We start from the raw sequence: 48,101 nt of genomic DNA, 5'->3' as shown, positions 1-48,101 counted from the left end.
CATGGAGGGCGTCACTGCGGTCGTCCTCGGAGATGTCCCAGAAGACGTAGGCCCACTGGGGATCGCGGGGCAGGAAGACGACGCGGGTCTCGGCGGCCGGCCGCGGCGCCGGGGCCATCTCGGCCTCGATGCGCTCCAGGCTGCGCCCCTCACCCTCCTCCACCTGGCGGGTGCTGATGGCCTCCACCAGCTCCTCCTTCGACTTGCGGCTGTAGAGCGACACGCCGAGGTCACTGGCGATCTGCCGCAGCTGGCGCAGCGTCATCATCGCCAGGGAGGTCAGCGTCTTCTGGCTCACAACATCAGAATTCGTTTGGGATCAGTCTGGAGGACCTTTCCGGCTTTGGGCGGAAGCGGCCGGCCGGGGTCAGCATCCACTGACGGCCTGGGGCGCGCCCGACCCCCCTCTCCCCGGACGGGGACACGAAAAAGGCCCTGCAGCAATGACGCTGCAGGGCCAGGGTGAACTCAGGGGCCGGTGGGTGACCGGCCGACGACGGCCGAACTCAGCGGCCGATGCTGCGGTAGGGAACCTTGGAGAGGTAATCCATGCCGGTGTTGCCGGCGGCGGCGCTGCCGACTCCGCGCAGGGCGGGCAGGGTGCGGACCCAGGGCAGGTAGTCCTGCGGGAAGCCGCCGCGGCGCTGCTGGGCGCGCTCGGGGAAGCTGCGGGACTTGCCGGTGTAGACGATCTGGGGGAAGCCCAGGATGCCCCGGTAGTAGGACTCGTAGCGGGGGGAGGTGATGTTGAAGGGGGTCTCACCCACTTCGCGGGAGCCCACCACGCGGTTGCGGTGGTAGGGGACGGTGTCGTAACCGAAGGCGTCCAGGTACTCCTTGGAGTCGAGGATGGCGTCCACCGCGCCCTTGACCCCTTTGGTCATGATCACGGCGGACCAGGCGATCTCCTCGGCCTTGCCGTGGACCGGGCGACCCAGCAGCTTCTCGACCAGGTGGCGGGCCACCCGGTAGTTGCTGTTGAGGTTGTAGAAGCTGCGGTTGAAGGTGTCCGACAGGCAGAGGGAGCGGATGAAGTCCCGCACCGTGATCTGGCCGTCCCGCAGCTGGCACTCAAGGGTGCGGTCGCGGTCGACCTTGAAGGCATGGAAGAAGATCTGGCGGTAGGCCGCTTCGATCACGAAATTCTGATCTTCCCGGTCCATGGCCTTGTCCATGGACACGGCCTTGGGGTCCTCGTCGGAACCCACCCGGAACGGCGCGACGCGCGAGTTCTGGGAAGTGGGGGCGTACTTGAGGAGTGGAAGAGCCACGCGTGGTCCGGCATCCGTCGTTGGGGATCGTAGAAGTAGGGCCCCGGCGGCCCCGGGCCCGGGAGGGCAGGGCTCACAGTCCGTAACGTTGGCGACACAACACCAACGCGCGCCCCGTCACCAGCCCAGGGCTGACAGGCAGGCGGTTTCGGGGCTCGCCGGGGTGCCCGTTGCGTCGGCGCTGGCGCCGGCCGCGGAGTCCGCCCCGTCGGGGATGCGGGTCTCGACGCAGAAGGAGGCGGTGTTGGAGAGCCCCTCGACGGTGCTGGTGCGCAGGCGCACGTCCGGCCCGGCGAAGCTGAAGCGCTCCAGGCTGTTCATCGTCTCGTAGCTGGTGGTGAGCAGCAGGCCGTCCCGGTCGTCCATGGCGAAGTGGCCGGCCACCGGCGCCGTTTCGGCGTAGCCGCGGTCGCGCAGCAGCAGGCCGCTGCGGCCCCGTTCATCGGTGGGGATCAGGCCGAAGACGCTCTCGCCCTCGTGGGCCTCGCCGGCCTTGTCCCAGGCCATCGAGCCGCTCCAGCGCACCCGGCAGCCCCCCACCAGGCCGGCGGGATCCTGGCCGTGCAGGACGGCGATCGCCTCCAGGCGCGGATCGGCCGCCTCCAGCTCCACCACTTCAATGAAGGAGCCGCCCGCTTCGGCGCGGCGGTGCAGCAGGTGGTGGCTGCTGCGCTGGGAGCGCCAGCGGCCGCAGCTGAGCCGGAAGAAGCTGATGGCGTCGGCGATGGATCCGCTCACGGGGGCCTCGGGCGATGGGCGCGATCAGGCGATGATCGCAACTCCCCCACCCTCCCGCGGCCCCCTGTCCGCCGCCCCCGCCGCCGCCGCCCCCGTCGCCGCCGCCCTGGCGGCCGCTTTCTGCTGGGCCTTCTCCAGCCTGCTGTGGCGCCGGCTGCCCACCTCCCTCTCGGCCGCCCGGCTGAACCTGCTCAAGAACCTGCTGGCGGTGGCCCTGCTGCTGCCGCTGGCCATCGTGATGCCGTGGCAGATGGCGCCGCGCTCACTGGTGCTGCTGGCCCTCAGCGGCGTGCTGGGGATCGCCCTGGGGGACACGCTGTTCTTTGCGGCCCTGCGGCGGCTCGGCACCCGGCGCACCCTCACCATCGATGCCGGCGGTCCGGCGGTGACGAGCCTGGCGGGGGTGGCGCTGCTGGGGGAAGTGCCCCGGCCGGCCCAGTGGCTGGGGATCGCTCTGATCACCCTGGCGGTGCTGCTGGTGGTGCACCAGGGCGCCCCTCGGCAGGACGGGCCCAAGGGTGCCCTGCCCGCGGGCGGTGATGGGGCGGGCGGCGATCTGGCGAGCAATGACGGGCTCGGTGTGGCCCTGGCGCTCGGGGCCCTGGCCTGCGGCAGCGGCGGGGCGCTGCTGGCGCGGGCGGGGCTGCTGGCCCACCCTGCGGCTGGCGGCGGCGGCGCTGGTGATGCTGCCGTTGCTGGTGGGGCTGCCGCGGGCCGTGCAGGGGCCCCGGCCGGCCGGGCGCCGCTGGCCCCTGGCGCTCGCCGCCACCCTGCTGGGCACCAGCGCCGGCATCGCCCTGCAGCAGACCGCCCTGGCGGGGCTGCCGGGGGGCCTCGCCGTGGCCCTGCTGTCGACGGCGCCGGTGATGGCCCTGCCCCTGGCGGCCCTGGAGGGGGACCGGCCCGGCTGGCGGGGGGTGCTGGCGGCCGCCGCCGCCCTGGCCGGGGTCAGCCTGGTGGCGGGTCTGGTGGGGCTGCCGGGGGCCTGAGGCGCCGGTCGGCCTCGCCGGTGGCCCAGTGGATCAGGTCGGCCAGGTCGAGGGCGAGGGGTTCCCGGCCGGCGGCGGTGGCGATGGCTCCCAGCTGGGCGGCCACGTGGCCCATCTGGGTGAGGAAGGCCTGCTCGAAGCCGGCATCGGCGGCGATCAGCGGCTGGGAAGCGGCCCAGGCCGCCACCGCCTCCTCGGGCGGGAGCGCACCGGCCCGCTGCCCGGCGATGGACTGCAGGGTGCGCAGTCCATGGGCCAGGAGCCGCAGGTGGTGGCGCTCCAGGGTGGGGAGCAGGGTGGCCTCCAGCTCCTGCAGCTCGTCAGGGCTGAGCACGGCTCAGGGGGCCGGGGTGGGGCCGACGGCCACGGGGCTTGCGGTGACGGGGGCGATGCGGAAGCCGCAGCTGTGGCCCCCCTCCAGCCGCCAGTGGACGCGCTCTACGTCGCAGTCGGGGAAGGTGTGGCGGATCAGGCGCAGCTCCTGGTCGCAGACCACCGGGTACTGCTCGGCGATGCGCATCACCGAGCAGTGGAATTCGCTGATCACCCAGGCGGGACCATCGGCGTTATCGGCGGCGGTGTCGTCATCGGGGCGGCATTCGGCCACGTAGCCCTCCTTGCGGCGCAGCTCCACCAGGCGCTCGATCCGCCGGCCCAGGGGGCCGCTGCCGATCTGGCGGCGGTACTCGGCGGCCTTCTCCTCGGCCTGCTGGCGCAGCACCAGCTCCAGGGTGTCCGCCGGCAGGCTTTCGGTGAGGGTGTGGAGCAGGCCGAGGGCGAAGGTCTCGCTGCCGTCGGGGAAGTGGCCCTGGCCCTGGGCGGTGAGGTGCCAGACGTTGCTGGGGCGGCCGGGCCCTTCGTGGGGGGCGCTGGCCTCGACCAGGCCGTCGTCCTCGAGGCTGCGGAGGTGGCGGCGCATCACCTGGACCGACACCCCGAGGGCGGCCGCCAGCTGGCCGGCCGTCGCCTCACCTTCCCGCAGCAGCATCGAGAGGGCTGCCTCCCGGGTGGGATGGCTTCCCTCGGCGGGAGCGGCCGGAAGGCCGCGGGACTGGGCGGGGGCGCTCATGACGGGGGTGTGACCAAAACACCATGCCACGCACATCGGGGGAATGGGGGCTGGCCCGTGGTGGCCGCCGGGGCGTCACAATGACCTTTCCACGCCGTCAACGGACCACGCCTGTGCCTTAGGCTCCCGCAGTAACGAAACCAAAGTGTTTCGTTATTCGATCCACCGGTGCGCGCAACCCGACGCTCTGCCCATGACCGACGCCTCCACCACGACGACCCCTGCAGCCGGTGCCGAAAGCCTGGAGGTGATCCGCCGTTTCGCGGAAACCTACGCCCAGCGCACCGGCACCTACTTCTGCAGCGATCCGGGGGTCACCGCCGTGGTGCTCGAGGGTCTGGCCCGGCACAAGGACGAGCTGGGTGGCGCCCTCTGCCCCTGCCGCCACTACGAAGACAAGGAGGCCGAGGTGGCCCAGGCGTTCTGGAACTGCCCCTGCGTGCCGATGCGGGAGCGCAAGGAGTGCCACTGCATGCTTTTCCTCACCGAAGACAACCCCTTCCGGGGCGAGCAGCAGACCATCAGTCTCGAAGACGTCCAGTCCCTCACCGCCGGCTGAACCGGCCCCTTATCCCCATGGCGAGCAGCGCAACCGTCGGCGATCTGGTGAGCCAGCCGTACAAGTACGGCTTCGTCACCGACATCGAAACCGAGAAGATCGCCAAGGGGCTCAGTGAAGACGTGGTGCGGCTGATCTCCGCCAAGAAGAACGAGCCGGCCTTCCTGCTCGACTTCCGCCTGCGCTCGTACCGTCAGTGGCTGCAGATGGAGGAGCCCGACTGGGCCACCCTGGGTCATCCGCCGATCGACTACCAGGAGATCATCTATTACGCGGCCCCCAAGCAGCAGGAGAAGAAGGCCAGCCTTGATGAGGTGGACCCCAAGCTGCTGGAAACCTTCGACAAGCTCGGCATCCCCCTGAGTGAGCAGAAGCGCCTCTCCAACGTGGCGGTGGATGCGGTGTTCGACAGCGTTTCGATCGCCACCACCTACCGGGAGAAGCTGGCCGAGCACGGCGTGATCTTCTGCTCGATCAGCGAGGCGGTGAAGGACCACCCCGACCTGATCGAGAAGTACCTGGGCACGGTGGTGCCCGGCAACGACAACTACTTCGCCGCCCTCAACTCGGCGGTGTTCAGCGACGGCTCCTTCGTGTTCATCCCGAAGGGAGTGGAATGCCCGATGGAGCTCTCCACCTACTTCCGCATCAACTCCGGCGACACCGGCCAGTTCGAGCGCACCTTGATCGTGGCCGAGGAGGGGGCTTCGGTGAGCTACCTGGAGGGCTGCACGGCGCCGATGTTCGACACCAACCAGCTGCATGCGGCGGTGGTGGAACTGGTGGCCCTCGATGACGCCTCGATCAAGTACTCCACCGTCCAGAACTGGTACGCGGGGGATGAGAACGGCAAGGGCGGCATCTACAACTTCGTCACCAAGCGGGGCCAGTGCCGGGGCGATCGCAGCCACATCAGCTGGACCCAGGTGGAAACCGGCTCGGCGATCACCTGGAAGTACCCCAGCTGCGTGCTGCAGGGGGCCGATTCGGTGGGTGAGTTCTACTCGGTGGCCCTCACCAACAACCGCCAGCAGGCCGACACCGGCACCAAGATGATCCACGTGGGTCCCCGCACCCGCTCCACGATCGTGAGCAAGGGGATCAGCGCCGGCCACTCCTCCAACAGCTACCGGGGGCTGGTGCAGCTGGGCCCCAAGGCCGTGGGCGCCCGCAACTACAGCCAGTGCGATTCGATGCTGATCGGCGACCAGGCCGCCGCCAACACCTACCCGTACATCCGCTCCCAGCAGCCGGATGCCCGCATCGAGCACGAGGCCAGCACCTGCCGCATCTCGGCCGACCAGCTCTTCTATCTGCAGAGCCGGGGCATCGCCTTCGAGGAGGCGGTGTCGATGATGGTGAGCGGCTTCTGCCGCGATGTGTTCAACCAGCTGCCGATGGAGTTCGCCGCCGAGGCCGACAAGCTCCTGGCCCTCAAGCTCGAGGGTTCGGTCGGCTGATCCCGGCCCACGGCCACCCTGGCCGCCCCAACGCTTCTTCCCCCGTCCCTTTCCTGCCCTTTTCTCCCCCGCCGTGATCCGCCCCGACGCTCCCGTACTGCTCGAGATCCGTGATCTCACGGCCCGCGTGGAGGACCAGCCGATCCTCAAGGGGGTGTCCCTGACGATCCGCGCCGGTGAGATCCACGCGGTGATGGGCCGCAACGGCAGCGGCAAGAGCACGCTGTCCAAGGTGCTGGCGGGCCACCCGGCCTACACCGTCACCGGTGGCACCGTGCTCTACAAGGGCGAAGACCTGCTCAGCCTGGAGCCCGAACTGCGGGCCCGGGCCGGCCTGTTCCTCGGCTTCCAGTACCCGGTGGAGATCCCCGGGGTGAGCAACCTGGAGTTCCTGCGGGTGGCCACCAACGCCCGCCGCGCCGGCAAGGGGGAGGAGGAGCTCGACACCTTCGCCTTCGAGGACCTGGTGCGCGAACGGCTGCAGGTGGTGCAGATGGATCCGGCCTTCCTGGAGCGCAGCGTCAACGAGGGCTTCTCCGGCGGCGAGAAGAAGCGCAACGAGATCCTGCAGATGGCCCTGCTTGACCCCCTGGTGGCGGTGCTCGACGAGACCGATTCCGGCCTCGACATCGATGCCCTGCGCATCGTGGCCGGTGGTGTGAATCACCTGGCCGGCCCCGACAACGCCACCCTGCTGATCACCCACTACCAGCGGCTGCTGGATGTGATCACCCCTGATTACGTGCACGTGATGGCGGCGGGCCGGATCCTGCGCACCGGCGGCAAGGAGCTGGCCCTGGAGCTGGAGGAACGCGGCTACGACTGGGTCGACGCCGAACTGGCGGCCCTGGAGCGCACACCGGCGGAGGTGGGCTGAGATGGTGGCCGCTTCGCTCTCCACCCCCACCGCCGCCGCCGGCGCCGCCCCGGGCAGCTGGATCGCCGCCCTGCTGGCGAACGCCACCGGCGTAGCTTCCGCTGGCGCCGATGCCCTGGCGCCCAGCCGCTCGCGGGCGGCCCAGGCCCTGGCGCAGACCCCGCTGCCCTCGCGCCGCGTGGAGGCCTGGCGCTTCACCGACCTGGCGCCCCTCACCGCCCTGAGCCCCACCCTGCTGAGTCCCGTCCCGGCGGCGCAGCCCGAGGTGGGTGCCGGCAGCCTGCGGCTGAACCTGGATGGTCACAGCGATCCCCTGGCCGGGATCTCTCTGCCGGCGGGCCTGGAGCCCATCGGCGGCGACGAACTGAACGCGACCCTGGGTCAGGTGCTCGCCGCCACCGGCAGCGCCGAGCTGTGGCCGGTGCTGCTCAACGGCGCCACGGCCCGCAACGTGCTGGCCCTGCGGGTGCGTGGCCCGGTTGCCACCACTCTTGAGCTGGTGAGTGACGCCGGCGATGGCGAGGGGATCCTGCCCCTGCGGCTGCTGCTGGTGCTGGAACCCGAGGCTTCTCTGGAGGTGCTGCAGGTGCACCGCAGCGGCGGCGCCAACCTCACCAGCTTCGTGCTGGAGGCCCGGCTGGGTGAGGGCGCCGAGCTGCGCCACGGCCTGCTGGCGCCCGGCGCCGAAACGGGCTGCCTGCTGGCCACCGTCGCGGTGGAGCAGGCCACGGGCAGCCGCTACAGCGGCGTGAGCGCCCACGGCGGCTGGGCCCTGGGACGGCTGGAGCCGCGTCTGGTGCAGCGCGAGGGGGCGGCCCACAGCGCCCTCAAGGCGCTGCAGCTGGCGGATGGCCGCCAGATCAGCGACACCCACAGCCAGATGGTGTTCGAAGGTCCGGACGGGCGGCTGGAGCAGCTGCACAAGGCGGTGGCCGACGGCCAGGGCCGCAGCGTGTTCAACGGGGCCGTGCAGGTGCCCCGTGCAGCCCAGCGCACCGATGCGGCCCAGCTGAGCCGCAACCTGCTGCTCTCCGACCGGGCCCGGATCGATACCAAGCCCGAGCTGGAGATCGTCGCCGACGACGTGCGCTGCGCCCACGGCGCCACCGTGAGCCGGCTGGAGCAGGACGAACTCTTCTACCTGCAGAGCCGCGGCATCGCCGCCGACCAGGCGGCCCGGCTGCTGTTGCGCGGCTTCTGCGAGGAGGTGCTGCAGGAACTCCCGGAGGCCGCCCGGCCGTGGCAGCCTCTGGCCAGCTTGCTGGGGGAGCAGGGACGATGACACCGACCTCCACCAACTCGCCGATGGTCGCGGCGGCGCCGCTGGCGGGTACGCCGGTGGTGGCCGACCTGGCGGTGCAGACGCGCCCCGATTTCCCCCTGCTGGCCCAGACGGCCTGCCTGGGGCAGCCGCTGATCTACCTGGATTACGCCGCCACCAGCCAGAAGCCGCGCCAGGTGCTGGAGGCGCTGCAGCAGTACTACAGCCTCGACAACGCCAATGTGCACCGGGGCGCCCACCAGCTGAGCGCCCGCGCCACCGACCATTTCGAGGCGGCCCGGGGCAAGGTGGCCAGCTTCATCGGTGCCGCCAGCGCCCGGGAGATCGTGTTCACCCGCAACGCCAGCGAGGCGATCAACCTGGTGGCCCGCACCTGGGGTGACGCCAACCTGCGGGAGGGCGATGAGGTGCTGCTGTCGGTGATGGAGCACCACAGCAACCTGGTGCCCTGGCAGCTGCTGGCGGCCCGCACGGGTTGCGTGCTGCGCCATGCGGGCGTCACCGAGAGCGGCGAGCTGGATCTGGAGGACCTCAAGGCCAAGATCAGCGAGCGCACCAAGCTGGTGAGCCTGGTGCACGTGAGCAACACCCTGGGCTGCCTCAACCCGATCGAGGCGGTGGCCGCCCTAGCCCACGGGGCCGGCGCCCTGCTGCTGGTGGATGCCTGCCAGAGCCTGCCCCACAAGCCGGTGGACGTGGCGGCCCTGGGGGCCGATTTCCTGGTGGGTTCGTCCCACAAGCTGTGCGGGCCGACGGGCATGGGCTTCCTCTGGGCCCGCGAAGCGCTGCTGGAGGCGATGCCGCCGTTCCTGGGCGGCGGCGAGATGATCCACGACGTGTACCTGGACCACAGCACCTGGGCCGATCTGCCCCACAAGTTCGAAGCCGGCACCCCGGCCATCGGTGAGGCGATCGGCATGGGCGCCGCCCTGGATTACCTGCAGAACCTGGGCATGGAGCGCATCCACGCCTGGGAGCAGCAGCTCACCCGGCGCCTGTTCGACCGGCTGCAGGCCATCGACGGGGTGCGGATCCTGGGGCCCACGCCGGACCAACAACCCGACCGGGCCGCGTTGGCGGCGTTCAGCGTGGACGGGCTGCACGCCAACGACATCGCCGCCCTGCTGGATTCCGCCGGCATCTGCATCCGCAGCGGCCACCACTGCACCCAGCCCCTGCACCGCCACTACGGCCTGTCCAGTTCCGCCCGCGCCAGCCTGGGCTTCACCACCACTCCCGAAGAGATCGACCGCTTCGCTGAGGAGCTTGAGGGAACGATTGGCTTCCTGAGGGAGCACAGCTGAAGGGGGGCAAGCAAGGAAGGTCGCTTGGCTTTGCCGTGGTTCTTGGTTGAGAATCGGCCAAGGCTCTGGAATGGGATCTGTATCGGCCGGAACATGTGGATATTGGACCCGTGAACCACGGTTAGCGTTGGTGGGCCCGAGGCAGGTAAGTCCTGCACTGCAATGGTTTTGGCGGAAGTCGGTTCGAAGCCTCGGCGTGGTTCACGGAAGGGTGGGGCCGGAATTGGGTGGTTATCGGAAACCGTCTAATTGGCGTTAGCCGGAATCACATGACATCAGCTTTATTCATTAATGGGATTTATGAGTCAGTTCTGCTGGAGATACTATCTGCACAAGAAGTTCGTGGAGGTGGCTTTTCGTATCTCCAGCCTCATAAAGGACAGGTTATCGCGCTGCTGAGGCGAGAAGATCCATCAACAAGTAACCCAATTCGGCTCTATGCGTCAACAACTGCCAACCTATCGAGCATCTGCTATACAGCAGAGATAGTCGGCTGGAAGGACAAACGGGAACTCTTGGGCCACCAAAGTGTCGAGATCAGGAAGCATCTACTCGAATGGCAACAAGACGAGCTTGACTTGTTTGATGGCGCTCAAGAGGGCGCAGCACAAGCCATAAACATTATAATAATTCAAAACCTTAAGAGGCTTGAAACCGTCTATTCTACAGGTCTTCTCACTAAAAGAAGCGATGGATTGCCTCTAAAGAAGCGAACGAGGCCGGGAGGATGGAGCGAAGTTAATTGTTTCGACGACCTTCTCTCTCTGCCTATAGAGACTCGAAGCCATATTGATTCGTGCCTCACAAGTCAGATTGCAGATTCGCTGAACCTACCAGATAGCGAGCGAGCACGCCGGTTGCAAAAAGCTCAGAGATATGCCGAGAGAGTACAGATCATCTCAATTGGTTATCGCAGGAATGCGGATGTCATTGCTGCTGTCCTCCTGCGTGCCAATGGCAACTGCGAACGATGCAAAGCCAATGCACCATTTACGCGTCGTTCTGACGGCTCACCATATCTTGAAGTTCATCATTGGAAGCCACTCAGCGATGGTGGACCTGACATCGTCGATAATGCTGGAGCTCTATGTCCCAACTGCCATCGTGAAGTACACCATGCCTAATCCACCGGCTAACATCAAGATCCAGCGGACGGAGCCAAAAATGCTTGATAAGTTGCTTGAGCTCCTGCCCGCCGCTGATCTTGAGCGTTAGCTGCACAGGAAGGCCGAGGTCGGTATCGTTGATGTGATGGTGGCGCTTTCGGATGCCGACAATCCTCAGAAGCGGTCCTTATAGGGTCTACTTCTACAGTCACGAGCCAAACGAGCCTCCCCATGTTCATGTCGACAGAGATAAGGCTTCTTTGCAAGGTCTGGCTTGTTCCTGTTGCACTGTCCTCGAGCCTTGGTTTCAGCGCCAGAGATCTGCGTGAAATTGAACGGCTGGTCAGCTTGAACAGAGCTATCCTTCTGAAAGCATGGGAGGAGTTTCATGGCTAACCCTGGTGAGCAGGTCACTGACGTTGCGTTGACAGAAGACAGGCTGATCGTCGACCTGGCTGATGGTCGTTCTATCTCGGTGCCATTGGCCTGGTTCCCAAGGCTTCTGCATGCAACATCTCAGGAGCGTGACAACTGGGAGATTGCTGGGGCTGGCTACGGAATTCACTGGCCAGCTGTCGATGAGGATTTAAGTGTGGAAGGCCTACTTCGTGGTGCGCCAGCCCCCCAGGCAAAGGCACTGGTCAGCTAACACCGCCATTCACCTGAGCCGCCTCCAAGTGAGCCCTGCAAACCCCACTGTCTCCTTGCGGTCAGGTGATGGCGAGCGTTAGCCGAATCTCTGGAAAAGGCGCCTAGCTGAGCGGAGGTACAGGATACGCCCTGGCATGTGATGTTGCTACAGTTGCATCAATAGGGAGCTAAGCATGAATTTCACTTTGGAGTGCGAACAAGAAGTAGACGGTCGTTGGATCGCCGAGGTGCCGGAGCTGCCTGGAGTTCTTGCATACGGAAGTTCATCTGCTGACGCAATGTCAAAGGCTGAAGTCCTAGCCCTGCGTGTTATCGCTGATCAACTTGAGAATGGTGAAGCCGAGCCAGTCAGCATCCAGTTTTCAATTCCACTCTCTGCATGAGTAGTTGGCCGTCAGCCAAAGCCAAGAAAGTATTGGCAGCCTTGCAGACCATTGGGTGGAGAGTTAAGCGTCAGACAGGATCGCACAAGACGCTTGAACATGCAGACTATCCGGACTATGTCTTTGCGTTCCATGATGGCGAAGAGATTGGCCCTAGGATGTTGGCTCGAATCGCTAAGCACACTGGTCTCGAACCAGGTGATCTGTGATGCAGGCTGGAAATCGGCTAACAATGCCATACACCTGAGCCGCCCCCTGATGCTCTTTTTCAACTTGCTTGCTCTCGGCGGCCAGGTGATGGCAAGCGTTAGGCGTACAGAAATCTGATGGATCAACAGGGCCGGCTTACACAGTGGAATGACGCCAAGGGCTATGGGTTTATCACGCCGTTATCCAGAGGTCCACGTATCTTCGTCCACATCAGCCAGTTCCAGCAAAGAAATCGGCGTCCCAGTCTCAATGATCTTCTCACCTACGTGGTCGGTCATGACGAGCAGGGGCGGTTACGTGCAAAGGAGGTGCGGTATCAGAACCACGCACAACGACAGCCAGTAAAGAGGGAGAGTTTCTCTGCGGCTCTTCCTATCACGGCTGTTGTGCTCATCCTGCTAGGGCTGGCATCGATCAATTATCGGATCATTCCGATCGGCCCCATCCTGTCGCTTACGAGTTACTCTTCTGCGGCCGACAAGGTAATCGCTAACGCGTACCAAGCCCAACAAAGCGGCGTTCAGGTGGGTGGCGAAGGTGTGGTCGATAGAGTTTTGCCCGACGACGATGACGGCAGCCGCCATCAGCGCTTTATCCTCCGACTTGCATCTGGTCAGACCCTGCTTATCGCCCATAACATTGACATTGCTCCCCGTATCGAAGCATTGAGGAGTGGCGACCGAGTTGCGTTCTATGGTCAATATGAATGGAATGCTGAGGGCGGCGTCATCCACTGGACACACCATGACCCGGATGGCCAGCACGTCTCGGGTTGGTTGAAGTACAACGGCATGGTGTACCAGTAGAGCCATGTCGCCTAACAGCGCCATCCACCTGATCCGCCACCCATATGACAATGTGGCTTTGGTACAGGCTTTATCTCAACTCTTTTTGGCCAGGTGATCCCGAATGTTGGGCGTCTCATCTAGATGAGGTTGCATGAGTACCAATCTGTCCCAGCTACCATCCGACTTGCCCCGCCCGGTTGATGATGGTGCGGCAGCGCACCTTGAAGGGTCCGTTCTACCGAGTGTCGTGCTCCATGCCACGGACGGCGGTGCCGTCAACCTGGGCGAGTTGAAGGGCCGTTTTGTCATCTACGTCTATCCGATGACCGGGCGCCCCGATGTGCCCTTGCCGGATGGATGGAATGGCATCCCCGGTGCGCGAGGTTGCACCCCCCAGTCCTGTAGCTTTCGAGACCACTATGGCGAACTCAAGGAGCTTGAAACGGGAGTCTTCGGATTGAGTGCTCAGACAACCGAGTATCAGCGTGAGGCCCGGGAGCGTCTGCATCTCCCCTTCCTACTGTTGAGCGACAGTGCGCTCCTTCTGAAGGGTGCGCTGCGGCTGCCGACTTTCTCCGTCGCGGGCATGGAGCTGTTCAAGCGGCTCACGCTCATCGCCGAGGACGGCAAGATTCGGAAAGTGTTCTATCCGGTGTTTCCTCCTGATCGCAACGCCGATGACGTCATCTTGTGGCTCCAGTCTGACGCCCAACCCAGCGCTGCAGCGGGGTTGGCTGGGCCGTAGCTGAACGAGCGGCTAGGGTTGATTGCTGACATAACTCCGTGAAGCTCAACCTCTTTCGGAAGCTGTTGATCGCCTCCCTGGCCGGTATCAGCTTCTTCAGTGGCGTGCAGGCTAAGCAGCCCGCAGCAGCTGATGTCCAACAGACAAGGCTTGGGGTTCTTCAACTGGAGAACGGCTACCCCACCAAGGCCACCGCTGCCAGGCTCTACGACGAGCTCGACTTCCAGCGCGCCACCCAGGCTTACCTCTGGGCCCTGCCGGCCGTGGGCTTCAAGGCGCTCTACGACGCCCAGGCCAAAACCTTCGGCGCCCGCAACGGCGATGTGGTGCTCTACCAGACCCTGAAGGACAAGGCGGGGATGCTCACCCCCAACATCACCACCCTCTACGCCTTCAGCTTCTGGGATCTGGCCAAGCAGGGCCCGTTGGTGATCGAGGTGCCCGCCGGGCTCACCGCCGGCGGGGTGATGGACATCTGGCAACAGCCGATCACCGACATGGGCCAGACGGGACCCGACAAGGGCGCCGGTGGCAAGTATCTGATCCTGCCCCCCGGCAGCCCCGAGCCGGTGGCCCCCGGTTACCGACTGGTGCGTTCCCCCAGCAACCAGATCTGGTTCGGCACCCGAGGCCTTGATCCCGACAAGGCCGTGGCCGAAGCCACCGTGCGCCGCCACCGGCTCTACGGCTGGAACCAGCGGGACAACCCGCCCACGAACGCCTATGTCCCGGTGGCTGGTCGCCCCTGGCAGTCGGCCCAGCCCGCCGACCTCAATTACTGGCGGCTGCTGAGCGAGCTCTATGCCAACGAGCCGGTGGCCCCCCGCGACCGCATGCTGTTCGGGATGCTCGCTCCTCTGGGGATCACCCCTGGCCAGCCCTTCCAACCGGATGCCCGCCAGGCCAAGGTGCTCACGGAGGCCGCCCGGGTGGGCGATCTGATGGCCCGCACCATCGCCTACGACAAGCGAATCCCCGGCGCCACGGTGTACCCCGGCAAGCACTGGGAGTACGCGGTGCTGTTCGACCTCGACCAGGAAACCCCCGACCGGCGCCGGGTGCAGCTCGACGAGCGCAGCTCCTGGTTCTACGAGGCGATCGGCATGTCGGCGGGGATGCAGGGGCGGATCGTTGGCTTTGGCCAGGTGTACCTGGAGGCCTCCAAAGATGCCAAGGGCCGCTGGCTCGATGGCGGCCGCACCTACCGGATGCGCGTGCCGTCGGGCGCGCCGGTGAAGCAGTTCTGGTCGATCACCCTCTACGACAACCTCAGCCGCGGCCCGCTCATCACCGACCAGGGTGCCGCTGACCTCAGCTCCCGCAAGCCGGATCTGGTCACCAACGCCGATGGCTCGGTGGATGTGACCTTTGGCCCGGTGCGGCCCGCCGGTGCCGCCAACTGGATCAAGACCACCCCGGGCAAGGGCTGGTTCGCCTACTTCCGCTTCTACGGCCCCACCGAGGCCTACTTCAGCAAGGCCTGGCAGCTGAACGACATCGAAGCGCTCAAGCCCTGAGGCAACCCTCCGCCTGACAGCCGCCCTCCGTACCCACGTCCTTCACAGCCAACACGATGGTCCCGACCCCCAGCCGACCAGCGGCCGCCTTGATCGCCGCCCTCATCGCCGCTCTGCCGCTGACTCCCCTGGGTTCCCTGGCCGCGACACCGGGTTCGGCACCAGTCGCCAGCTCAGCGAGCCAGGCCAAAGCGCCCAGCCCCGCCGAAGCCCGCGCCATCGCCAAGGAGGCCTGGCTCTACGCCTATGCCCCCCTGCAGGGCTACCAGACCCTCTGGAACCAGACCCAGAACAAGGCGTTCCCGGGCTACGTGGGTGGCTTCGACCGCTTCCGCCACTACAGCCGCTCCGCCACCCCGGCCGACAAGGACATCGTCACCCCCAACAACGACACGCCCTACTCCTGGGCCTGGCTGGATCTGCGAACCGAGCCGATCGTGCTGTCGCTGCCCGCGGTGCCGGCACCCCGCTACTACGTCAACCAGTGGTTTGACCTTTACACCCACAACTTCGCCTACACCGGCGTGCGTTCCACCGGCCGCGGGGCCGGCACCTATCTGTTCGCGGGACCCCGCTGGAAGGGCACGGTGCCGAAGGGCATCACCAAGGTGTTCCGCGCCGAAACCGACTTCGTCGGCACCCTCACCCGCACCCAGTTGAACGGGCCCGATGACATCCCCGCCCTGAAGGCGATCCAGGGCCAATACGTGTTCACGCCCCTGTCGCGCTTCACAGGCCAACCGGCGCCAACGCCTGCCCCAGCGGTGGCCTGGCCCGCCTGGGATGCCTCCAAAGCCGAGGGGATCGGCTTCATCACCTACCTCAACGCCCTGTTGCCGTTCATGCCCGCCGTGCCATCGGAGCTGCCGATGCGTGCCCGGTTCGCCCGCATCGGCATCGGCCCCGGCCTGCCCTTTGATCCGGCCAAGCTGGACCCGAAGCTCCGCACCGCCCTGGAGGAAGGGGTGGCCGAGGCCAGCCAGGAGCTCAAGGCCAAGGCCCAACAACAGACCAGCTCCCAGGGATTCTTCGGCAGCAGACAGCAACTGGGGTCTGATTACCTCACCTTCCGCTCGATGGGAGCGATGCTGGGGATCTATGGCAACAGCAGTGAAGAGGCCTTCTATGCCACCCAGCAGACCGGCCCCGACGGCCAGGTGCTTGATGGGCGCAAGCGATGGGTGCTGCGATTCGAACCGGGCCAGCTGCCACCGGTGACGGAGTTCTGGTCGGTGACGATGTACAAGCTGCCGGAACGCCTGCTTGTGGAGAATCCCATCCAACGCTATTCGATCGGTGATCGCACATCCGGCCTGAAGCTTGGACCTGATGGATCCCTGGAGATCTATATCCAGAGCGAGAATCCAGGAGCGGACAAAGCCTCGAATTGGTTGACTGCGCCAGCTGGTCCCTTCTTCTTTGTGGCGCGCTTGTATGGCCCTAAGGATCCAGTCCTTAAGGGGACATGGAAGCTGCCACGCTTGACAGAAGTCAAGTGAACCACGCTTATGCACAACTGAATCGCTTGACTAATGCTCGCTGTTGAGTGGAGGCGCTAGTCTGCGATCGCCCACTGATTGCGACCGTTTTCTTTTGCCTTGTATAATCCCTTGTCTGCTCTTGACAGCAGGTTGATGCACTTTGGGTCTGGTGGGATAAATGGGCTGATGCCAATGCTGACCGTGCTGCGAATTAATTCTCCAGAGGTCAGTTCAATGGTGGAATTGGCCACGCTCTCTCGAATCCGTTCAGCGACAGTGCACGCCTCTGGCAAGGGTGTGTTCGGAAGAAGGACGACAAACTCTTCGCCACCGAAACGTGCAATGACATCATGGGGGCGGAGGGTGGATTCACAAACTTGAGCAATCTTCTTCAGGACGATATCTCCATTGATGTGCCCATGGCAATCGTTGACTGACTTGAAATTATCAACATCAAGAATTAGCAGCGACATTGGCTCATCAGCGTGCAGAGTTCTTTCTGGCTCGATCTCGAGGCAGTCCAGAAGATAGCGTCGACTGTACACCTTCGTTAGGGGGTCGCGGTTGACCATCTCTAAGAGCTGGGTTTGTAGATCCTCCAGCTCAAGTAAGAGCCTGACAGCGAAACTGCTTGCTAAAGGCGCAACGATTCCGGGAACAATGGCGCCAATCAGTAATGACTTCAGAAGGACATCCCTTCCCTCCCACCAAAACACAGTCATGATTACTCCAGTAATCATGACTGACATCAGAACAGAGAACAACGTGATCGCGAGTACGGAGCGATAACGCCCCATGCCGAAGACTGCGTTTCGCCAGGTCTTTGCTGTTTGAGTGCCAGGGGCGGCCGTTGTCATGGCCAAGAATCAGTTGGCGAATGAAAGGAGGCAGAGAAAAAGACCGGCGTCATGTAGCCCTGAGTACGATCGCTACAGCATAAATCATCGGGGCGGAGAATGCTGTGATGTTTTGATTAGAGTCGGTGGTGATCGTTCGCGGCTCTATTCAGCCGGTTTGTTTCTGTCGCAAGCGTGACATCAATCGACCTCGCAAGGCTCCTGCATTGTCAGGCCCTTCTGCAACGGCAATGGCTCAGGTTATGCTGCCGGCCTGGATAACCTCCAAAGAGGACGTACAGTTGGCACGTGAAGGAAGCCTCCGGGTTGGCAGCCGAACCCTTGCCTATCTGGAAACCGGCGACAACTCTGGACCGTTGGTCATCCATAACCACGGAGGGCCCTCCAGCCGTTTGGAGGCGAATCTCTTCGCTACGGCTGCAAGGGCCCATGGGCTGAGGTTGGTCTGTGTGGATCGGCCTGGCATCGGTGGGTCTGACCCTCAGCCTGGCCGCAGCTTCGCGTCATGGGCCAATGACCTCCTGGCCCTGGCCGAATCGTTCGGTGCCCAGCATTTCGCGGTGACCGGCTGGTCGGAAGGGGGCCCGTGGGCACTTGCCGCCGCCGCCTACCTGGATCCTGCCCGTCTGGCCCATGTCAGCTGCATCGCCGGTGCCAGCTACGGAACGTTTGGAGCTAACTGGGCCGCGAAATACCAAAGCAGCGTTGATGCGCTTGGGGGGCGCCTGGCGTTGCACTTCCACCCTGGCTTCAGGCTCATGTATGAACTTCTGGGGTTGAGTGCGACGCGCTTTGAGGCCAGCTATCTACAGGCGCTGAAGAAGTCGATTGGTGCCTCTGATCAGGAGGTGCTGTCCGATGAGGGAGTCTGCCAATCTTTTCTGGAGGCATCGCGTGAGTGTTTTCGTCAGGGTGCCGAGGGACTGGTCGCTGACGCCACGATGCTCTACGAGGCCTGGCCCTTCGACTTGACCACAGTGACGCGTCCGGTGCATTTCTGGCAGGGAACGGATGACAAACTGGTGCCTGAACCCATCAACAGGACGGTGGCGGACCAAACCCCCGGAGCCATCTGGCATTCCATCAGCGGCGGAGGCCATTTCATTGCCCTCAGCCATGCCAACGAGATCCTGGCTCAGGTGGCCAGCGATCTCGATGGCCATGGGCATGGATAGGACCTCCATGGCGCCTCAAGGACCCACCATCCCTTCAGCACCGCGATCCATTCAGAAGGGCACGCCTCTGAAGCTCCTGCTGGGTCAGGAGGCCATTGAGTGTCTGGCGCAGAATATTCAGTACGTCGATGCATACTTCCCGGCCAGCCGATTCTGTGAATCCGCATTGGCCGGCCTTGAACCGTTGGCCATCATGCAGCGCGGTTTGCACATCGCCAAGGCGCTCCACGAATTCCTGCCTGGGAACTATGAGGAGGCGATCAGGGTTCTCATGGCGTCCTTGACGCCGGAGAAGTCAGACACAGAAGACTTGGGCGTGGCAGGCTTTTTCTATCTTCCCCACAGTTTCTTCGTTTCTGAATATGGGCAGCATGAACAACACAACAGCGGCAACGACCCTTTTGTGGCGTCAATGCTGGCTTTGCATGCGTTGACCATGCGATTCACGGCGGAGTTTGCCATCCGCACGTTCCTGATCCAGCAGCAAGAGCGCACGCTGGAGCAGGTGGGCCAGTGGATTGCCGACCCTAACCCGCATGTGCGGCGCCTCTGCAGCGAGGGGACGCGCCCAAGGCTCCCATGGGGCAAACGTATTGCCTCGTTTATTGCCGACCCAAGGCCAACACTGCCCATCCTTGAATCCCTGAAAGACGATCCATCGCTGTACGTCCGCCGCAGCGTTGCCAACCACCTGGGGGACATCGCCAAAGACCATCCGGATCTCGTCTATGCCACCTGTGAGCGTTGGTTGCAGGACGGCGCCTCCGCAGACCTTCAGTGGTTGATCCGCCATGCGGTTCGCTATCCCTCCAAGCAGGGAGATGCACGGGCAAGGAAGATCCGTGAAAAAGCTTGCTAGCATCCAATCAGTTCTTGACGTCGAATGAAGAACGACTGTTCTGATTTGCGTTCCAAACAAGCCCTTGATGGGTGGTTGGCATCAACTCAGACCTTCCGATTCGCTTTCCTCGCCATAGCTGTCGTCGCTGCAGGCGGCTCCGCTCCTGGCCATGCAGCGCAAGCTGCGGCCAAGTTCGGCCCGGCATGGACATCCGTCGACTGCAAGACCTTCGACGTGCCCGCCGCCATCGCCGCCCAGTCGGATTGCGGTTACGTCACCGTCCCCGAGCAGCATGCCAAACCCCAGGGACGCACCATCCAGCTCGGCGTGGTCCGCACCCGCAGCACGGGAAAAAGCCCGGCGGCCGATCCCCTGTTCGTGGAGCAAGGCGGACCTGGGGATTCCACCATCGGCGACATTGCCAATGGGGCTCTCCCGAAGTACCCCGAACTGCCGGCCTTGCTGCAGGGCCGTGATCTGATCTTCGTGGAAGAGCGGGGCACCAGGTTCGCCAAGCCTTTCCTGTTCTGCCCTGAACTCAATACCCACACCATCGCTGTGGCGCAGGGGAAGCAGAGCTACACCGACCCAAGCTGGATCAGGGCCTGTAACGCTCGCCTGAAGGCCCAGGGGATCAATCCCAGCGCCTTCAACACCCGCGAGAATGCGGCCGATATCTACACCGTCGTCGAGACGTTGGGCTATCCGGTCTTCAACTACTACGGGGTGTCCTACGGCACGTTGCTGGGGCAATACGTCATCGCCCAGGCCGACAGGCACAAGTCCAAACTCCGCAGCGTGATCCTCGATGGCGTCGTGCGGCCGGATCTGGATTTCAATCTGGCCTCAAGTCATACTTTCAGCTATGCCCTGAGGAACGTGTTCCGCGCCTGCGCGCAGGACCAACAGTGCAACGCGGCCTACCCGAATCTGGAGACGACGTTTCTGGGGATCGTCGATCGGCTCAACCAGAAGCCCGTGCCCCTGACCCTCACCATTCCCTCCAGCAAGCAGACCTTCACTACCCAGCTCGACGGCAACGCGTTCATCACGGGCGTCGTGCCCTATCTCGCCCGGCCCTATTCCGGTGAATCGGCCCGCGGCAGTTCCCTGCCCCGCTTCATTGATGCCGCCAGCCAGGGCAACTTCGGCTGGATCGCCGAATCCCTGTCGGATCTCGAACCGAGGGGGGCCAGGGAGATGTATCACACGGTCGTCTGTGCCCGGGGTCGATCGGTTCGCCTCCAGCCCTCCCAGGTGCTGCCGCCGCCCTACCCGCAGTTGCTCCCCCTGGGTCTGCGTGAAGCCGAAGCGGTGAACAACGCCTGCGACGTGCTCCAGGTGGAGCAGAAACCTCCCTTTGTCTATGCCAATCCGCAGATCCCCACCCTGGTGCTGAACGGCAGCGACGACCCGGTCACACCAGCCCCCTACGGCGAAGCCGTGGCCAGCAACTTCACCACCGCCTACGTGTTCACCTTCCCCGGTGTCGGCCATGGGGCGCTGTTTGCGCCGCCGGGGATGGCCGCCGCCGCCTGCGTGACACAGATCGCTTCAGACTTTCTGGCCAACCCGAAGCAATCACCCGACAGCCGTTGCCTGGCCCAGGTCAAGCCGGTATTCGTCGTTGAGTGATCGCTGGTAACTGCCAACCCCTGCCCTCCAGGCGATGACGTTCCTCTCCTTTCTCGTCCCGCTGCTGGTGCACTACGCGTTGACCGTGCTGCCACTGGGCGTGGGGCTGCTGGCCTTTGCCAGAACAGGCCCCGGCCGCAGGCGTCAGCGTTGGATCGTGGTGGCTGGCCTGTTGGCTGTTCTGGGTGGCGCTCTGGTGCTGCTCCAGGGCAAGGAGGCTCTGCTGGGTGCGCCAGACGACGGCACCTGGTTCGTCGTGGTGACGGGACTGCTGCCGATCGCCCTGGGGGGCCTCAGCCTGCTGCGCTGGTCGCGGCTCTGAGCCTCCGAAGCAGGCAGGCTGGGGACATCAGGGCCCGGTGATGCCGCAGACGCTCCTTTCCACCCTCTCCCCCGGTGAACGGCTGTCGATCGCCGGCACCTACTCCCTGACCCTGCTGGAGAACCTCTGCACGCTCTCCTATCCGGCGATCACCGGCTGGGCGGTCGATGGGCTGCTGAAGGGCAGCTACCGGGGCCTGTCGGCGCTGATCGCCGTGTGGCTCGTGCACCTGGTCACGGCCTTCGTGCGGCAGCGCTTCGATACCCGGGTCTTCATGGGCCTCTATGCCCGCCTCGCCGTGCGCACCGTGGCCGAGCAGAAGCGCCTCGGCCATGGCACCAGCATCGTGTCGGCGCGGGTGGAGATGATGCGCGACATGGTCGGCTTCTTCGAGGCCGACGTGCCGGCGATGTTCTCCCAGGTCGTGACGGTGGTGGGCTCGCTGGTGATGCTGTTCACCTACGACCTCCAGGCCGGACTGATCGCCATGGCGGTGCTGCTGCCGATGGGGCTCGTCAACGGCTGGTACTGGCGGCGCGCCCTGCGCCTGCACCGCGGCCTCAACGACCAGATCGAGCGCGAGATCGAGGACATCGAGGCGGCGCGGCCGTTGCGCCTGCGGCGCCACTTCGGCCGGGTGCGGCGCTGGCATGTGCAGCTCTCCGACAGCGAATCGTGGACCTGGACCGTGACGGAGCTCGCCACGATCGTGGCCCTGGTGGTGCTGCTGATCGACTTCACCCGATCGGCGTCTTTCAGTGCCGGCGCCATCTATGCCGTGCTCGCCTACGTGTTCGACTACCTCGAGGGCCTCGACAGCGCTCCGGCGCTGGTGAACAACGTTGCCCGGCTCCGCGACATCCGGGCGCGGCTGGGCAACGCAGAGGCAGCCGATTGAGCGGACGGTGCAGCTCATGGAGCGGACGGGTCACCTCGCTTAGCGTCAAGCTCTTGCTCCACCGGCTCTGGCGCGATGGCCACCACCCTGCGACCTCTGCTGGCGGCCCTGTTGCTTTCGGTGCCCGGCGCCGCTTCGGCCGGCGAGTTTCCCGTGCAGGGCGGCTACGGCTTCGACGCCCTCAAGCCGACGTCCACCACATGCCATCGCATCACGTCGCAGGAGGCGGCGAGATTCACCCGCTGTGAGTTTTCGCCGGCCGGCTACGCCTTCGGGCTTCCCTCCCAGTACCACAAGTGCGACGCCTTGCCCCGGGGTGAAGTTTTCATCTACCAGTCAGCGGCGAAGTGTCAGGCGTCTCTGGAGACGATGCAGTCGAATGGGCCCTGATTGGGTGCTGTGGACCCATCCCACCGGGCTGGCGCCACTCTCCCCAGGGCAGGCAAGCCGAATCGGCCGCCGGCCCTTAATTGGCTCTTAACGATTTACTTCAATGGCGTTTGACAGCGGCGTCTTGGTCTGAAATGGGGATCATTAAGCTGACGCGGAGCGGTGAGGCACCGGAAGATTGCTCTCATTGGTATCAGTGGCACTGGGAAAACAACCCTGGCACGTTGTATCTCACGGCTATCGGCGATCCCGTTGCATCACATGGATTGTCTGATCTGGGCTGAGAATTGGGCCGAACGCAGCCTGGAGGCGATCGATGCGGAGCTGCAGGCCATCCTCAGAACGGATGCCTGGATCGTCGAAGGTTGGATTGATGCGTACTCCCAGAAGATCTTGGAAGCTGCAGATCTTGTGATCTATCTCGACTATTCGGGTTGGTTGGCTCTGTGGAGTGGCCTGAAGCGAGGTTGGAGGCATCGCGTCACACCCCGACCTGAGCTGCCTGCCGGTTGCTGTGATTCCTGGAGGTTGAAGGCTCTCCTGGCCCTGCTGCGCCAAGAAGAGCGGCCGCGGATTGAACGCTTCCTGGCGACGTGGGCACCTGCCAACCTGGTCCGGTGCCGATCGCGATCGGAGGCTGCCGTTGTGCTGGGACGCATGGGATTGAGCGAAGGACCCGCGAGGGCGGCCTAGTTGGCCACGTTGGCATCGCTCCGGTGCTCGGGATCCAACGTCTCGATGAGGTTCCGTCAGCACGGCATCATGGCGTTGGGCCCATCAGCTGAACCATGGTTGTCGTCTCTGAGATCGCCCCCGACCTGTTCCGGCTCTCGGTCCATGTGCCGGAATTCGATCTGCAGTTCAACCACTTCCTGGTGCGCGACGAGGAGCCGCTGCTGTTTCACGCCGGGCTCAAGGGCATGTTTCCGGCCCTGCGCGACGCCGTGGCCACGCTGATCGATCCCACCCAGCTGCGCCACATCGCCTGGAGCCATTTCGAAGCCGATGAGATCGGTGGCCTCAACCACTGGCTGGAGTTGGCGCCCCAGGCCCAGCCGGTCTGCACCCTCGTCGGCAAGTTGGTGAGCGTGGATGATTTCGCCCTCCGCCCCGCCCGTGGCATGGCGGAGGGCGATGTGCTCAGCACCGGCCAGTACCGCTTCCGCTTCCACCGCACGCCCCATCTCCCCCATGGCTGGGACGCCGGCCTGCTGTTCGAGGAGACCCGCCGCACCCTGTTCTGCTCCGATCTCTTCCACCAGTTCGGCGATGTCGCTGCCGTCACCACCTCCGATCTGATCGGACCGGCGCGCCAGGCGATGCAGCAGATGCAGAGCGGGCCCCTGGCCGATTACATGCCTTACACCAGCCAGTCGGCCGGCCTGCTTGCGGGGCTGGCCGCGCTGCAGCCGCAGACGCTGGCCGTCATGCACGGCTCCTCGTTCACCGGCAACAGCGAGCAGATGCTGAGCGATCTGGCGGCGGTGATTCAGGAGGGGTTTGAGGGGGGCTAGGGAGTCGCTGGGGTGAGCACCGCCAGGGCTTCGGCCCGGTGGTCGCCCTGCCAGAGCCACTGCCACGTCCAGCCGCAGGCTTCGGCGGTGCGGCGGATGGCGTCGCGATCCGGTGGGAAGTCGAACTGGCTGAGGTGGTCGATCACCGGTTGCTGCTGCTCGGGCGCCAGCACGTCCCAGCTGCTGCGGATCCGGTCCACGTAGCGCGCCACGTAGGCCGGGCGGTTTTCCCCGAGCGGACGGAACACGTCGGCCCAGAGGAACAGGCCGTTCGGGGCCAGATGGCGGCGGCAGAGCCGCAGGAAGCGGGCCTTGTCGTCGTCGCTGAGGTGGTGAATGGCAAAGGCGGAATGGAGCAGGTCCACCGGTTCGGGGCCCGGCTCGGTTTCGGCCCAGGCCAGCAGATCCTGCTCCCGCCACTGGCAGGGGTAGAGCACCGGGCCCAGGGCGGCCGCCGCCCGGGGCAGCACCGGGCCGGAGAGGTCCACGCCCAGGTAGGACCCCAGCGGCAGGCCTCGCAGCAGCGGCGCCATCACGGCCAGGTCGCCGCAGCCGAGATCCACCATCCGGGGCGGCGCTGAGCCGGCCGGCCGTGCCGCCAGCCAGCCCTCCAGCGCCTGGCCCAGGGCCGCCGTCAGGGCACGGTGCTGCATCAGGTCGTGGTCCACAACCGCCCTGTAGGTGGCCCACTGGCGATCGAAGAAGTCCATCTGGTGGTGTCTGCGGGCGTCAGCCTCAATCGTGAGGATGGCAGCCCCTGGCCCCCGACAGCGCCAGCCCGTCAGCTTTCCGAGGCCATCGCTATGGTCAGCGCCACTTCGGCGCGGCGGCGCGGGTCAGCAGTGACGGAACGGCGGATGCATCTGGTGCGCTGGGCGCTCACCACCGGCTGGATCCTGATCATCCTTTCCCTGCTCTACGACCCGTTCACGCCCCGCTTCACCGCGCCCGACCACCCCTGGAGCCCCCTGCGGCTGCCGGAGGCCTGCGTGACGGTGCAGGGCACCTGCCTGAGCGAGACACCGTATCCCCTCGGCACCACCCTGTTCTGGGGCCTGGTGGTGCCCTCGGGCATCTTCATCCTGCTGGTGTTCGGCCATGAGGTCTGGAGGCGGATCTGCCCGCTCTCCTTCCTCTCCCAGATCCCCCGCGCCCTGGGGCTGCAGCGCCAGATCGCCAGGGTGAACCCCAAGACGGGCGAGAAGCGGCTGCAGCTGGCCAAGGTGCCGGGCGATTCCTGGCTGGGCAAGCACTACTCCCGGCTGCAGTTCGGCTGGCTGTTCGTGGGCCTCTGCGGCCGCATCCTCTTCTTCAATGCCGATCGCCTGGTGCTGTTCGCCTGGCTCACGTTCACCATCGCCTGTGCCATCGCCGTGGGCTGGCTCTACGGCGGCAAGAGCTGGTGCCAGTACTTCTGCCCGATGGCGCCGGTGCAGAGCGTTTTCTCCACCCCCACCGGCCTGCTGGGCAGCCGGGCCCACATGGCCAGCACGCCGATCACCCAGTCGATGTGCCGCACCGTCCAGCCAGACGGCAGCGAGCAGAGCGCCTGCGTGGCCTGCCAGCAGCCCTGCATCGACATCGACGCCGAGCGCCTCTACTGGGCCAAGCTCCCCTCCCCCGCCTTCGCCTTCGAGCGCTACGGCTACCTCGGCCTGGTGTTCGGTTACTTCGTCTACTACTACGTCTACGCCGGCAACTGGGACTACTACTTCTCCGGCGTCTGGCTGCGCCAGGAGGACCAGCTGGCCCAGCTGCTGCGGCCGGGCTTCTACCTGTTCGGCCAGTCGATCGACGTGCCCAAGCTGGTGGCGGTGCCCCTGTTCCTGGGGCTGTGCACCTGGCTCGGCACCCTCGCCGGCCGGGCGATCGAATCGGCCCTGCGGAGCCGGGTGCGGCGCCGCGGCGCCGAGCCCGACCGCGAGCGGATCCGCCACCGGGTGTTCGTGGTGGCCACCTTCCTGGTGTTCAACTTCTTCTTCCTGTTCGCCGGCCGGCCGCTGCTGCTGCTGGCTCCCGACTGGGTCCAGTACCTGTTCGACGTGACCCTGGTGGCCGTCAGCACCCTGTGGCTCTACCGGGCCTGGAACCGCTCCCCCGACCTCTACGGCCGCGAGAACCTGGCCGAGCGCTTCCGCAAGCAGCTCACCCGCATGGACCTGGACGTGGGCCGTTTCCTCGACGGCCGCTCCCTGGCCGACCTGGGCACCGAGGAGGTGTACGTGCTGGCCAAGGTGCTGCCGGGCTTCACCGGCCAGAAGCGGCTCGAGGCCTACAAGGGCGTGGTGCGGAAAGCCCTCGAGGAAGGCTTCGTCAACGCCGCCAGCAGCCTGGAGGTGCTCAAGCAGATGCGCCTCTCCCTCGGCATCAGCGACGGCGAGCACCGTCAGGTGCTCGATGAACTCGGCGTGGAGGATCCCGGCCTGCTGGATCCCGACAGCCGCCGCAGCCTGGAGGACCAGATCCGCCTCAGCGGCTACCGCAAGTCGCTGGAGCGGCTGATGCTGGTGCAGCGCCTCGGCAGCGGCCCGGTGGCGGGCGGCCCCGATGGCGCTTCCCTGCAGGCCCTGCGGCGCGAGTACGGCATCTCCTCCCGCGAGGAGGAGCAGGTGCTCGACGACCTCTCCCCCGCCGCGGCGGCGATCCACAAGGTGGAGCGGCTGCTGGAGCGGCTGCCGGCCCTCACCGACGGCTACCGGGCCCTGCATCAGAGCGCCCTGCGCCACCAGTCCGCCGTGCTGGCCCTGCTCGACGACCGGCTGCAGCTGCGCAAGGAGCTGACCCTGCGGGCGATCCTCGACGGCCTGGCCACCCTCCAGGAGGATCCAGCGGTGCCGGGCCTGGTGCAGCGCCTCCAGGCCATTGCCCCCCTGGAGCTGCCGGAACTGCTGCACCGGGAGGGTTGGGAGTCCCGCCTGCCGGCGGGCGTCGCAGGCACCCTGGCCCACCCCGGTGGGGAGGCCCCCTCCTGCTCCCTGGAGGTGCCCGTCGAAGAGACCCTCAGCTTCCTGGCCACCCTGGTCGCCGATTCCAGTCCCACCCTCGCCTCCGCCGGCCTGTTCCTGACGGCCTGCCTCGATGCTGGCCGGGCCCGCTCCATGGCGGCCGAACTGGGCGTGCCGGGGGCTCCGCCCCTGCTGCTCCAGACCGCCCGGGCGGTCGAGGCCCTCGATGGCCACCCGGAGCTGTGCGGTTTCCCGGAACTGGAGAAGCGGGTGTTCCTGGCCACCAGCGATTTCTTCCGCCGCTCGGACGCCGACACCCTCGATGCCCTGGCGTCCCAGGCCGATGTGCGCGCCTTCGCCAAGGGCGAGCTGATCACCGAGGCGGGCGACACCTGCCGGGAGCTGCTGCTGCTGATCGAGGGCATCGCCCGGGTCCATCACCGGGACGGCGAGCGCACCTGGGTGAAGGATCTCCAGCCCGGCCGGGTGCTCGACGAGCTCCAGGTGCTCACCCACAGCGCCTCTGAGAGCACGATCGTGGCCGAGGCCGACGGCACCCGCCTGCTGGCGGTGCCGGTGGATTCCTTCGATGCGGTGCTGGAGCGTGATCCGGACTTCGCCCGCCGGGTGCTGGAGCTGGAGAGCGGCCAGCTGCAGCGGCTGATGCGGGCCGGCGGGGCCTGAAGGCGGGCGGGCGAACCTCGCCTAGGTTCCCCCCAGCCCCATCCGATCCCCCCGGAGCTGCCCTTGGCATTCACCGGCCCCGCATCCGAGCTTCGCTTCGATTCCCCTGGCTCAGGCTTCTGGGAACTCGATCCGGTTCACTTCCCCCGGCCGGCCACCCGCTACTGGAGCGCCATCCATCCGCCGGCCTTCCAGCGCGGCACCGGCGAGTTCGCCCGCTCCTACGGGATGCTGATCGACTCGCTCGAGATGGCGTACGTCAACGGCTTCGCCTACAAGCGGGTGACGCCGCTCGATCCGGCCCAGGTCCCGGAGCGCTTCGCCCGGGCCGAGGCGGCGTTCGCCGAGAAGGTCTGGCGGGAGCAGCTGCGGGACTGGAACGACACCTTCAAGCCGGCGGCGATTCAGGCCCACCGCGCCATCCAGGCCATCGATCCGGAGGCCCTCGCCGACGACGCCCTGGTGGCCCACCTGGGCCGCTGCCGCGACCACCATGCCCTGATGCTGTACCAGCACATGCGGTTCACGGCGGCCGCGATCGTGCCCACCGGCGACTTCCTCGCCCATGTGGGCGACTGGACGGGTCTGCCGGCGGCCCAGCTGCTCGGCCTGATGCGGGGCAGCTCGCCGGTGTCGGCCGGGGCATCCAGCGAGCTCGGCGCCCTGATCGCCGCCGTCCGTGGTGATTCCAGCGCTCGGGAGCTGCTGGAGGCCCCCGGGGAGGCCGGTGCGGTGCTCGCCCGGCTGCGCGGCCTGGAGGGGGGCACCGGCGAGGCGGTCGCCGCCTACCTCGATCTGGTGGGCTACCGGCTGCTGGATGGCTTCGACATCTCCAACCCCTTTGCCCTCGAGCTCCCCGACGCCCTGCTCCGGGCCATCCGGGCCGCGGTGGCCGAGCAGGCCGCCCCCTCCGATCTGCAGGACCGCATCGCCACCGTGCGGGCCGCGGTGCCGGAGGCCCACCGCAGCCAGTTCGACGAGCTGCTGGAGGAGGCCAGGCTCACTTACCCGATCCGCGATGAACGGGGGGTGTTCAGCGACATCTGGGCCTCGGGGCTGATGCGGCGGGCGGCCCTGGCCGCCGGCCGGCGCTTGGCGGACCGCGGCCGGCTCCACGATCCGCTCCACGGCCTCGATGCCGACCTTGATGAGCTGGCCGCCCTGCTGGGCGGCGGCACCGACCCGGACGCCGATGTCCTGGCCGCCCGCGCCGCCTACCGCGCCGCCCACAGCGCCAAGGAGGCACCGGCCACCATCGGCACCCCGCCCCCTATGCCGGACCTGGCCGGGCTGCCCGCCGCCGCCGCCCGCATGATGCGGGCCACCGGCCTGGCCCTGGAGGCCTTGTTCGGCAGTTCGGCGGCCCCCCACGAAGCCGACCGGCTGCGGGGTCTGGCCGCCAGCCAGGGGACCGTTGAGGGGCCCGCCCGTCTGGTGTCCCACCCGTCGGAGTTCGACCGGATCCAGCGCGGCGACATCCTGGTGACCGTCTCGACCACCGAAGCCTTCAACATCCTGCTGCCCCTGCTGGGCGGGATCGTCACCGACAGCGGCGGCCTGCTCTCCCACGCGGCGATCGTGGCCCGGGAGTACGGCATCCCCGGCGTGGTGGGCACCCGCGAGGCCACCCAGCGCATCGCCGACGGCCAGCGCCTGCGGGTGGACGGCAGCGCCGGTGAGGTGACGGTGCTGGCATGAGCCGGGTCGTTCCCCTCGAAGCGGCCGAAGAGCTCGCGCGCTTCGGGGCCAAGGCCGTGGGCCTGGGCCAGGCCCTGCGCGACGGCCTGCCGGTGCCGAGCGGCTTCGCCCTCGCCGCCGATCTGGTGGAGGCGGTGGCCAGTGGCGACGATGACGCCATCGCCGAGGTGCTGGCGGCGGTGGGCGGCCTGGCCGGTCCGCTGGCGGTGCGCTCCTCCGCCATCGACGAGGACGGCGCCGCCGCCAGCTTCGCCGGCCAGCACCTGACCCTGCTCAACGTGCCCTCCCTGGATGCGCTGGCCGCGGCTGTGCGGGACGTGTGGTGGTCGGCCAACTCCGATTCCGCCATCAGCTACCGCAAGCGGGTGGGCCTGTTCAGCCGCCCCAGCGTCGGCGTCGTCGTCCAGACGCTGCTCTCACCTGTCAGCGCCGGGGTGATGTTCACCCGCAACCCCGTCACCGGTGTCGACGAGCGGGTGATCGAGGCGAGCTGGGGCCTGGGGGAAGCGGTGGTGGCGGGCCTGGTGATCCCCGACCACATCTGCCTCGATCGGGCCGGGTTGGTGCGGGAGTGCCGGCCGGGCTACAAGACCGTGGCGATCCGGCCGCTGGCCGGTGGCGGCACCCGCCAGGAGACGCTGCCGGGCGAGCTGGTGGAGCGGCTCTGTCTCGATGACGCCCAGCTCCAGGCTCTCAATCGCCTCGCCCTGCGCTGCGAGGAGGTCTACGGCCCCGGCCGTGACCTGGAGTGGGCGTTTGCCGATGACGGTCTGGTTCTGCTTCAGTGCCGGGCGATCACCAAGGCCGGACCCTGAATGCGCGGCGCCCCCGTCGAAGTGCTGCAGCGGGTGCCGCTGTTCGCCGATCTGAGCCCCGAGGAACTCCAGCAGATCGCCGTGCTGTTCAAGGAGCGGGACTTCGAGGCCGGTGAAACGATCATCCAGGAGGGCTCCGGCGGCTCCGCCTTCTATGTGATCGAGGCCGGTGAGGCGACGGTGACGATCCAGGGGACCGTGCGCTCCAGGCTCGGCGCCGGCGACTTCTTCGGCGAGATCGCCCTGATCGATGACGGCACCCGCATGGCCACGATCACCGCCGCCACGCGCCTCGACTGCTATGGCCTCACCTACTGGGAGTTCCGCCCCCTGGTGGAGTCCAACGGCGTGATCGGCTGGAAGCTGCTGCAGCGCATGGCGATGATGCTGCGCGACGCCCGGCGGGGCTGAGCCGGCGCCATGGACCTGCTGCAACGCCCCCGGTCCGGCATGGCCACGGCATCGCTCGGCGCCGGGCTGGCCCTGGTGCTGGGGGCGCTGGCGGTTCCGGTTGCTGCGGCGGGCCCGGCGTCCACCTGCGAGGCCCGGATCCGGGCGGTGCAGGTGGAGATCCTGTCCCGCAACCTGGCCACCGGCTCCGGGCCGCCCCTCAACGCCTTCCAGCAGCTCAACCCCTACGCCCTCGAGCAGGCCGCCGCCCACGACCGCGCCCGGGCGGCGGGCGCCCCCGCCGGTGCCCTCGACTGCCTGCCGCTGGCGGTGAAGGACAACTTCGCCACCGCCGACCAGCCGATGGCGGCCGGCTCCCTGGCCCTGCTGGGCAACCAGCCCGCGGCCGACGCCGAGGCGGTGGGCCGGCTGCGGGCCGCCGGGGCGATCGTGGTGGGCACCACCACCATGGACGAGTTCGCCTTCGGCATCCGCGGGCTGTCGGGGGCGGCGGGCCGGGTCGGCAACGCCTATGACCCCTGGCTCAGTCCGGGGGGCTCCTCCTCCGGATCCGCCGTGGCCGTCGCGGCCGGCTTCGTGCCCCTGGCCCTCGGCAGCGACAACTGCGGCTCCCTGCGCCTGCCGGCCGTCTACAACGGCGCCGTGACCCTGCGGCCCACCCAGGGGCGCTTCTCCAGCGCCGGCCTGCTGCCACTGGGTTTCGTCAACGGCACGCCGGGGCTGATCGCCCGCGACATGGGCCTGCTGGCCCGGGGCCTGGCGGTGCTCGATCCCAGCTGGCGGCCCGAGCAGGCGGCGTCCCCGCCGGATCTGCGCGGCCGGCGGCTGGCGGTGCTGGCCAGGGCCGGTGACAAGGACCTGGCGCCCACCACCGAGGCGGCGGCGGCGGCCCTGCGCCAGGCGGTGGAGCTGCTGCGGGCGGCCGGAGCGGAGGTGGTCGAGGCGCTGGTGGTGCCGGGGCTCGACACCCGGCTGGGTTCGGATTTCGTGAAAGGGTCGGGGCGCCGCATCGATGCCCAGCTGGCCCGCTACCCCGGCAGCCGGCGCAGCTGGGACGACATCTGCGGCTCCGGCCGCCTGCCCCCGGAATGGACCCCGGCCGAATGCCGCGACCTGATGGCCAGCGATCCGGCGGCGGAGGCGCGGGCGCGCCGGCGGATGGCCGCCAACCGCCACCGACTGGAGCAGGCTCTGGCGGCCCAGCGCCTCGATGGCCTGCTGCTGCTGCCGGATCGGCGCGGCGGCGCCCAGCGCGAGCCCTCGCCCGTCATCAGCTGCATGGTGAGCAGCACCAGCGGCCTGCCGGCGGTGGCCCTGCCGGTGGCCGTCGATGGCCGCGGCCTGCCCGTGGGCCTGGAGATCCTCGGCGCCAGCGGCCGGGACGAGGACCTCGTCGCCATCGCCGCCCTGCTGGAGGCCCGCCGCGGGCCGCTGCCGGCCCCCCGACCCGTGGTCCCCCTGGCGTCCCCCCTGGATCTGGCCGCCCACAACCGGCTGGTGCCGCTGCTGGGCTGGAACGCCTGGCGCAGCCGCCGCGGCGAGGCCCTCGGGGATCTCGAGCCCGCCCGCTTCCGCCGCCTCACCGACGACCTTCTGGGCCGGCCCGGTGATGGCGGAAAATCAAAACCGGCGCCCACGGCCCCTGCGTCCCCATGACTCCCCCTTTCCGATGAACATCGACGGCAGGCCCTGGCGCACCATCTGGCTGGAGGAGGGCGGCCGCTCGGTCGGTGTCATCGACCAGACCCTGCTGCCGCACCGGTTCGTGACCCGCTCGCTCACCACTGTCGAGGAGGCGGCCGAGGCGATCGTCACCATGGTGGTGCGGGGGGCTCCCCTGATCGGCGTCACCGGGGCCTACGGGCTGATGCTGGCCCTGGAGGCCGATCCCTCCGACGCCTCCCTGGCCGCGGCCTTCGAGCGCCTCGACGCCACCCGCCCCACCGCCATCAACCTGCGCTGGGCCCTGGAGCGGGTGCGGGCCGCCGTGCTGCCCCTGGCACCGGAGCAGCGTGCCGAGGCGGCCAGGGCCGAGGCGGCCGCCATCGCCGAGGAGGACGTGGCCATGTGCGAGGCGATCGGCGACCACGGCCTGCGCCTCTTCCAGGAGATCGCCGCCCGGCGCCCCGAGGAGCGCCGCGGCCAGCCCCTGAACGTGCTCACCCACTGCAATGCCGGCTGGCTGGCGACGGTCGACTGGGGCACGGCCCTGGCGCCGATCTACAAGGCGCACCGCTCCGGCCTGCCGATCCACGTCTGGGTCGATGAGACCCGCCCCCGCAACCAGGGGGCCAGCCTGACGGCCTTCGAGCTGGGCCGCGAAGGGGTGCCCCACACCGTGATCGTCGACAACGCCGGCGGGCACCTGATGCAGCACGGTCAGGTGGATGCGGTGATCGTCGGCACCGACCGCACCACCCGCACGGGCGATGTCTGCAACAAGATCGGCACCTACCTCAAGGCCCTGGCCGCCCACGACAACGGCGTGCCCTTCTACGTGGCCCTGCCCGCCTCCACCATCGACTGGTCGATCGGCGACGGGGTGAAGGAGATCCCGATCGAGGCCCGCTCCCCCCTGGAGGTGACCCGCATCGCCGGCAAGCCCGCGGCAGGGGAGCCCACCAGCGTGCAGCTGGTGCCCGATGGCAGCGAGGGCTTCAACCCCGCCTTTGATGTCACCCCCGCCCGGCTGGTGACGGCCCTGATCACCGAGCGGGGCGTGGCACCGGCCAGCGAGGCGGGCCTCCAGGCCCTCTACGCCGCCCCGGTGGCCGCGGGCTGAGCCGGCTTCAGAGCGAAGGGCGCAGCAGGCTGATGGCTTCGCCGGGCCCATCCGGGCGGACCGTCAGGGTGGAGTAGGTCCAGGTGCCGGACTTCTGGCGGGCCTCCACGTAGAGGGTGCCGCTGCCCCTGGACCCCTGCAGGGGAATGGCCAGCTGGGCTTCGCCCGTGCCGCCGGAGAGGCTGACTTTGCCCGAGACGAGGAAGCCCCCCTGGATCGGCGTGCCCAGCCGGCCGATCACCACCGGATCCCGCTGGGCCTTCGCCAGAGCCTCCTTGTAGGGCGTGGTCGACTTGAGCAGCCCGAACACGAGGCTGACGATCAGGGCGATGAAGCCCGCCACGCCCACCAGCCCGGTGAGGCAGCCGGCCGGCACCAGCCACTTCCAGTGGCGGGCCCACCAGCTGGGGGCCGGGGTGCTGTCCGTGGGGTGACTCGGGTCCGTGACCCCTCAGAGCCCTTCGAAGCGGACGTTGAGGTTGAGCTGGTTGGGGCCGATGGCGGTGGCCTGCAGCACCAGGGCGGCGGCCTTGCCGTCGGCGGTGCCGTCCACCTTGGTGCCCGCCGGGGGATCGAGCACCAGGTTGAAGCCCCACGGGCCCACCACGGTGTTGATCTTGCGCTCGCTGTAGCCCTGCTTGGCCAGGGACGCCTTCACCTTGGCGAGCAGCTCGTCCGGCTTGCCGGGCAGCTGGGTGTTGAGGCTGGTCTGGCCGATGGCGTTGGCCGCGAACAGGCTGGCCGCCGGCTTGGGCAGCGGCAGCGCCAGGCCCTTGAGCAGCGATCCGGCCGGGGTGGCAAGGGCGGCCCCGCCGACCAGGGCGCCGGCCCCCACCAGCAGGGAGGTGGAGAGGGCCAGCAGGCGGGGACGCCAGGGCATGGTTCGGTGGCGGGATGGAAGGAAAGGTAACCCGGAATACCAGGAGCGCCCCACTGTTGCTATCCGCACAACCAGAGACGTCCACCGATCTTCTAAGATCGGTTCATCGATCACCTTTGTGTTCAATGACGTTCTCCAGGGTCCGCCTCTCCAGGCTCCGCCTCTCCCGGCGTCTGCTGGTGTCCGCCGCGCTCGGTGCCGCCGCCGCCATCACCACCGCCACCACGCTGGGCATCGGCAGCACCCCCGCCACCCAGGCCCAGGCCGCCGCTCCCGCCCAGGCCAGCGCCGGTGTCGCGACCCTGGCCGCGGGGGGCACGAGCTTCCAGGTGTTCTCCCCCGAGCAGGCGGCCGACGCCGCCCGCTCGGGCCGCTGGAAGGTGCTGGATGTTCGCCCGGTGCCGCCGCTCTCCTACATCGGTGGCCACGTGCCCGGCGCCGTGCACCTCTCCGAGCAGGCCTTCCGTGGCCCCAACGGCCGCCTGCCCTTCCAGATCTGGGGTCCCACCAAGCTCGCCAGCCTCCTGAGCGAGGCGGGCATCTCCAACCGGGATTCGGTGCTCGTCTATTCCGACGGCAACGACGTGCTCGGCACCGCCCTCGTCTCCTACATCCTCGAGAAGAGCGGCGTGCGTCAGGTCGCGATCGTCGATGGCGGCCTCAGCGGCTACAAGGCGGCCGGCCAGAGCACCACCAAGGCGTTCCCCACCTTCCAGGCCGGCAGCTTCCGGCCCACCACGGTCAAGGGACTGGCCATCACCCTCAAGGAGCTGGAGCCCCGGATCGGCCGCAAGGACGTGGTGATCATCGACCCGCGTCCCAAGGCCCAGTTCGAGGGCACCGACCAGACCTTCATCCGCAACGGCCACATCCCCGGGGCCAGGAACATCCCCTGGCAGGCGTTCACCGAAGCGAACAACGCCGATGAAGCCAAGAAGAACGCCCACAAGCTGAAGTCCCTCGAAGAGATCCGGGCCCTGCTTGTCAGCCGCGGTATCACCCCCGACAAGGAAATCATCATTTCCTGCAGCACCGGCCGGGAGGCCAGCCTCCAGTTCCTCACCCTCCGGCACCTCCTCAAGTACCCCAACGTGCGGATCTATGAGGGCTCCTGGACCGAATACAGTGCCTCCAATTTGCCGATCGCCGTTGGGCCGGAAGGCAGCCCGGCCCTGGTGAGCAGCCGCTGATCCCCCCCTCCAGTTCCACCCCGTTTCTCCATGTCCATGCCCCTCCTTCGCCAGGCCACCCGGCTCTTCCCCCTGGCCGGCGTGCTGCTGGTGCTGCTGCTCCCACCTGCCGCAGCCCTCGCCTGTGACACCGGCAGCGAGTCCCCATCCCAAGCCAAAGCCAAGAAGCGTTGAGGCGCTTCCCATCTGCCGCACTCGCCGTGGCCCTCGCCGTGGCGGTGGCCGCCGCCCTGGCGGCCCGGCAGCCTGCCTCGGCCCTGGTCTGGGGTCTGGGCTGCGGCCTCGGCCACGTCCTGGTCCGCTCCGGCTTCGGTTTCGCCTCCGGCTATCGCCGGCTGATCCAGCGGCGGGATCCCCACCCGGTCTTCGCCCAGCTGCTTCTGGCGGCGCTGTTGGTGATCGCCATGGCCCTGGTGCTCACCGCCGAGCCCCTCACGGGCCTGCAGCCGAAGCTGCTGGCCACCCCCCTCTCCTTGCCCTTCCTGGCCGGGGCCTTTCTGTTCGGCATCGGCATGGAGCGGGCCCGGGCCTGCGGCTGCGGCACCCTGGCGGCCGCCTCCCGCGGCGGCGGCGGCGTGCTGGCCGCCCTGATCGGCCTGATCGTCGGCGCCTTCCTCGGCACCCTGCACGCCCCGCAGCTGGCGGCCCTGCCCCTGCCGCGCCTGCCGTCCCCGGTCGGTCTTGAGCTGTTCGGTCTGCTGGGCGCCCTGACCCTGCAGCTCGCTTTCATCGTCCTGATCGCCGTGCTGCTGACGCGCTGGAGCGGACAGGTGCCGTGGCGCTCCCCCAGCCGCCGGCTTTACGGCGGCGCCATCGCCGTCGCCCTGCTGGCCACGGGCCTGCTGCTGGTGACGGCCGAGCCCTGGAAGGTGCTCTGGGGCCTGGCCCTCAGTGGCGCCCACGCCGCCCAGGCCCTGGGCTGGGATCCAGGCAGCAGCCTGTTCTGGGGGAGTCCCCGGGGCCAGGCCCTGCTGGCGGGGCCGGACGCCTGGCTGTTCAACGAGTCCGTGCTCGTCGATCTGGGCCTGCTCTACGGCGCCGTCGCCACCGCCCTGGCCGAGGGCCGTTTCCGCTGGCGCGGTGAGCGCTCCGAGCCCCTGCCGGACCTGGCCCGGCGTGGCTTCGGCGGCCTGCTGATGGGCTACGGCGGGGTGCTGGCCTCGGGGTGCAACGTCAATGCCTTCCTGGGCGGGGTGATGAGCTTCAGCCTGCACGGCTGGATCTGGCTGGCGGTGGCCCTGGCGGGCTTCGCCGCCTCGCTGCGGTTGCGCCCGGCGCCGGGCCCCGCAGCCCCGTCAGACTGACTCGCCGCCCCTTCGCCGTCCATGGCCCAGGCCCAGCCCTCCGCTCCGGCCCTGACCGCCGCCGCACCGCCCCCCAACTGGGTGGCCTCGCGCCATCCCCTCGGCTGGCTGATCGACCGGCTGCTGGCGGTCGAGCCCCTGCGGCGGCTGCTGTTCCTGCAGGCCCGCCAGCTGATCATCCGCACCGCCGAGCGTCGCGGCATCGCCTGGCGGGCCCGGCGCGAGGAGCTGGTGCGCCAGGCCGAGCCGCTGCTGGCCAGCAGCACCGATGCGGCCACCGCCACGCCGGCCTACTACCGGGCCCGCTTCCACGCCTACCAGGAAGGCAACCTCTGCTGGCAGGCGGCCGGTGAGGCGGAGCAGGCCACCGATGCCATGGCCCTGCGGGTGTGGCCGGGGGAAACCCTGGAGCCCCAGGACGCCCAGCGGCGGTTGAGGGACGCGATCTTCGCCGCGATCGAGCCCAGCCTCACCGGCCCGGTGCGCAACGCCCTCGACATCGGCTGCTCGGTGGGCGTCGGCACCCTGGCCCTCAAGGACTGGCTGGAGCGGCGTGAGGGCACAGGCGTCGCCGTCGACGGCCTCGACCTCTCCCCCCAGATGCTGGCGGTGGCCAGGGTCCGCGACTCCGGGGGGCGTATCCGCCGCTGGCACCACGCCGCCGCCGAAGCCACGGGCCTGCCCGCGGCCAGCGTCGACCTGATCACCCTCCAGTTCGTGTGCCATGAGCTGCCCATGGAGGCCACCCGGGCGGTGCTGCGGGAGGCGGCCCGCCTCCTGCGGCCCGGCGGGGTGGTGGCCCTGGTGGATCAGGACCCCGATTCAGATGTGATCCGCCGCCTGCCGGCGCCGATCGCCACCCTGCTCAAGAGCACCGAGCCCTACCTGGCCGACTACTTCAGCCTCGATCTGCCCAGGACCCTGGAGCAGGCCGGCTCCCGCGACGTGCGCCGCCAGGCCTGCGACCCCCGCCACCGGGTGCTGGTGGCGCGGCTGGCCTAGTCCCAGCCCACCAGGGCGATCTTGCCGATCGTGCGGCCGGAGGCCAGCTGGGCGTGGGCGATCTCCAGGTTGGCGGCGTTGATGGGGCTCAGGGTGCGGCCCAGGGTGGGGTGCAGCTCGCCGGCCTCGAACAGCTCGGCGATCCGGTCGAGGATTTCCCCCTGCCGCCCCATGTCGGCGGTCTGGAACTGGGAGCGGCTGAACATGAACTCCCAGGCGAAGGTCACGCTCTTGGCCTTGAGCCGGTTGAGGTCGAGGGGCTGGCGGTTGCCCACGATCGCCACGATCGAGCCCAGCGGGGCGATGAGCTCGGCCATCACCTCCCAGTAGGCGTCGGTGTCGCTGAAGTTGGCGATCCGGTCCACCGCCTCGTAGCCCAGGGCAGCCAGCTGGGGGGCCAGGGGCCGGTGGTGGTCGACGACGTGGTCGGCCCCCAGCTCCCGCACCCAGGTGGCGCTCTCCGGCCGCGAGGCGCTGGCGATCACCACCGCCCCGGCCCGTCGGGCCAGCGGGATGGCGATCGAGCCCACCCCGCCGGCGCCGCCGAGGATCAGCAGGCTGCGGCCCCGCCCAGTGCCACCGGCTGGATCAAGGTCGAGCCGCTCGAACAGGGCCTCCCACGCCGTCAGCCCCGTCAGCGGCACGCTGGCCGCCTCGGCCCAGGAGAGCCGGGACGGTCTGCGGCCCACCAGCCGCTCGTCCACCAGCACGGCCTCGGCGTTGCAGCCGGCCCGTCCCGCATCGCCGGCGAACATCACCGCATCCCCCACCCGGAAGCGGCCCACCCCCTCCCCGGTCGCCGCCACCACCCCGGCGGCGTCCCAGCCCAGCTGCCGGGGAGGATCCCCGTCGCCCACGGCGGCCCGCAGCTTGGTGTCGATCGGGTTCACCGCCACAGCCTCGATCCGCACCAGCAGGTCGTGGGGGCCGGGGACGGGCTCCGGCAACTCGGTGTCCACCAGGGCAGGGGTGGCGAGAATCGCTCTCATGGCGGCCGGGCTCAGTAGCGGCAGTAGCCCACCTCCCCCTTCAGGGGCGGTTTGCAGGGGAAGCGCAGCGGCACGAAGATCCGGTTGCCGTTGGCCTCGTTGGTGAGGGTGATGTTGCCCTGGACGTAGAGCTCCCGGCGCCAGATCCCCCCCAGCCGGTCGCGCAGCAGGTCGCTGCCGCTGGGGTCCTTGCCCTTGGCGGACACCGCCCGGTAGGTCATCGACTGGCCGTCCTTCCAGCGGATCTTCAGGCCGCCGGGGATCTGCTCATCGACGCAGGCCAGGGGCTTGTCGTTGTACTCGCAGTCCTTCCAGCCGTCGCGGGGGATCTGGGGGGGCACCGGCTGCTCGGCCAGGGCGGGGGCCGCCACCCCGACCCCCACCGTCACCCCAATGGCCAGCATCAGGGGCAGCAAGGCGCCGCCGGCCCACGGCTTCAAGACCTCGCGGCGGCAGCGGCGGCGGCAGCGGATGGACACGGGCAGCCCCTGGAGGATCGCTCCCCGTAGTCTCCCCCCAGAGTCCCCGTTTCGCCCCATGGCCGTGCAACATCGCTGGTCGGATGCCGCCGCCAAGGAAGCGATCGCCCGCTACGGCGCGCAGGGTGTGAACGAAGACCTGGCCCTGCGCACCTACTCGGCCCGGCTGCTGGGGGCCGACCCCGAGCTGGTGCTGCACGGCGGCGGGAACACCTCGGTGAAGACCACCGTGCACGGGCTGCTGGGCGAGCCGATCCGGGTGCTGTGCGTCAAGGGATCGGGCTGGGACCTGGGCACGATCGAGCCGCCCGGCCATCCGGCGGTGCGACTGGAGCCCCTGCAGGCCCTGCGGGTCCTGGAGTCCCTCAGCGACGAGGCGATGGTGGCGGCCCAGCGCCAGAACCTGATCGATCCGGCCGCCCCCAACCCCTCGGTGGAGGCGCTGTTGCATGCCTTCCTGCCCCACACCTTCGTCGACCACACCCACTCGATCGCCCTGCTGGCCCTGGCCGACCAGCCCGATGCGGCCGAGGTGTGCCGCGAGGTCTACGGCGATCGGGTGGCCCTGGTGCCCTACGTGATGCCCGGTTTCGCCCTGGCCAAGGCGGCGGCCCTGGCCTATGAGGCCGCGGCGGCCGGTGGCAGCGAACCGGAGGGCATGGTGTTGCTGCAGCACGGACTGTTCTCCTTCGGAGCGACGGCCGAGCAGAGCTACGACCGGATGATCGACCTGGTGCGGCGGGCCGAGGAGCGCCTGGCCCGGGGCGAGCGCTCGCTCCATGCCGTGGCCGTGCCGGAGCGCCCCGCCCCTGCGGCCGCCGCCGGCGTCCGTCCCCACTGGATCCTGGCGCTGCGCGACACCCCCCTGGCCCGCGCCATCAGCGATGACGCCCGGCTGCCGGAGTGGGCCGGTCGGGGCGTCGCCACCCCCGACCACGTCATCCGCACCAAGGCCCGGCCCCTGGTGCTGCCGCCCCTGCCACCCGGCGGCGATGGCCCGGCCCTGGCCGCCTGGGGCAAGGCCCTGGAGCAGGCCCTGGAGTCCTACGGGGCCGACTACCGCGCCTACTTCCAGCGCCAGAACGCCGCCGCCGGGGGCGTGAAGAAGGCGCTCGATCCCCTGCCGCGGGTGGCGGCGATCCCCGGCCTGGGGCTGGTGGGCATCGGCAAGTCGGCCGCCGAGGCGGCCACCGTGGCCGACATCGCCGAGGCCTGGGCCCAGACCCTGCTGGCGGCCGAGGCCATCGGCCGCTTCGCGCCCGTGGGCGAGGCCGACACCTTCGCCATGGAGTACTGGAGCCTGGAGCAGGCCAAGCTCGGCAAGGCGGCCGAGAAGCCCCTGGCCCGCCAGGTGGTGCTGGTCACCGGCGGCGCCGGCGCCATCGGTGCCGCCACCGCCCGGGCCTTCGCCGCCGCCGGAGCCGAGGTGGCCGTGCTCGATCTCGACCGGGAGGCGGCCGAAGCGGTGGCGGCCTCCTGCGGCAAGCGGGCCCTCGGTGCAGCCTGCGATGTCACCGACCCGGCGGCGGTGCAGGCCGCCGTCGCGGCGGTGGCGGCCCACTTCGGCGGGCTGGACATCGTCGTGAGCAATGCCGGTGCCGCCTGGACCGGTCCGATGGCCACCCTGGCCGACGCCGACCTGCGGGCCAGCTTCGAGCTCAACTTCTTCGCCCACCAGAACGTGGCCCAGGCGGCCCTGGCGGTGTTCCGCGCCCAGGACCGCCCCGAGGGCGGCGGCCGCCCGGTGCTGGGGGGCCAGCTGCTGTTCAACGTCAGCAAGCAGGCCCTCAACCCCGGCCCCAACTTCGGCGCCTACGGCATCAGCAAAGCGGCCCTGCTGGCCCTGGTGCGCCAGTACGCCCTCGAGGAGGGCGAGGCGGCCGTGCGGGTGAACGCCATCAATGCCGACCGCATCCGCTCCGGCCTGCTCGACGACACGATGATCAAGGAGCGCTCCGCCGCCCGCGGCCTCAGCGAGGAGCTCTACATGGCCGGCAACCTGCTGGGGGCCGAGGTGCGCGCCAGCGATGTGGCCGACGCCTTTGTGGCCCTGGCCCGCATGGAGCGCACCACCGGCGCCGTGCTCACCGTCGATGGCGGCAACGTGGCGGCCATGGTGAGATGAGCGCGCCTATCGGCGCGACGGTTCGCTAGGCGGCCGCCCGGGCGCGCGCCGCCAGCCACAGGCCCAGCCCGCTCCAGAGCACCACCAGGCCGAGGCAGAGGCCGGTCCAGGCCGGCAGGCCCCAGCCATCCACCACCAGCGGCGCCACCACGGTGATCACGCCCCCGGCCAGCAGGGGCTGCAGCAGCAGCTGCTTGATTGAGAACGCCGTCACCGCCTGGCTGCGGTCGCCCGGGTCGGCCATGCGCAGCAGCAGCAGGCCGCTGGCGGCCACCCCGGTGGCCTGGCCGAATTCGATGATCGCCCGCTCGAACCAGTCGCTCGGCAGGATCCGCGGTGCCAGCAGCAGGATCACCCCCAGGTTCCAGAGCAGGCCCACCACCGCCAGCACCGTCAGGGGAATCCAGTCGTGGGCCAGCAGGCTCAGGTCCAGGCAGGCGGTGGCGGCGGTGATCAGCAGATCGGCCGAAAGGGTGCCGGTCCGCCCCTGGATGGCTGTGGAGACCCACTGGGTCTGGCCGCTCTTCTCCAGGATCAGGCGCACCAGCAGGGAGCCCACCAGGGCCAGGGGGAACACGGGCAGGGCATCGATCACCAGGGCGAAGACCCCGCCGCTGGCGTCGGCAACGAACCGCAGGGCCGCCAGCGCCCCGCAGCCGAACAGCACCGCCACCCCCGCCAGGCCCAGGTTCACGGCCCAGTCGGCCAGCTGCCGCCACAGGGCCGGCACCTCCACGGTGCCCGCCTCCAGGGGCAGATCCATGGGCACCTCCTGCAGCGGCGGGGTCTCCCCTTCGACGATCGCCATCGCTTCCTCGATCGGTAGCGCGTCGGGGAACATCAGCCAGCCCCGGGCCCGGGCCAGCACCACCAGCAGGCCGCCCACCACCGTGGACACCAGCAGCCCGACGGTGGCCATGGCCAGCCCTAGGGCCTGGGCCCCCTCCAGCCCCAGCCGCTCATAGGTGGGCCCCATGGCGGCGGCCGAGCCGTGGCCACCCTCATAGGCCACCTCGATCAGGCAGGCCATCACCGGGCTCACCCCCAGCCAGGGCTGCAGCACCAGCAGCACCGCCAGCCCCGCCACCAGGAACTGGCCGAAGGCCAGGGTGAGGGCCAGCAGCACCTGGGCCGAGAGCGGGCGCCACAGGCCCCCCAGCTTCGGCAGCGGCTTGCCCAGCAGCAGGGTGGCGAACACCAGGGTGAGCAGGGGCAGGGGCAGCTGGTCCCAGAGGTCGATCACCCGCTGGGGCAGCAGGGGCAGCAGCCCGGCCGGGGCCACCACCAGCCCCAGGCCGCCCGCCAGCAGGGCCTCCGGCAGTCCCCAGCGCTTCATGCCCAGCAGCCCGCCGATGCCCGCGCCGATCAGCAGCAGCACGGTGAGGGCGGCCAGGGCCAGCGCCAGCCACTCCACCCGATCCACCACCCCCGGCACCAGCGATGCGATCACAGGTGGAACTGGCGGCGGAAGAAGGCTTCGGTGGCCTCGAGCACCGCGGTGCGCACACCGCGCTCACGGAAGCCGTGGCCCTCCCCGGGAATCAGGTGCAGTTCCGTCTCCAGTCCGCGTCGTTGCAGGGCATCCACCATCCGCTCACTCTGACTGGCCGGCACCACCCGGTCGTCGAGGCCATGGAAGAACACCACCGGCGCCGTGATCCGCTCCGCATGCCCCAGCGGCGAGCGCTCCTCGTAGAGGGCCCGGGCCCCGGGCCAGGGGCCGATCAGGGTCTCGGTGTAGCGGGCTTCGAAGCGATGCTCCACGGCCAGCAGGGCCTGCGGATCGGTCACCGGGTAGCGGACGGCGCCCGCCGTGAACACGTCGGTGAAGCACAGGGCCGCCAGCACCGTGAAGCCCCCGGCACTGCCGCCCTCGAAGGCCACTCGGGCAGGGTCGGCCCGGCCAGCCGCCACCACGGCCCTGGCGGCGGCGGCGCAGTCGGCCACGTCCACCACGCCCCACTGGCCGTCGAGCCGCTCGCGGTAGGCCCGCCCGAAGCCGGTTGAGCCGCCGTAGTTGACGTCCACCACGCCCCAGCCGCGGCTGGTCCAGAACTGGATGGTCAGGTTGAGCCCCGTGCCGGCCATGGCGGTGGGGCCGCTGTGGCCCTTCACCAGCAGGGGGGCATCGGCGCGGCTGCCGCCCCGGGGCGGGTAGTACCAGGCCTGGGTGGGCGCCCCGCCGTGGCCCTCGAACCAGAGGGGTTCGGGGAGGCTGATCGCCCCGGAAGCCAGCGGCGCCGGGGCGGCCGGCGTGTGCTGCCAGCTGCCGCTGGCCGTGTCCAGCTCCAGCAGCCCCGGGCCGATGGCGGGGGCGGCGGCCACCGTCACCAGTCGGCCCGCTTCGGCGCCCAGGGCCGCCAGGTCGCTGAAGGGCAGGGGGATCGGCTCCCAGGGGCCGCCGTCGAGGCCCAGCCGGCCCAGCTGCCAGCGTCCCTGGCGGCAGACCGCCGCCAGCAGCCGCGTGCCGTCCCAGGCCGTGGTGCGCAGGCCGTACACCCACTGCGGCGCGGCGAACTCCGCCTCCATGGGACACAGCGGCTGCCATCGCGGCGGGGTGTCCGGCCCCAGGGCAGCCACGTCCGCCAGCCGTTCCAGGTTCCACCAGCCGCTGCGGTCGTTGGCCACCACCAGGGAGCCGTCGTCGAGCCAGAGGGGCTGGAATACCGAGATCCCCTGGGGATCCCCGGCCGCCGAGCCGGCGATGGGCCGGGCCTGGCCCAGCCGTCCCTCGGCGTCGATGGCGGCGAGCCAGAGCTGGCTGCGCTCCCAGGGCATGAACGGCTGCTCCCAGCTCACCCAGGCCAGGTGGCCGCCGCCTGGGGCCAGCACGGCGTAGCCGCAGAAGTCGGCCGGCTGGTGCAGCAGCTCCGGTTCACCCCCCGCCAGGGGCACGGCCACCAGCCGGTCGAGGCCGTCCTGCTCCATCACCCCGATCCAGCGCCGGCGTCGCCGGTCGATCAGGCCATCGGCGAAGGCCCGCGGCCGCTCCGGGTCGGGCGGGGCGGTGAGCCGCCGGGGTGCGCCTGCGGCCGTCGTTGATTTGGGGCCGGCCAGGTCGAGCTGCCAGAGGCAGCGGTCGCCGTCATCGACGAACACGACCTGATCGCCTGCCACCGCATAGGCGCCGCCACCGTATTCATGCACCCGGGTGCGCAGGTTCCAGGTGCCCGGGGTCAGCTCCACGGCCGCGTCTCCGGCCCCGCCTCGCCCCATCAGGGTGGTGCGGCCGCGCTCCTCGGGTCGCTGCTCCAGCCAGAACAGGCGCCCGCCCTCCAGCCGCGGTTCGGCGACACCGGCCGTCCGGCCGACCGCCAGCTCGGCGGGCATGGGCTCCGTGTCCCGCCATGGCTGCGCCCCCACCGAGTCCTCCGCAGGCTGCTTCTAGAATCCAGCCATCGTTTCAGGTGACGACTTGGCCCGCAGCTTCGCCCAGATGGCACGGTCGGCCGAACAGGGCGGCAACTCCGTGCTGGTGCCGAAGGTGCCGGTAGAGCGGCCACCGCTGGAGATTCACAAGCTGGGCTCGAAGGAGCTGCGGGCCCCGGCCCGGCGCATCAGCAAGGTGGATGCCTCGATCCGGGATCTGGCACGCGACATGCTGCGCAGCATGTACACCGCCAAGGGCATCGGCCTGGCGGCGCCGCAGGTGGGCGTGCATCGCCAGCTGCTCGTGATCGACCTGGATCTGGAGGAGGCCGCCACCCCGCCACTGGTGCTGATCAACCCGGAGATCACCGCCGCCGGGGCCTCCTTCAACACCTACGAGGAGGGCTGCCTCAGCATCCCCGGGGTCTACCTCGATGTGGTGCGTCCGTCGGTGGTGGAGGTGAGCTTCCGCGACGAGACGGGCCGCCCCCGCCGCCTCAAGGCCGACGGCCTGCTGGCCCGCTGCATCCAGCACGAGATGGACCATCTCAACGGCGTGCTGTTCGTCGATCGGGTCACCGACGAGCTCAGCCTCAACGAGGGCCTGCAGCAGCAGGGCTTCCGCCGCTCCGACGTCCAGTCGATCCGCTGATCCCATGCCGATGAAACCCCTGGCCGGCCTCTTCCTGGGCCTGGCCTGCCTGCTCGGCATCGCCGCCACCGGCTCGATCTTCGAGCTCTCCTACGGCGACCCCGATCTGGGCGTGCAGGCCACCCGCTGGATCCTGGCCGGCAGCCTGCCGGGCACGGTGCTGGCCCTGCTGGTGGCGATCCGGATCAACAAGCCCGCCTGAGCACGCTGCGGTCCCGCTGCGCCCCCGCTGCGACCCCCCGGCCGGCCCGACAACCGGCCGGCCGATTGGGACACATGGGCTGGTTTCCGGTGGTTGCCGTTCATACGATTCAGGCCGCTTCGATGAACGTCGTGACCCTCCCCGTGCTTCCCCGCGCAGGCCTGGCGGCCTTGACGGCGCTGGCGACCACCCTGGCCACCGCGGGCCCCGCTCCGGTCCGCGCTTCCGCCCTGTTCGCCGCCGCCGAGGTGGACCAGCAGAATTTCCTGATGGTGGCGGCCCCCATCGGCTCCCGGGGCGAGAAGGCCCAGCTCAACATCTACGAGCAGCTCAAGCCGGTGCGCCCCTGCTTTGAGGTGGGCGCGGGCCTGCCGTCCCCGGTGAACCCCCTGCTGGCCACCTTCGACTTCACCGGCATCTGCAACCGCTACATCGACGCCAACGGCTACTCGGTGCGGGTGGGCGGCCAGGACCTGGCCACCTCCTACCGGCTGATGGTCACCCGCAGCGGTGGCGACATGCTGCTGCTGGCCTTCCCCACCAAGGCCGGGGCCGGCCCTGAGATGGTGGTGGCCCGCACCCGGGGCAGTGCGCCCGGCTTCCTCAAGCTCCACCTGGAGCCCGGCTGGCGACTGATGCGGCGCCAGTTCGGCGGCCGCAACCTCGGCCACCTGTACGTCTATGCCGACAGCTGGCCGGGAACGGCGGCCACCGCCGCCCAGCCCGCCACGAGCACTCCCGCCCTGCCGGCCCAGCCCGCCGCCGCCACGGGCACGCCGGCCCCTGCCGCCACGCCTGCGCCTGCCGCCGCCACGCCTGCCCCCACCACACCTGCCGCCGCCGCCCCGACCAGTCGGCCTGCCGCGTCAGTCCCCAGCACCAGGCCCGCCGCCGCCGGGCGCCGGGTGATGCCCTCGACGACCCGCCCCACGGCCGTCCCACCCGCGACGGAGCCGGCTCCCGCCGCCGCCCAGCAGCCCGTGGCTCCGCCGGCCATCCCCGCCACCAAGCTCTGAGGCGGGGGCCCGAAGCCCCGCTTGCTAGGGTGCAACGCTGCGAACGTCTCAGCAGTACTTCATGACCCAGGTCACCGTCGGCGAAAACGAAGGCATCGAATCGGCCCTGCGCCGCTTCAAGCGCCAGGTGTCCAAGGCGGGCATCTTTGCCGATCTGAAGCGGCTGCGCCACCACGAAACCCCCACCGAGAAGTACAAGCGCAAGGCCCAGCAGCGCCGCCGTCGCCGCTGAGCCTGGCCTCGGGAGCACCGTTTCAGGTGCTTGTACCTGTTGCCCTGGCCTCCGCCCGCCTCCAGGCTGGAGGGGCCATCGCAGCAGGGTCCATGGGCCATCCGGTCGCCTCCACCGCAGGCCACGCACGGTCTGCCTCAGCGCTTGAGCGTTTCGGCCACTGGTTGGCCGAAACCATCAACCACGCCTGGGGAAACCCCGGTGAGGAAGCCCAGCACCGGCCCCCCCTGATCGGGGTGCAGCCCTACAGCGACAGCCCCCAGCGACGCCGGCGCCGCTGAGGGTCCTTTCGTCACGGCCGAGCCACTCACTCCGTTGATCCGGCCCCTCAGTCAATCCGGTCGAAGGAGCGGTAGCTGAGGGCCTCGGCGATGGCGCCGCTGGCCACCCGCTCCTCGCCGGCCAGATCGGCGATCGTGCGGGCCACCCGCAGCACCCGCTCCGCCCCCCTGGCGGACAGGCGCCGCTGGTTGATGGCGCGCTCCCACAGCGCCAGGGCCTCCGGCGCCGGATCCACCACGGCGGCCAGGGAGGGCCCATCCAGCTGGCCGTTGGCCGCCCCCTGCGGGTTGCGCTCGCCCATGCGCCGGCGCGCCGCCGCCACCCGTTGCGCCACCACACCACTGGCTTCGCCGCCAGGGGCCCCCTGCTGCGGGGCCTCCCGGTAGGCCCCGCCCAGGTCCCGGGCCTCCGGGCGGCGCATCACCACCTGCAGGTCGATCCGGTCGAGCAGGGGCCCGGAGAGGCGTCCCCAGTGCCGCCGCCGCTGGGCCTCACCGCAGCGGCAGCTCTGGCTGGGGTCGCCGTACCAGCCGCAGGGGCAGGGGTTGGTGGCCGCCACCAGCAGCACACGGCTGGGGAAGCGGCAGCGCTGCCGGGCGCGGCTGATCCACAGCTCGCCCTCCTCCAGGGGCTGGCGCAGCTGGTCGAGCACCTCCCGGCGGAACTCCGCCAGCTCATCGAGGAACAGGACGCCGTGGTGGGCCAGGCTCAGCTCCCCCGGCCGGGGCACGGCGCCGCCACCGATCAGGGCGGCGGCGGAGCAGCCGTGGTGGGGGCTGCGGAAGGGGCGCTGGCGCCGCAGGCCGGCCCCCTCCCCAAGCAGCCCGGCCAGGGAGTGGAGCTGGGTGACCTCGAGGGCCTCCTGGTGCGCCAGCGGGGGCAGCAGCGTCGGCAGCCGCCGGGCCAGCATGGTCTTGCCGCTGCCGGGCGCCCCCACCAGCAGCAGGTGGTGGCCGCCGGCGGCGGCGATCTCCAGGGCCCG

55 protein-coding genes and 1 pseudogene are annotated in these 48,101 nt (G+C 68.9%); 41 read left to right on the top strand and 15 right to left on the bottom strand.

Annotated features, from left to right (window positions below; all coding sequences use genetic code 11):
- The 4 genes from CJZ86_RS14040 to CJZ86_RS17425 form a co-directional block, all read right to left on the bottom strand.
- The coding region (locus tag CJZ86_RS14040) for a Rho termination factor N-terminal domain-containing protein (RefSeq protein ID WP_143594169.1) at positions 1 to 265 on the bottom strand (265 nt) is incomplete at its 3' end.
- Between the two features lie 241 nt (positions 266 to 506).
- The gene (locus CJZ86_RS14035) at positions 507 to 1,271 is read right to left on the bottom strand and encodes a phycobilisome rod-core linker polypeptide (protein ID WP_094586832.1); all 765 of its coding nucleotides are present in this window, start codon (positions 1,269 to 1,271) and stop codon (positions 507 to 509) included.
- 117 nt (positions 1,272 to 1,388) lie between these two features.
- A complete protein-coding gene (locus CJZ86_RS14030) occupies positions 1,389 to 2,009 on the bottom strand; it encodes a phycobiliprotein lyase (RefSeq protein ID WP_094586830.1) in 621 nt (206 codons plus the stop codon).
- A 24-nt stretch (positions 2,010 to 2,033) separates the two neighbouring features.
- Positions 2,034 to 2,204: a hypothetical protein gene (locus tag CJZ86_RS17425; RefSeq protein ID WP_233134031.1), complete on the bottom strand. Its 171-nt coding sequence runs from the start codon at positions 2,202 to 2,204 to the stop codon at positions 2,034 to 2,036.
- On the opposite strand from CJZ86_RS17425, the pseudogene CJZ86_RS17660 reads away from it, so the two are divergent.
- Positions 2,149 to 2,433, top strand: a pseudogene (locus CJZ86_RS17660) (EamA family transporter); the annotation flags it as partial. The gene CJZ86_RS17425 and the pseudogene CJZ86_RS17660 overlap by 56 nt on opposite strands.
- A gap of 259 nt (positions 2,434 to 2,692) precedes the next feature.
- On the top strand, positions 2,693 to 2,998 hold the full coding sequence (locus CJZ86_RS17655) for an EamA family transporter (RefSeq protein WP_353615231.1): 306 nt from the start codon (positions 2,693 to 2,695) through the stop codon (positions 2,996 to 2,998).
- Here the strand turns inward: CJZ86_RS17655 and CJZ86_RS14020 are convergent.
- A complete protein-coding gene (locus CJZ86_RS14020; RefSeq protein ID WP_094586828.1) occupies positions 2,958 to 3,332 on the bottom strand; it encodes an NDH complex assembly factor CRR9 in 375 nt (124 codons plus the stop codon). The genes CJZ86_RS17655 and CJZ86_RS14020 overlap by 41 nt on opposite strands.
- 3 nt (positions 3,333 to 3,335) lie before the next feature.
- The gene (gene sufR / locus CJZ86_RS14015; RefSeq protein ID WP_094586826.1) at positions 3,336 to 4,067 is read right to left on the bottom strand and encodes an iron-sulfur cluster biosynthesis transcriptional regulator SufR; all 732 of its coding nucleotides are present in this window, start codon (positions 4,065 to 4,067) and stop codon (positions 3,336 to 3,338) included.
- Positions 4,068 to 4,260: 193 nt separating this feature from the next.
- Between sufR and CJZ86_RS14010 the strand changes: the two genes are divergently transcribed.
- The 15 genes from CJZ86_RS14010 (at position 4,261) to CJZ86_RS13945 (ending at position 16,448) form a co-directional block, all read left to right on the top strand.
- Positions 4,261 to 4,626, top strand: a complete 366-nt coding sequence (locus CJZ86_RS14010) for a ferredoxin-thioredoxin reductase catalytic domain-containing protein (protein WP_015109146.1) — start codon at positions 4,261 to 4,263, stop codon at positions 4,624 to 4,626.
- A 17-nt stretch (positions 4,627 to 4,643) separates the two neighbouring features.
- Positions 4,644 to 6,086, top strand: coding sequence for a Fe-S cluster assembly protein SufB (sufB, locus tag CJZ86_RS14005; protein WP_015109145.1), 1,443 nt, complete (start codon positions 4,644 to 4,646; stop codon positions 6,084 to 6,086).
- 73 nt (positions 6,087 to 6,159) lie between these two features.
- Positions 6,160 to 6,963, top strand: coding sequence for a Fe-S cluster assembly ATPase SufC (sufC, locus tag CJZ86_RS14000; protein ID WP_094586824.1), 804 nt, complete (start codon positions 6,160 to 6,162; stop codon positions 6,961 to 6,963).
- A gap of 1 nt (position 6,964) precedes the next feature.
- Positions 6,965 to 8,245 (top strand): Fe-S cluster assembly protein SufD, encoded by a 1,281-nt coding sequence (gene sufD, locus CJZ86_RS13995; protein ID WP_094586822.1) that lies wholly within the window; start codon positions 6,965 to 6,967, stop codon positions 8,243 to 8,245.
- Positions 8,246 to 8,268: 23 nt separating this feature from the next.
- Positions 8,269 to 9,549 (top strand): SufS family cysteine desulfurase, encoded by a 1,281-nt coding sequence (locus tag CJZ86_RS13990; protein ID WP_094586820.1) that lies wholly within the window; start codon positions 8,269 to 8,271, stop codon positions 9,547 to 9,549.
- Between the two features lie 269 nt (positions 9,550 to 9,818).
- On the top strand, positions 9,819 to 10,673 hold the full coding sequence (locus CJZ86_RS13985; RefSeq protein WP_094586818.1) for an HNH endonuclease: 855 nt from the start codon (positions 9,819 to 9,821) through the stop codon (positions 10,671 to 10,673).
- 143 nt (positions 10,674 to 10,816) lie between these two features.
- Positions 10,817 to 10,984 carry a DUF4160 domain-containing protein gene (locus CJZ86_RS13980; protein ID WP_286145739.1) on the top strand — a complete coding sequence of 56 codons (168 nt, stop codon included), beginning with the start codon at positions 10,817 to 10,819 and terminating at the stop codon, positions 10,982 to 10,984.
- Positions 10,944 to 11,051, top strand: coding sequence for a hypothetical protein (locus CJZ86_RS17565; protein WP_286145740.1), 108 nt, complete (start codon positions 10,944 to 10,946; stop codon positions 11,049 to 11,051). Before CJZ86_RS13980 ends, CJZ86_RS17565 begins: the two co-directional genes overlap by 41 nt.
- Entirely contained in the window at positions 11,044 to 11,304 is a 261-nt protein-coding gene (locus CJZ86_RS13975; RefSeq protein WP_094585248.1) for a DUF2442 domain-containing protein, read from the top strand. Before CJZ86_RS17565 ends, CJZ86_RS13975 begins: the two co-directional genes overlap by 8 nt.
- Positions 11,305 to 11,479: 175 nt before the next feature.
- The gene (locus tag CJZ86_RS13970; protein ID WP_094586816.1) at positions 11,480 to 11,689 is read left to right on the top strand and encodes a type II toxin-antitoxin system HicB family antitoxin; all 210 of its coding nucleotides are present in this window, start codon (positions 11,480 to 11,482) and stop codon (positions 11,687 to 11,689) included.
- Entirely contained in the window at positions 11,686 to 11,898 is a 213-nt protein-coding gene (locus tag CJZ86_RS13965) for a type II toxin-antitoxin system HicA family toxin (RefSeq protein ID WP_094586814.1), read from the top strand. The genes CJZ86_RS13970 and CJZ86_RS13965 overlap by 4 nt, the downstream gene beginning before the upstream one ends.
- 117 nt (positions 11,899 to 12,015) lie before the next feature.
- Positions 12,016 to 12,705 (top strand): DUF3465 domain-containing protein, encoded by a 690-nt coding sequence (locus CJZ86_RS13960; protein ID WP_094586812.1) that lies wholly within the window; start codon positions 12,016 to 12,018, stop codon positions 12,703 to 12,705.
- Positions 12,706 to 12,838: 133 nt separating this feature from the next.
- Positions 12,839 to 13,432 (top strand): peroxiredoxin, encoded by a 594-nt coding sequence (locus CJZ86_RS13955; RefSeq protein ID WP_094586810.1) that lies wholly within the window; start codon positions 12,839 to 12,841, stop codon positions 13,430 to 13,432.
- Between the two features lie 65 nt (positions 13,433 to 13,497).
- Positions 13,498 to 14,949, top strand: coding sequence for a DUF1254 domain-containing protein (locus tag CJZ86_RS13950; RefSeq protein WP_143594167.1), 1,452 nt, complete (start codon positions 13,498 to 13,500; stop codon positions 14,947 to 14,949).
- 56 nt (positions 14,950 to 15,005) lie between these two features.
- Entirely contained in the window at positions 15,006 to 16,448 is a 1,443-nt protein-coding gene (locus CJZ86_RS13945) for a DUF1254 domain-containing protein (protein ID WP_094586806.1), read from the top strand.
- 56 nt (positions 16,449 to 16,504) lie between these two features.
- Here CJZ86_RS13945 and CJZ86_RS13940 read toward each other — a convergent pair whose 3' ends face one another.
- Complete coding sequence (locus CJZ86_RS13940) at positions 16,505 to 17,287, bottom strand: GGDEF domain-containing protein (protein WP_094586804.1); 783 nt, start codon at positions 17,285 to 17,287, stop codon at positions 16,505 to 16,507.
- A 125-nt stretch (positions 17,288 to 17,412) separates the two neighbouring features.
- Between CJZ86_RS13940 and CJZ86_RS13935 the strand changes: the two genes are divergently transcribed.
- The 8 genes from CJZ86_RS13935 (at position 17,413) to CJZ86_RS13905 (ending at position 24,062) form a co-directional block, all read left to right on the top strand.
- Positions 17,413 to 18,462 carry an alpha/beta fold hydrolase gene (locus CJZ86_RS13935; protein WP_198960153.1) on the top strand — a complete coding sequence of 350 codons (1,050 nt, stop codon included), beginning with the start codon at positions 17,413 to 17,415 and terminating at the stop codon, positions 18,460 to 18,462.
- Positions 18,443 to 19,321, top strand: coding sequence for a DNA alkylation repair protein (locus CJZ86_RS13930; protein ID WP_233134030.1), 879 nt, complete (start codon positions 18,443 to 18,445; stop codon positions 19,319 to 19,321). The genes CJZ86_RS13935 and CJZ86_RS13930 overlap by 20 nt, the downstream gene beginning before the upstream one ends.
- Positions 19,322 to 19,345: 24 nt before the next feature.
- The gene (locus CJZ86_RS13925) at positions 19,346 to 20,938 is read left to right on the top strand and encodes an alpha/beta hydrolase (protein WP_094586802.1); all 1,593 of its coding nucleotides are present in this window, start codon (positions 19,346 to 19,348) and stop codon (positions 20,936 to 20,938) included.
- A 34-nt stretch (positions 20,939 to 20,972) separates the two neighbouring features.
- Positions 20,973 to 21,260, top strand: coding sequence for a hypothetical protein (locus tag CJZ86_RS13920; RefSeq protein ID WP_094586800.1), 288 nt, complete (start codon positions 20,973 to 20,975; stop codon positions 21,258 to 21,260).
- A 40-nt stretch (positions 21,261 to 21,300) separates the two neighbouring features.
- Positions 21,301 to 22,158 (top strand): ABC transporter six-transmembrane domain-containing protein, encoded by an 858-nt coding sequence (locus CJZ86_RS13915; protein ID WP_094586798.1) that lies wholly within the window; start codon positions 21,301 to 21,303, stop codon positions 22,156 to 22,158.
- Between the two features lie 75 nt (positions 22,159 to 22,233).
- On the top strand, positions 22,234 to 22,548 hold the full coding sequence (locus CJZ86_RS13910; RefSeq protein WP_094586796.1) for a hypothetical protein: 315 nt from the start codon (positions 22,234 to 22,236) through the stop codon (positions 22,546 to 22,548).
- A 252-nt stretch (positions 22,549 to 22,800) separates the two neighbouring features.
- On the top strand, positions 22,801 to 23,241 hold the full coding sequence (locus CJZ86_RS17410) for a P-loop NTPase family protein (RefSeq protein ID WP_190612173.1): 441 nt from the start codon (positions 22,801 to 22,803) through the stop codon (positions 23,239 to 23,241).
- A 95-nt stretch (positions 23,242 to 23,336) separates the two neighbouring features.
- A complete protein-coding gene (locus tag CJZ86_RS13905; RefSeq protein WP_094586794.1) occupies positions 23,337 to 24,062 on the top strand; it encodes an oxygen-binding di-iron domain-containing protein in 726 nt (241 codons plus the stop codon).
- On the opposite strand, the gene CJZ86_RS13900 is transcribed toward CJZ86_RS13905, so the two are convergent.
- Complete coding sequence (locus CJZ86_RS13900; RefSeq protein WP_094586792.1) at positions 24,059 to 24,772, bottom strand: class I SAM-dependent methyltransferase; 714 nt, start codon at positions 24,770 to 24,772, stop codon at positions 24,059 to 24,061. The genes CJZ86_RS13905 and CJZ86_RS13900 overlap by 4 nt on opposite strands.
- Positions 24,773 to 24,865: 93 nt before the next feature.
- On the opposite strand from CJZ86_RS13900, the gene CJZ86_RS17560 reads away from it, so the two are divergent.
- The 6 genes from CJZ86_RS17560 (at position 24,866) to mtnA (ending at position 33,397) form a co-directional block, all read left to right on the top strand.
- Positions 24,866 to 27,691: a cyclic nucleotide-binding domain-containing protein gene (locus CJZ86_RS17560; protein ID WP_286145738.1), complete on the top strand. Its 2,826-nt coding sequence runs from the start codon at positions 24,866 to 24,868 to the stop codon at positions 27,689 to 27,691.
- Between the two features lie 63 nt (positions 27,692 to 27,754).
- Complete coding sequence (locus tag CJZ86_RS17150; protein ID WP_094586788.1) at positions 27,755 to 29,389, top strand: PEP-utilizing enzyme; 1,635 nt, start codon at positions 27,755 to 27,757, stop codon at positions 29,387 to 29,389.
- Positions 29,386 to 30,204, top strand: coding sequence for a PEP/pyruvate-binding domain-containing protein (locus tag CJZ86_RS13885; RefSeq protein ID WP_094586786.1), 819 nt, complete (start codon positions 29,386 to 29,388; stop codon positions 30,202 to 30,204). The genes CJZ86_RS17150 and CJZ86_RS13885 overlap by 4 nt, the downstream gene beginning before the upstream one ends.
- The gene (locus CJZ86_RS13880; protein ID WP_094586784.1) at positions 30,205 to 30,615 is read left to right on the top strand and encodes a cyclic nucleotide-binding domain-containing protein; all 411 of its coding nucleotides are present in this window, start codon (positions 30,205 to 30,207) and stop codon (positions 30,613 to 30,615) included. It abuts the gene before it with no gap.
- 9 nt (positions 30,616 to 30,624) lie between these two features.
- Positions 30,625 to 32,271: an amidase family protein gene (locus tag CJZ86_RS13875; RefSeq protein WP_094586782.1), complete on the top strand. Its 1,647-nt coding sequence runs from the start codon at positions 30,625 to 30,627 to the stop codon at positions 32,269 to 32,271.
- 13 nt (positions 32,272 to 32,284) lie between these two features.
- Entirely contained in the window at positions 32,285 to 33,397 is a 1,113-nt protein-coding gene (gene mtnA, locus CJZ86_RS13870; protein ID WP_094586780.1) for an S-methyl-5-thioribose-1-phosphate isomerase, read from the top strand.
- 7 nt (positions 33,398 to 33,404) lie between these two features.
- On the opposite strand, the gene CJZ86_RS13865 is transcribed toward mtnA, so the two are convergent.
- Together CJZ86_RS13865 and CJZ86_RS13860 are read right to left on the bottom strand one after the other, a co-directional pair.
- On the bottom strand, positions 33,405 to 33,773 hold the full coding sequence (locus CJZ86_RS13865) for a cytochrome c oxidase assembly factor Coa1 family protein (protein WP_158219577.1): 369 nt from the start codon (positions 33,771 to 33,773) through the stop codon (positions 33,405 to 33,407).
- Between the two features lie 75 nt (positions 33,774 to 33,848).
- Positions 33,849 to 34,277, bottom strand: a complete 429-nt coding sequence (locus CJZ86_RS13860) for a hypothetical protein (RefSeq protein WP_094586776.1) — start codon at positions 34,275 to 34,277, stop codon at positions 33,849 to 33,851.
- A gap of 125 nt (positions 34,278 to 34,402) precedes the next feature.
- On the opposite strand from CJZ86_RS13860, the gene CJZ86_RS13855 reads away from it, so the two are divergent.
- The 4 genes from CJZ86_RS13855 to CJZ86_RS13845 are packed head-to-tail and all read left to right on the top strand — an operon-like array spanning position 34,403 to position 37,773.
- Positions 34,403 to 35,467: a sulfurtransferase gene (locus CJZ86_RS13855; protein WP_094586774.1), complete on the top strand. Its 1,065-nt coding sequence runs from the start codon at positions 34,403 to 34,405 to the stop codon at positions 35,465 to 35,467.
- Between the two features lie 36 nt (positions 35,468 to 35,503).
- On the top strand, positions 35,504 to 35,641 hold the full coding sequence (locus CJZ86_RS17030; protein ID WP_216915242.1) for a hypothetical protein: 138 nt from the start codon (positions 35,504 to 35,506) through the stop codon (positions 35,639 to 35,641).
- 26 nt (positions 35,642 to 35,667) lie between these two features.
- Complete coding sequence (locus CJZ86_RS13850) at positions 35,668 to 36,771, top strand: YeeE/YedE thiosulfate transporter family protein (protein ID WP_158219575.1); 1,104 nt, start codon at positions 35,668 to 35,670, stop codon at positions 36,769 to 36,771.
- A gap of 21 nt (positions 36,772 to 36,792) precedes the next feature.
- Complete coding sequence (locus CJZ86_RS13845) at positions 36,793 to 37,773, top strand: class I SAM-dependent methyltransferase (protein ID WP_094586770.1); 981 nt, start codon at positions 36,793 to 36,795, stop codon at positions 37,771 to 37,773.
- On the opposite strand, the gene CJZ86_RS13840 is transcribed toward CJZ86_RS13845, so the two are convergent.
- A complete protein-coding gene (locus CJZ86_RS13840; RefSeq protein ID WP_094586768.1) occupies positions 37,770 to 38,762 on the bottom strand; it encodes a zinc-binding alcohol dehydrogenase family protein in 993 nt (330 codons plus the stop codon). The two genes, CJZ86_RS13845 and CJZ86_RS13840, sit on opposite strands and share 4 nt — an antisense overlap.
- A gap of 11 nt (positions 38,763 to 38,773) precedes the next feature.
- Positions 38,774 to 39,202 carry a hypothetical protein gene (locus tag CJZ86_RS13835; protein ID WP_233134029.1) on the bottom strand — a complete coding sequence of 143 codons (429 nt, stop codon included), beginning with the start codon at positions 39,200 to 39,202 and terminating at the stop codon, positions 38,774 to 38,776.
- Positions 39,203 to 39,299: 97 nt separating this feature from the next.
- Here CJZ86_RS13835 and CJZ86_RS13830 point away from each other — a divergent pair, with 97 nt between their 5' ends.
- Positions 39,300 to 41,366 carry a bifunctional aldolase/short-chain dehydrogenase gene (locus tag CJZ86_RS13830; protein WP_094586766.1) on the top strand — a complete coding sequence of 689 codons (2,067 nt, stop codon included), beginning with the start codon at positions 39,300 to 39,302 and terminating at the stop codon, positions 41,364 to 41,366.
- A gap of 25 nt (positions 41,367 to 41,391) precedes the next feature.
- On the opposite strand, the gene CJZ86_RS13825 is transcribed toward CJZ86_RS13830, so the two are convergent.
- Both CJZ86_RS13825 and CJZ86_RS13820 read right to left on the bottom strand, forming a co-directional pair.
- On the bottom strand, positions 41,392 to 42,816 hold the full coding sequence (locus tag CJZ86_RS13825) for a sodium/glutamate symporter (RefSeq protein WP_094586763.1): 1,425 nt from the start codon (positions 42,814 to 42,816) through the stop codon (positions 41,392 to 41,394).
- Positions 42,813 to 44,696, bottom strand: a complete 1,884-nt coding sequence (locus tag CJZ86_RS13820) for an alpha/beta hydrolase family protein (protein ID WP_094586761.1) — start codon at positions 44,694 to 44,696, stop codon at positions 42,813 to 42,815. Before CJZ86_RS13820 ends, CJZ86_RS13825 begins: the two co-directional genes overlap by 4 nt.
- Positions 44,697 to 44,781: 85 nt before the next feature.
- Here CJZ86_RS13820 and def point away from each other — a divergent pair, with 85 nt between their 5' ends.
- The 5 genes from def to CJZ86_RS16835 all read left to right on the top strand — a co-directional run bounded on the left by def (position 44,782) and on the right by CJZ86_RS16835 (position 47,118).
- The gene (def, locus tag CJZ86_RS13815; protein ID WP_015109113.1) at positions 44,782 to 45,387 is read left to right on the top strand and encodes a peptide deformylase; all 606 of its coding nucleotides are present in this window, start codon (positions 44,782 to 44,784) and stop codon (positions 45,385 to 45,387) included.
- A gap of 4 nt (positions 45,388 to 45,391) precedes the next feature.
- Positions 45,392 to 45,589: a hypothetical protein gene (locus tag CJZ86_RS13810; protein ID WP_015109112.1), complete on the top strand. Its 198-nt coding sequence runs from the start codon at positions 45,392 to 45,394 to the stop codon at positions 45,587 to 45,589.
- 143 nt (positions 45,590 to 45,732) lie between these two features.
- The gene (locus tag CJZ86_RS13805; protein WP_233134028.1) at positions 45,733 to 46,605 is read left to right on the top strand and encodes a DUF3747 domain-containing protein; all 873 of its coding nucleotides are present in this window, start codon (positions 45,733 to 45,735) and stop codon (positions 46,603 to 46,605) included.
- A gap of 61 nt (positions 46,606 to 46,666) precedes the next feature.
- Positions 46,667 to 46,837, top strand: coding sequence for a 30S ribosomal protein S21 (gene rpsU, locus CJZ86_RS13800; RefSeq protein ID WP_006172073.1), 171 nt, complete (start codon positions 46,667 to 46,669; stop codon positions 46,835 to 46,837).
- Positions 46,838 to 46,929: 92 nt separating this feature from the next.
- On the top strand, positions 46,930 to 47,118 hold the full coding sequence (locus CJZ86_RS16835) for a hypothetical protein (protein ID WP_143594166.1): 189 nt from the start codon (positions 46,930 to 46,932) through the stop codon (positions 47,116 to 47,118).
- Between the two features lie 47 nt (positions 47,119 to 47,165).
- Here CJZ86_RS16835 and CJZ86_RS13795 read toward each other — a convergent pair.
- Positions 47,166 to 48,101: YifB family Mg chelatase-like AAA ATPase (locus CJZ86_RS13795; protein WP_143594165.1), on the bottom strand; the 936-nt coding region annotated here is incomplete at its 5' end.

The organism is Synechococcus sp. BO 8801, assembly GCF_002252675.1.
Taxonomy (GTDB): Bacteria; Cyanobacteriota; Cyanobacteriia; order PCC-6307; family Cyanobiaceae; genus Cyanobium.
Note: the sequence above shows the minus strand (reverse complement) of the source record. Positions and strands in the feature narration are given on the sequence as shown.

Bases quoted from the DNA above. Each gene is read 5' to 3' on its own strand.
- CJZ86_RS13920 (WP_094586800.1), top strand. From the start codon at position 20,973: ATGACGTTCCTCTCCTTTCTCGTCCCGCTGCTGGTGCACTACGCGTTG.
- mtnA (WP_094586780.1), top strand. From the start codon at position 32,285: ATGAACATCGACGGCAGGCCCTGGCGCACCATCTGGCTGGAGGAGGGC.
- CJZ86_RS13845 (WP_094586770.1), top strand. From the start codon at position 36,793: ATGGCCCAGGCCCAGCCCTCCGCTCCGGCCCTGACCGCCGCCGCACCG.
- CJZ86_RS13910 (WP_094586796.1), top strand. From the start codon at position 22,234: ATGGCCACCACCCTGCGACCTCTGCTGGCGGCCCTGTTGCTTTCGGTG.
- sufB (WP_015109145.1), top strand. From the start codon at position 4,644: ATGGCGAGCAGCGCAACCGTCGGCGATCTGGTGAGCCAGCCGTACAAG.
- CJZ86_RS13985 (WP_094586818.1), top strand. From the start codon at position 9,819: ATGACATCAGCTTTATTCATTAATGGGATTTATGAGTCAGTTCTGCTG.
- CJZ86_RS13945 (WP_094586806.1), top strand. From the start codon at position 15,006: ATGGTCCCGACCCCCAGCCGACCAGCGGCCGCCTTGATCGCCGCCCTC.
- CJZ86_RS17560 (WP_286145738.1), top strand. From the start codon at position 24,866: ATGGTCAGCGCCACTTCGGCGCGGCGGCGCGGGTCAGCAGTGACGGAA.
- CJZ86_RS13830 (WP_094586766.1), top strand. From the start codon at position 39,300: ATGGCCGTGCAACATCGCTGGTCGGATGCCGCCGCCAAGGAAGCGATC.
- CJZ86_RS13840 (WP_094586768.1), bottom strand. From the start codon at position 38,762: ATGAGAGCGATTCTCGCCACCCCTGCCCTGGTGGACACCGAGTTGCCG.
- CJZ86_RS13975 (WP_094585248.1), top strand. From the start codon at position 11,044: ATGGCTAACCCTGGTGAGCAGGTCACTGACGTTGCGTTGACAGAAGAC.
- CJZ86_RS13930 (WP_233134030.1), top strand. From the start codon at position 18,443: ATGGCCATGGGCATGGATAGGACCTCCATGGCGCCTCAAGGACCCACC.
- CJZ86_RS13955 (WP_094586810.1), top strand. From the start codon at position 12,839: ATGAGTACCAATCTGTCCCAGCTACCATCCGACTTGCCCCGCCCGGTT.
- CJZ86_RS13980 (WP_286145739.1), top strand. From the start codon at position 10,817: ATGCCGACAATCCTCAGAAGCGGTCCTTATAGGGTCTACTTCTACAGT.
- CJZ86_RS13810 (WP_015109112.1), top strand. From the start codon at position 45,392: ATGCCGATGAAACCCCTGGCCGGCCTCTTCCTGGGCCTGGCCTGCCTG.
- CJZ86_RS14010 (WP_015109146.1), top strand. From the start codon at position 4,261: ATGACCGACGCCTCCACCACGACGACCCCTGCAGCCGGTGCCGAAAGC.
- CJZ86_RS13990 (WP_094586820.1), top strand. From the start codon at position 8,269: ATGGTCGCGGCGGCGCCGCTGGCGGGTACGCCGGTGGTGGCCGACCTG.
- sufR (WP_094586826.1), bottom strand. From the start codon at position 4,067: ATGAGCGCCCCCGCCCAGTCCCGCGGCCTTCCGGCCGCTCCCGCCGAG.
- CJZ86_RS13820 (WP_094586761.1), bottom strand. From the start codon at position 44,696: ATGCCCGCCGAGCTGGCGGTCGGCCGGACGGCCGGTGTCGCCGAACCG.
- CJZ86_RS13900 (WP_094586792.1), bottom strand. From the start codon at position 24,772: ATGGACTTCTTCGATCGCCAGTGGGCCACCTACAGGGCGGTTGTGGAC.
- CJZ86_RS13855 (WP_094586774.1), top strand. From the start codon at position 34,403: ATGACGTTCTCCAGGGTCCGCCTCTCCAGGCTCCGCCTCTCCCGGCGT.
- CJZ86_RS13860 (WP_094586776.1), bottom strand. From the start codon at position 34,277: ATGCCCTGGCGTCCCCGCCTGCTGGCCCTCTCCACCTCCCTGCTGGTG.
- CJZ86_RS17030 (WP_216915242.1), top strand. From the start codon at position 35,504: ATGCCCCTCCTTCGCCAGGCCACCCGGCTCTTCCCCCTGGCCGGCGTG.
- CJZ86_RS13880 (WP_094586784.1), top strand. From the start codon at position 30,205: ATGCGCGGCGCCCCCGTCGAAGTGCTGCAGCGGGTGCCGCTGTTCGCC.
- CJZ86_RS17655 (WP_353615231.1), top strand. From the start codon at position 2,693: ATGCTGCCGTTGCTGGTGGGGCTGCCGCGGGCCGTGCAGGGGCCCCGG.
- CJZ86_RS13970 (WP_094586816.1), top strand. From the start codon at position 11,480: ATGAATTTCACTTTGGAGTGCGAACAAGAAGTAGACGGTCGTTGGATC.
- CJZ86_RS16835 (WP_143594166.1), top strand. From the start codon at position 46,930: ATGGGCCATCCGGTCGCCTCCACCGCAGGCCACGCACGGTCTGCCTCA.
- CJZ86_RS13965 (WP_094586814.1), top strand. From the start codon at position 11,686: ATGAGTAGTTGGCCGTCAGCCAAAGCCAAGAAAGTATTGGCAGCCTTG.
- rpsU (WP_006172073.1), top strand. From the start codon at position 46,667: ATGACCCAGGTCACCGTCGGCGAAAACGAAGGCATCGAATCGGCCCTG.
- CJZ86_RS13905 (WP_094586794.1), top strand. From the start codon at position 23,337: ATGGTTGTCGTCTCTGAGATCGCCCCCGACCTGTTCCGGCTCTCGGTC.
- CJZ86_RS13875 (WP_094586782.1), top strand. From the start codon at position 30,625: ATGGACCTGCTGCAACGCCCCCGGTCCGGCATGGCCACGGCATCGCTC.
- CJZ86_RS13925 (WP_094586802.1), top strand. From the start codon at position 19,346: ATGAAGAACGACTGTTCTGATTTGCGTTCCAAACAAGCCCTTGATGGG.
- CJZ86_RS13940 (WP_094586804.1), bottom strand. From the start codon at position 17,287: ATGACAACGGCCGCCCCTGGCACTCAAACAGCAAAGACCTGGCGAAAC.
- CJZ86_RS13885 (WP_094586786.1), top strand. From the start codon at position 29,386: ATGAGCCGGGTCGTTCCCCTCGAAGCGGCCGAAGAGCTCGCGCGCTTC.
- CJZ86_RS13915 (WP_094586798.1), top strand. From the start codon at position 21,301: ATGCCGCAGACGCTCCTTTCCACCCTCTCCCCCGGTGAACGGCTGTCG.
- sufD (WP_094586822.1), top strand. From the start codon at position 6,965: ATGGTGGCCGCTTCGCTCTCCACCCCCACCGCCGCCGCCGGCGCCGCC.
- CJZ86_RS13960 (WP_094586812.1), top strand. From the start codon at position 12,016: ATGGATCAACAGGGCCGGCTTACACAGTGGAATGACGCCAAGGGCTAT.